This window comes from Nostoc sp. UHCC 0302, from assembly GCF_038096175.1.
Taxonomy (GTDB): Bacteria; Cyanobacteriota; Cyanobacteriia; order Cyanobacteriales; family Nostocaceae; genus UHCC-0302.
The window spans coordinates 1,212,915-1,270,585 of sequence record NZ_CP151099.1 but is presented as its reverse complement, the minus strand read 5'-3'; the positions used below and the strand labels follow the sequence as shown (position 1 = coordinate 1,270,585).

General features: G+C 40.9%; 41 protein-coding genes (2 of these 41 cut by a window edge). 15 read left to right on the top strand and 26 right to left on the bottom strand.

The window, feature by feature from the left end:
- The 3 genes from WKK05_RS05245 to WKK05_RS05235 form a co-directional block, all read right to left on the bottom strand.
- On the bottom strand, positions 1-2,511 hold the 5' portion of the coding sequence (locus tag WKK05_RS05245) for a PAS domain S-box protein (RefSeq protein ID WP_341528719.1). It extends 567 nt beyond the left edge of the window; the window shows 2,511 of its 3,078 coding nt (coding positions 1-2,511); its start codon is at positions 2,509-2,511; the stop codon falls past the left edge of the window.
- 349 nt (positions 2,512-2,860) lie between these two features.
- A complete protein-coding gene (locus tag WKK05_RS05240) occupies positions 2,861-5,161 on the bottom strand; it encodes a family 10 glycosylhydrolase (RefSeq protein ID WP_341528718.1) in 2,301 nt (766 codons plus the stop codon).
- A gap of 260 nt (positions 5,162-5,421) precedes the next feature.
- On the bottom strand, positions 5,422-5,550 hold the full coding sequence (locus tag WKK05_RS05235; RefSeq protein ID WP_341528717.1) for a hypothetical protein: 129 nt from the start codon (positions 5,548-5,550) through the stop codon (positions 5,422-5,424).
- 605 nt (positions 5,551-6,155) lie between these two features.
- On the opposite strand from WKK05_RS05235, the gene WKK05_RS05230 reads away from it, so the two are divergent.
- Positions 6,156-6,905, top strand: a complete 750-nt coding sequence (locus WKK05_RS05230; RefSeq protein WP_341531025.1) for a Crp/Fnr family transcriptional regulator — start codon at positions 6,156-6,158, stop codon at positions 6,903-6,905.
- Positions 6,906-7,317: 412 nt separating this feature from the next.
- Here the strand turns inward: WKK05_RS05230 and WKK05_RS05225 are convergent, their stop codons facing one another.
- Positions 7,318-8,676: a proton extrusion protein PcxA gene (locus WKK05_RS05225; RefSeq protein WP_341528716.1), complete on the bottom strand. Its 1,359-nt coding sequence runs from the start codon at positions 8,674-8,676 to the stop codon at positions 7,318-7,320.
- A 78-nt stretch (positions 8,677-8,754) separates the two neighbouring features.
- On the opposite strand from WKK05_RS05225, the gene WKK05_RS05220 reads away from it, so the two are divergent.
- Together WKK05_RS05220 and msrA are read left to right on the top strand one after the other, a co-directional pair.
- Positions 8,755-11,013: a recombinase family protein gene (locus WKK05_RS05220; protein WP_341528715.1), complete on the top strand. Its 2,259-nt coding sequence runs from the start codon at positions 8,755-8,757 to the stop codon at positions 11,011-11,013.
- A gap of 29 nt (positions 11,014-11,042) precedes the next feature.
- Entirely contained in the window at positions 11,043-11,711 is a 669-nt protein-coding gene (msrA, locus tag WKK05_RS05215; RefSeq protein ID WP_341528714.1) for a peptide-methionine (S)-S-oxide reductase MsrA, read from the top strand.
- 89 nt (positions 11,712-11,800) lie between these two features.
- Here msrA and WKK05_RS05210 read toward each other — a convergent pair whose 3' ends face one another.
- The 5 genes from WKK05_RS05210 to WKK05_RS05190 form a co-directional block, all read right to left on the bottom strand.
- Positions 11,801-12,991 (bottom strand): serine/threonine-protein kinase, encoded by a 1,191-nt coding sequence (locus WKK05_RS05210; protein ID WP_341528713.1) that lies wholly within the window; start codon positions 12,989-12,991, stop codon positions 11,801-11,803.
- A 239-nt stretch (positions 12,992-13,230) separates the two neighbouring features.
- On the bottom strand, positions 13,231-14,226 hold the full coding sequence (locus WKK05_RS05205) for a glycosyltransferase (protein ID WP_341528712.1): 996 nt from the start codon (positions 14,224-14,226) through the stop codon (positions 13,231-13,233).
- 166 nt (positions 14,227-14,392) lie between these two features.
- A complete protein-coding gene (locus tag WKK05_RS05200) occupies positions 14,393-15,775 on the bottom strand; it encodes an ATP-binding protein (RefSeq protein WP_341528711.1) in 1,383 nt (460 codons plus the stop codon).
- 420 nt (positions 15,776-16,195) lie between these two features.
- The gene (locus tag WKK05_RS05195; protein WP_341528710.1) at positions 16,196-16,897 is read right to left on the bottom strand and encodes a DUF6391 domain-containing protein; all 702 of its coding nucleotides are present in this window, start codon (positions 16,895-16,897) and stop codon (positions 16,196-16,198) included.
- Positions 16,898-17,463: 566 nt separating this feature from the next.
- The gene (locus WKK05_RS05190) at positions 17,464-17,727 is read right to left on the bottom strand and encodes a helix-turn-helix transcriptional regulator (protein WP_341531024.1); all 264 of its coding nucleotides are present in this window, start codon (positions 17,725-17,727) and stop codon (positions 17,464-17,466) included.
- Positions 17,728-18,188: 461 nt separating this feature from the next.
- Here WKK05_RS05190 and WKK05_RS05185 point away from each other — a divergent pair, with 461 nt between their 5' ends.
- Entirely contained in the window at positions 18,189-19,166 is a 978-nt protein-coding gene (locus WKK05_RS05185) for a carbohydrate kinase (protein ID WP_341528709.1), read from the top strand.
- A 138-nt stretch (positions 19,167-19,304) separates the two neighbouring features.
- Here WKK05_RS05185 and WKK05_RS05180 read toward each other — a convergent pair whose 3' ends face one another.
- From WKK05_RS05180 to sfsA, 3 genes are all read right to left on the bottom strand, one after another.
- Positions 19,305-19,919, bottom strand: a complete 615-nt coding sequence (locus WKK05_RS05180) for a hypothetical protein (RefSeq protein WP_341528708.1) — start codon at positions 19,917-19,919, stop codon at positions 19,305-19,307.
- A gap of 641 nt (positions 19,920-20,560) precedes the next feature.
- Positions 20,561-21,046: a gluconokinase gene (locus tag WKK05_RS05175; protein ID WP_341528707.1), complete on the bottom strand. Its 486-nt coding sequence runs from the start codon at positions 21,044-21,046 to the stop codon at positions 20,561-20,563.
- Positions 21,047-21,061: 15 nt separating this feature from the next.
- Complete coding sequence (gene sfsA, locus WKK05_RS05170; protein ID WP_341528706.1) at positions 21,062-21,784, bottom strand: DNA/RNA nuclease SfsA; 723 nt, start codon at positions 21,782-21,784, stop codon at positions 21,062-21,064.
- A gap of 381 nt (positions 21,785-22,165) precedes the next feature.
- On the opposite strand from sfsA, the gene WKK05_RS05165 reads away from it, so the two are divergent.
- Positions 22,166-22,834 carry a 2OG-Fe dioxygenase family protein gene (locus tag WKK05_RS05165; protein WP_341528705.1) on the top strand — a complete coding sequence of 223 codons (669 nt, stop codon included), beginning with the start codon at positions 22,166-22,168 and terminating at the stop codon, positions 22,832-22,834.
- An 82-nt stretch (positions 22,835-22,916) separates the two neighbouring features.
- On the opposite strand, the gene WKK05_RS05160 is transcribed toward WKK05_RS05165, so the two are convergent.
- On the bottom strand, positions 22,917-24,065 hold the full coding sequence (locus WKK05_RS05160) for a DUF711 family protein (protein ID WP_341528704.1): 1,149 nt from the start codon (positions 24,063-24,065) through the stop codon (positions 22,917-22,919).
- Positions 24,066-24,288: 223 nt separating this feature from the next.
- On the opposite strand from WKK05_RS05160, the gene WKK05_RS05155 reads away from it, so the two are divergent.
- Positions 24,289-25,557, top strand: a complete 1,269-nt coding sequence (locus WKK05_RS05155) for a tetratricopeptide repeat protein (RefSeq protein WP_341528703.1) — start codon at positions 24,289-24,291, stop codon at positions 25,555-25,557.
- 297 nt (positions 25,558-25,854) lie between these two features.
- On the top strand, positions 25,855-26,670 hold the full coding sequence (locus WKK05_RS05150) for an SGNH/GDSL hydrolase family protein (protein WP_341528702.1): 816 nt from the start codon (positions 25,855-25,857) through the stop codon (positions 26,668-26,670).
- Between the two features lie 178 nt (positions 26,671-26,848).
- On the opposite strand, the gene WKK05_RS05145 is transcribed toward WKK05_RS05150, so the two are convergent.
- Positions 26,849-27,478, bottom strand: a complete 630-nt coding sequence (locus WKK05_RS05145; protein WP_341528701.1) for an SMI1/KNR4 family protein — start codon at positions 27,476-27,478, stop codon at positions 26,849-26,851.
- Between the two features lie 283 nt (positions 27,479-27,761).
- On the opposite strand from WKK05_RS05145, the gene WKK05_RS05140 reads away from it, so the two are divergent.
- The gene (locus WKK05_RS05140) at positions 27,762-28,484 is read left to right on the top strand and encodes a Nif3-like dinuclear metal center hexameric protein (protein ID WP_341528700.1); all 723 of its coding nucleotides are present in this window, start codon (positions 27,762-27,764) and stop codon (positions 28,482-28,484) included.
- 251 nt (positions 28,485-28,735) lie between these two features.
- Here the strand turns inward: WKK05_RS05140 and WKK05_RS05135 are convergent, their stop codons facing one another.
- Complete coding sequence (locus WKK05_RS05135) at positions 28,736-30,478, bottom strand: R3H domain-containing nucleic acid-binding protein (RefSeq protein WP_341528699.1); 1,743 nt, start codon at positions 30,476-30,478, stop codon at positions 28,736-28,738.
- Positions 30,479-30,564: 86 nt separating this feature from the next.
- A complete protein-coding gene (locus tag WKK05_RS05130; protein WP_341528698.1) occupies positions 30,565-31,731 on the bottom strand; it encodes an LdpA C-terminal domain-containing domain in 1,167 nt (388 codons plus the stop codon).
- A 187-nt stretch (positions 31,732-31,918) separates the two neighbouring features.
- Between WKK05_RS05130 and WKK05_RS05125 the strand changes: the two genes are divergently transcribed.
- Both WKK05_RS05125 and WKK05_RS05120 read left to right on the top strand, forming a co-directional pair.
- Positions 31,919-35,302 (top strand): PAS domain S-box protein, encoded by a 3,384-nt coding sequence (locus WKK05_RS05125; protein WP_341528697.1) that lies wholly within the window; start codon positions 31,919-31,921, stop codon positions 35,300-35,302.
- A 53-nt stretch (positions 35,303-35,355) separates the two neighbouring features.
- Positions 35,356-36,945, top strand: a complete 1,590-nt coding sequence (locus WKK05_RS05120) for an ATP-binding protein (RefSeq protein ID WP_341528696.1) — start codon at positions 35,356-35,358, stop codon at positions 36,943-36,945.
- Between the two features lie 120 nt (positions 36,946-37,065).
- On the opposite strand, the gene WKK05_RS05115 is transcribed toward WKK05_RS05120, so the two are convergent.
- The 6 genes from WKK05_RS05115 to lepB form a co-directional block, all read right to left on the bottom strand.
- Positions 37,066-38,568, bottom strand: coding sequence for a response regulator (locus tag WKK05_RS05115; RefSeq protein ID WP_341528695.1), 1,503 nt, complete (start codon positions 38,566-38,568; stop codon positions 37,066-37,068).
- A 705-nt stretch (positions 38,569-39,273) separates the two neighbouring features.
- Entirely contained in the window at positions 39,274-41,109 is a 1,836-nt protein-coding gene (locus WKK05_RS05110) for an EAL domain-containing protein (RefSeq protein ID WP_341528694.1), read from the bottom strand.
- Positions 41,106-44,594 (bottom strand): response regulator, encoded by a 3,489-nt coding sequence (locus WKK05_RS05105; protein ID WP_341528693.1) that lies wholly within the window; start codon positions 44,592-44,594, stop codon positions 41,106-41,108. Before WKK05_RS05105 ends, WKK05_RS05110 begins: the two co-directional genes overlap by 4 nt.
- A gap of 457 nt (positions 44,595-45,051) precedes the next feature.
- Positions 45,052-45,882 (bottom strand): MOSC N-terminal beta barrel domain-containing protein, encoded by an 831-nt coding sequence (locus WKK05_RS05100; protein ID WP_341528692.1) that lies wholly within the window; start codon positions 45,880-45,882, stop codon positions 45,052-45,054.
- A 240-nt stretch (positions 45,883-46,122) separates the two neighbouring features.
- Entirely contained in the window at positions 46,123-47,016 is an 894-nt protein-coding gene (locus tag WKK05_RS05095; protein WP_341528691.1) for a transposase family protein, read from the bottom strand.
- 333 nt (positions 47,017-47,349) lie between these two features.
- Positions 47,350-47,991: a signal peptidase I gene (lepB, locus tag WKK05_RS05090; protein WP_341528690.1), complete on the bottom strand. Its 642-nt coding sequence runs from the start codon at positions 47,989-47,991 to the stop codon at positions 47,350-47,352.
- A gap of 404 nt (positions 47,992-48,395) precedes the next feature.
- Between lepB and WKK05_RS05085 the strand changes: the two genes are divergently transcribed.
- Entirely contained in the window at positions 48,396-49,718 is a 1,323-nt protein-coding gene (locus WKK05_RS05085; RefSeq protein WP_341528689.1) for a dihydroorotase, read from the top strand.
- 1,324 nt (positions 49,719-51,042) lie between these two features.
- Here WKK05_RS05085 and tsaE read toward each other — a convergent pair.
- Both tsaE and WKK05_RS05075 read right to left on the bottom strand, forming a co-directional pair.
- On the bottom strand, positions 51,043-51,498 hold the full coding sequence (gene tsaE, locus WKK05_RS05080) for a tRNA (adenosine(37)-N6)-threonylcarbamoyltransferase complex ATPase subunit type 1 TsaE (protein WP_341528688.1): 456 nt from the start codon (positions 51,496-51,498) through the stop codon (positions 51,043-51,045).
- A 120-nt stretch (positions 51,499-51,618) separates the two neighbouring features.
- Positions 51,619-52,989 carry a gluconeogenesis factor YvcK family protein gene (locus tag WKK05_RS05075; protein ID WP_341528687.1) on the bottom strand — a complete coding sequence of 457 codons (1,371 nt, stop codon included), beginning with the start codon at positions 52,987-52,989 and terminating at the stop codon, positions 51,619-51,621.
- A gap of 263 nt (positions 52,990-53,252) precedes the next feature.
- Here WKK05_RS05075 and ruvC point away from each other — a divergent pair, with 263 nt between their 5' ends.
- The 4 genes from ruvC (at position 53,253) to WKK05_RS05055 (ending at position 56,539) form a co-directional block, all read left to right on the top strand.
- Positions 53,253-53,744 (top strand): crossover junction endodeoxyribonuclease RuvC, encoded by a 492-nt coding sequence (gene ruvC / locus WKK05_RS05070; RefSeq protein ID WP_341528686.1) that lies wholly within the window; start codon positions 53,253-53,255, stop codon positions 53,742-53,744.
- A gap of 1,064 nt (positions 53,745-54,808) precedes the next feature.
- A complete protein-coding gene (locus WKK05_RS05065) occupies positions 54,809-55,042 on the top strand; it encodes an NB-ARC domain-containing protein (protein ID WP_341531023.1) in 234 nt (77 codons plus the stop codon).
- Positions 55,043-55,109: 67 nt separating this feature from the next.
- Positions 55,110-56,164 (top strand): IS630 family transposase gene (locus WKK05_RS05060; RefSeq protein WP_341525019.1). Its coding sequence is split into 2 segments (ribosomal slippage): positions 55,110-55,502 and positions 55,505-56,164, totalling 1,053 coding nucleotides; the frame shifts between segments, so codons are not numbered across the junction.
- Positions 56,165-56,191: 27 nt separating this feature from the next.
- Positions 56,192-56,539, top strand: coding sequence for a hypothetical protein (locus tag WKK05_RS05055; protein WP_341528685.1), 348 nt, complete (start codon positions 56,192-56,194; stop codon positions 56,537-56,539).
- A gap of 225 nt (positions 56,540-56,764) precedes the next feature.
- Here WKK05_RS05055 and WKK05_RS05050 read toward each other — a convergent pair whose 3' ends face one another.
- Entirely contained in the window at positions 56,765-57,286 is a 522-nt protein-coding gene (locus WKK05_RS05050; protein WP_341528684.1) for a DUF29 family protein, read from the bottom strand.
- Positions 57,287-57,369: 83 nt separating this feature from the next.
- On the bottom strand, positions 57,370-57,671 hold the end of the coding sequence (locus WKK05_RS05045; RefSeq protein WP_341528683.1) for a dienelactone hydrolase family protein. The gene runs 553 nt beyond the window's last position; only the last 302 of its 855 coding nucleotides appear in the window; its start codon lies beyond the right edge, outside the window — the gene reads right to left on this strand; it ends in the stop codon at positions 57,370-57,372.

Genomic DNA, 57,671 nt, shown 5'->3' with positions numbered 1-57,671 from the left:
AACTTCTGGCAGCGGTTGTTCTACAGTTATCTCGGCGTGTTGCGATCGCAGCTCTGTCTCTAGTTGATTTTGAACGATTGTGACAATATCTGTAAGGTTAAGTACACGCAGCGAAATATCAGACCGGCTCAGGCGCGAGTAATTGAGTAGGTCTTGAATCAGCCCATCCATGCGTTCGGCAGAGGCAACAATCCGCTTGATGTATTCTTGCCCATCGCTATCTAAATGCTCGCTATAGTCTTCTTGCAGTGCTAGAGCTAAGCCTTGCATTGAGCGCAGAGGAGCGCGTAAGTCATGAGAGACTGAATAGCCGAAGGCTTCGAGTTCGTTGTTGGCTTCCACAAGGGCGGCTGTACGCTGTTCTACTCGTTGCTCTAGTTCATTGGCGTAGTTTTGTAACTGTTCCCGCAACCGGGATTGCTGGATGGCGATCGCTAACTGATTGCCGATTTCAGCGGCGATCGCTTGGTCTTCTGGGCTAAAAGCAGCAGGAGCATTGGCAAATAAAATCAAGTCTCCAATTAAATGTTCCTCAACCAATAACGCTACCGCCAAAAAACTCCGAGAGCCTTCTGAAAACTCATACTCCAAAGCTGGTGTACGGCTGTTTAAGGTGGTAATATCTTCGATATATAATACTGGTTCTTTATTCCTCACAATCTCCAGTGGTGCTATCTCAGTAATCGGTACAACTGAGCCAGTAAAATTAAAAGCAATCTGCCCTGCCAATATTTGTGCTTGACTTGTATCGAAGTTAAACAAGACAACAGCGGCGTGTTGACAGATAATTACACTAGTCATACGCTCTAAGGCCGCTTGGGCAATATGTTCTGGCGAATCGGCTCTTAAAATGGCGCGGTCAATTGTATGTAAGCTTTCTAAACGTTGATACGAGCGAAACAATGCAGCTTCAGCTCGTTTACGTTCTGTGATATCTCGCGCTATGCCAATTAGCCCAATGATATTACCGCGTGTATCCCGGTAAGGGTCTTTCGTAGACAGGTAAGTGTGAAGACTACCCGCTTCCGTCACCAGTTCTTCTACAACTTCTGCCCTGCCTTTAGTCATAATGCGACGATCAGTTTCTCTGATTGCCGCTGCAATATCACCTGGCAATAGTTCAATATCATTTTTACCAACAATCTGATCTTTAGCACTGCCCAAAATCCGTGCCGTAGCCGTATTAATCAATTGGTAGCGCCCCTGGCGGTCTTTAAGAAATACAGCATCATTTGTGCCTTCAATGACACTTTGCAGCAACCCATAACTTTCTTGTATTGCTTGGGCTGACTCTCCCCGGCTAATTGCTGCTGCCAGGATATTGGCAACACCCTGCAAGAAATTAATGTCATTTGGGGTGAAATTTCGTTGACGCATGGTGTGGACAGCCAAAACACCCCAAGGAGGGGTATGTCCATTGATAATCACGCTGATGCCGCTGATAATTCCGTGATTGTACATCAGGGGAGAACCACGGAACCGTGTTTCTGTACGAAGGTCTGTCAGCACCACTGGCTGGTTGAAAAGCAAGGTATAACCTGCTTGAGAATCAGTACCTGTGCTGACTGTGGCACGACCCACCAATTCGGATTGCCATCCTATCCCCGCTTGTAGCAGCAAAACATTTTGTCTGGGCAGCAACTCTAACACTTTGCAGTATTCCACACCCAGAGTTTGAGCCGCCAGGGTAACAGTTTCATCCATCAGCGTTGTCAGGTTGATGCCAGAAATTGCCAATTGTCCTAATTGTGCGATCGCTTCCTGTTGACGCGCCTGCACCCTCAGTTCTTCTTCTGTCTGTTTGCGTACTGTAATATCACGTACCACACTAGAAAAACCACGTAGGTTCCCCTGTTTATCTCGGATAGCTGTTAACAGTAAACTCGCCCAAAACTGGGAGCCGTCTTTGCGAACTCGCCACCCTTCCTCGGCGAAGTTTCCTTGGGATGTGGCTATCTCTAGTGAGTGAGCGGGATGATTTCGCTCTAAATCGCTGGCAGTGTAGAAGCGGGAGAAATGTTGTCCTAAAATTTCTTTGACTGTGTAACCTTTGATGCGTTCCGCCCCAGCATTCCAGGTGACAATTCGTCCCTTTGAGTCAAGTCTATAAATGGCATAGTTTTCCACTGCCTCTACCATTTCGCGATAACGACTTTCGCTTTCTCGCAAATTTAACTCTGCTCGTCTTTGAGACGCAATCAACTCAGTGATGAGCAACGATATTAGAGCAAATAATCCTAAACGAATAATACCATCTAGTGTGATTACAGACGCTGAATAGATTGGTCGTAAAAAAAAGTAAGCAGTAGCCAAGCTACAGAGAACAATTGCTAGCCAACCGGAAGTGCGATCGCCATACCAGGAACTCACAACTACAGCTGCAAAAAACATTGAGAAAGTAATATTCTCAAGTAATGGCGATATGAGTAAAGAAAATAACAGTGCTAAAGTGCTGGCGACTACTGCAATGGCGTAGTTCTTTAATTGCCAGGAGTGATTTGCATTTTGCATGAGTCATTGTCCTGGTGTTATTAAAGGTTTACTACATCTGGCATTATTTATTCCATATATAAATATTTATAACGATTATTGTTGGCATACAACATACGCAAGGAATATAAGCGCAAAAAAAGAAGTCAGTAGTAGAGACGCGATGAATCGCGTCTTCACCCAAGGATGTGTTGCAATCATTAATTGAATTGATATGATTAGATGGATATGATATCAATTATGAAGTCGCTAGTCGGCTATTGTTGACCACTTTTAATGTGACCAATATAGCAGATGCCCTCCAATATCTACCTTGACATACTCACAGATAGTTGAACGCTATCTGAAGGAGCAAGTCTTTACTTGCCTTTTACTGCCGAGTGCGAAAACCCTGTCTTCCATTAACTGGGTCAAAGAGTACATCGTACTTATCAAAAAACGCGATTCCAGTATTTATAAATATAGGAAGTTCTGCCTGTGGCGAGATACTCAAATTCCAACGATTAAATCCGTCGCGGGTTCCTGGAATCAGACTGTAATCAAAAATGCCATTAATTGCTACTTTTACAGCATTTGCTGAACGTAATACTCCAGGTTTAAGTTTACCTGCTGTAGAAGCTGACTTGAATTCAGTCAAACCATTAATAGTTGCAGTATCAGTGATCATTTTGCCATTACAAGAATTTTTAGCAGAACTCCCAATAATAGTTAAACAAACTTTGCTCAATCGAGAGTCCCATCTTTTCCCAGGTACACCATTAATTTCGCTTTGTTGACTCCAAGCGGCCATTTTGAAACCTGCTTGATTATTGCCAGTCAAACCGATAATTAAACTGCCATTGTTATTACTCCCACCATTTCCAATCACAATAAATCCGTTACTCAGATTTCCTGGTAATTTTCTCAACGGGTTATAGAGAGGTGACTTTTCAAAATAGTTGACACCGACAATCCCAGAAAATGGCGCACCACTTTTTGCTGAACAATTAGGCTTTTGGGCAGTACATTGGCGACTAGTAACAACCTGCACCGGAACAGGTTCTGCGGTGGGAATTAAACCAAACCGAACATTAGTATAAACTAATTCTCCCTCTAGGATAGTACCGTCACTTAATACCTCCTTGATGTTTTGGCCTGTTCTGCGGATAGGGGCATTACCTAAAAACTCTTTAGGAACTCGCAGCCCTGCTGATCCTGTATCTAATAAAATACGCTTTGGCTGACCACCTGCGATCGCCACTTCCAGAAAATAGCCGCGAACACGTTGACCGAGAGAAGGTTTTGAATACAAAGGTAGAGATATAGTATCAAAAGTTGGCTTGCGGGGTGTATTTTGAGAGATGTCGCGCAACGCTGGGTTTGGGAAAAGAGCCGCAAATGCTGATTGTCGTTGCTCTGCTGGTTCAGGTGCGATATCCCAAAGGCTTTCGTAGTAGAAAAAGCCGATGCCTAAACCGCGTTGTTGCACTGCTTGCACCTGGGATTGGATTTGTGGCATGGAAACTGGGCGATTTCGTAACCCCGCCATAATACCGATACCAGTTGGGATGATTTGTTGTGTTTCTAAAATTTCTGGGCGGGTAATTTGACTGATAAAACTTTCCAAATCATTACGGTATACCTGCATGACTAACTCATCGACAATACCTAACCGTACCCAATTGAGCCAGTCTTGCAGGTGCATTTTGTAGGCGAAATCATAATAATTGGGAGAAACTGAGAAGATGGCATTCGGTTTTCGGGCTTTCACGGTTTGGTAGAGGTCTACCATGAATGCAGTGATTTTATCAGCCCGCCATTTTATCCATGCTTGGGCTTGGGGATTGGGTGGTGGAGGATTCCCAGTTTCTTGAGTATATAGACTAATCGTGTACTTATCGTAACCAAATTCCACAGGTAAACTCATGTGGTCGTCAAATTGAATGCCATCAGCATCGTATTGAGTAATCACTTCCATCACGAGTTCGGTGATAAACTTTTGTACTTCGGGGTGAAACGGATTCAACCACGCTACTTCACCCGCAGCACTAATTGAAGTTTGAGTCCCATCCGGCTTTTGTGTCAGCCAATTTGGACGCTGGGATGCGAGTTCCGAAGTTAGGGGAACCATAAAACCAAATTCAAACCAAGGTATTGCTAGTAGTCCTTGGCTGCGGGCTTGGCGGATAATGTCTGCAATCACATCTTGTCCCTCTGTTCCCTTGAAGAAGAAGGGAATACCCATTTTTTGCGTGACGGCACTGGGATAATGTGTATAACCATCGTTCCACACTACCGGATAAACAGTATTAAAGTTTAGCTGCCGCAGTTGGCTCATGGCTACTTGCACCTTTGAGCGATTTCTGAAAACGCTAAAATCGTTCCCACTCAGCCACACTCCCCGAATTTCCTGACGAGGTTGAGGAGGTAGTTGGGCAACGACAGGGGCAAAGCTGTTTAGTAGCAATACCGCAACGAACGATATCAGACATAATAATGGCAGCAGACGCTTCTTCAAAAGCCACCAGCCTTGATGAATGAAAGGTGATGTCTGGCGAGAAGCTGCAACTCTTGGAAACGTTACGCGTAGCTGACTTCGACATAGAAGTACACATCTATGCACAGGCTTAAATAATAAGTTCGTTAGAGCGGCATTAATTTCTATGCTTTTTCCCCAAAACTGAGTTGTCATTACTTCTGATTACTAAATAAGGTTAATTGGTTATATTTCATTCCATATAAACACACAAAAATTTCAAATTTATATAGCTATCGACAGGTAGTTTAGGACATCAACTGAACATAAAATCCAGACACAAAAAGACTTTCAAACCTTTTCCCTGTCCCCTGTTCCCTGGTATATCTACCAAGAGAGCGTACAATAGCCGCTAATACTAAGTTATATTGAAGATTAAGCATTGTTGGGGGTTAACTCAGGGAAACCCATTTAAATTACTCTTGACCATCACCAATATCAAGAACCAACGAAAAACCAGTATTTCTCGCTTGGTTTAGTTTCCAAAATTCAAAGCGATGTCTGCGACGGGCTACGCCTACGGTTAAGCTTTTAGCAATTAGCATAAATTAATGAAATTGATTTAGAACTTATTGAGAATAGATTAATTTTGTTGACATTACGCGATCGCATTAGGGGTCGAATTGTGTTAATTGTTACAATGCCTCTTTACAAGATATTCAAACTTTTGAAAGATTTTTGCGCTCCGAGGTGAGCGCTAGAATTGCAACTATTAGCTTTAATATCTGATGTGATATCACGCGATATTGTTTAAGTTGTTAAGTTAAGTTGTTAAGCTTGCAACTAAAATAAAGAATTGACTTTTGAACATATTGGGACTAGTTCCTAACTACTCTCAAGCTGCCATCAATTGCTTTTCAAAGCACAATTGCGCTTAGGGTTCTCAATATAGTGTCTTTAGTGTCTAACCAGAATGGCACTAAGTTAAGCACAAACCCTTGATATAACTGGCTTTTGGGTGTGGGGTGTAGGGTGTAGGGTGTGGGGTGTGGGGAATTAAGAAGATGTTAAACTCCGCCACGCAACTAAAATTTAATTGTCTTAAACACTACACCCTACCCCCAACACCCTGCCCTGACGAGGTTTTATCTTTTCAAGCATGCCATTCGTGTCTAACCACTCTCATCGCCCAATAGAAAATCGGTTACTCATGGCTCTGTCAGAGGTTGAGTATCAACGCCTAGCTCCCCACTTAGAGCTAGTCGAACTTTCAGTTAAGCAAGTTCTCTACAAAGCTAATGAACTAATAACACACGTCTATTTTCCCCATCAGGCAATAGTTTCTTTAGTCTGTACCCAAAAAGATGGCTCGACAGTCGAAGCTGGCATGGTGAGCAATGATGGCATGGTAGGTCTTTCTGTAATTTGGGGCAGCAACACTACAAATACAACTGCATTTGTGCAGATTGCTGGCAGCTCCGTGATGATGAAGACAGGGCTGCTTCAAGCCGAGTTCAACCGAGGTGGAGAGCTTCAAGGTTTACTGTTGCGTTACACTCATGGGCTGTTTACCCAGGTTACACAAACACTTACTTGCAATAGCCTTCATACTATAGAACAACGGCTTGCGCGTTGGCTGCTCTTCATCGCTGATCGTATGCAATCAGATACATTCCCCCTAACTCAAGAATATATTGCCAAGATGCTGGGCTGTCGACGCTCTGGTGTTACGGAGGCAGCAGGTAGGCTTAGCCGAGCAGGAATGATTAGCTACAAGCGAGGAGTGATTAGCATCCTTAATCATCAAAACTTGGAACAGACATCTTGTGAGTGTTATTCCATGATTAAAAACGAGTACGCTCGATGGGTTGATATACCGAGCGAGTATGCTCTCAACAAGGGGGCAGGGGGCAGGGGGCAGGGGGCAGGGGGGAAATGGCCCTTCCCCCTCTCTCCCTGAACAAGAGCTTCTTGCTCAATACCCAAGCGAACAAAGTGATGTCAACAGGGTTTGATAAGAAAAAGAGTAAATCTTCTCTAAGTTAATACAGCAGAATTCTGACTCCTGAATTCAGAATTCAGAAGGAAAAAAGGCTTTCTACCTGACTTTACTTCGACTACTTCGGCTGCGCTCAGTACAAGTACGCTCAGTAACCATGAGACCTATGTTGTATACTTCATCAGCTTGAAATCTGCTGTAAATAACTCATCCCTAGATTTAAGATTATTAGACATTTATCTTCCAAAATATAAATTAGAGTGAGTAGTATATTTTTAATCTAGAAAATATGAAACTGAGGATTGGGCATCGGACATTAGTCAATAGTTATTCTTCTCCATCTTCTTAGCCCTTAACTCCCCAGTTCTTAACTTTATTCATTCATATTGTGATATGTGGCGACCGCTGAAGGCGAAATTCGATTTAAGTATCGGAATATCCAGTATTTGAAAATGGTATCTAAAATCACTGGAAATGTAGCAATAAATAAGAAGATAAAATCTCGATTTGCTGGTAAGCCCCAGTGGCGAGATATACCTTCTAGAATGACTTCCCAACCATGAGGAGAGTGAAATCCCACAAAGATATCAGTAAACAAAATGATAATAAATGCCTTGGCACTATCACTTAAACCATAAACAATATGATCAAAGAAATCTTTTAGCACCGAGATAGAAGACCTGCTGATGATTAAAAGCCAAATGAAAGCACCTACAGAGAAAATATCTGAAAAAACGTTTTTGATTGCATTGTAACTTTCGCCACGAAATTCCTTAGCAATTTCTTCAGCTCTCTCTTGCATTTCGATTTCAATCTCCTCTGGTGCTAATGGAGGTGCATTGGTAATGAGATTTGTAAACTTGATTTTCTCTTCATATTTTTGTAGTTCTTCTAAGGCTTCTTGTTCCATCTCATCATTGAGGAACACTTGCATTTGTTCAGAGCCTTTAAAATGCTCAAGAATTGGCCCGACTACGAGAGATTTTGCTAGTTGATGAGTCAAAAGTGGTACTATAATTAATAGTAAAATAAATCTGATAGATATTATTGTCCTTCTTTGATTTAGACGGAAATTTTGAACTACATCTTGTTCAGAGTTTGGATCTAATTCAACTTGCAATCGAGTGATTGTACTTAAAATTGAACGGGGTAATATCCCCATAGAATCAGCTTTGCGCTTTGGTTTTTTATCTAGATTTCGAGTTGATATTTTTGGTGGTAATACTGGAGATTGTGGAGTATGGACGTGAGGTGGCTTGCCATCAGATATCGCCAATTCATCTGGCAGATTCTTAGGACTAGTAACTAAATCTGAAGAAGTTGTTGGCTCATCAAATGTAGTGTATTTCGATATAACTTGATCAATGAAGTTGAGCTTTTCTAAAACCAAAGAAGGGCTGGGATATTCTATACCTGCTTTCTGAGCAGCTTTTTGATTCTCTTCGTTTAAAAACCAACGGCTCGCCCTGAATTCTGTTAGCCGCATTCTGGCCATTTTTAATAATTTTTTCAGGTCTGAATCAAAATAATCCATGACACTGCTGCTGTACTGAGATGAATCAACGTCTATTTTCTTACCATTGAAATGCTTATCTTCTATTTCCTTAATCTTTAATGCTGCTTGGTATGCCTCATCTAGAGAACGTTCTGGCGTTTGTAAGTACCATCGATAAGCAGCCAGTAACAAATGGTAAATTTTTTGGCTAAAAACAGAGTTTTTCATTGCAGGCAATCATCCAGCATTTTTTGGTGATTCTTAACATTAAGTTAACGCACAAGATATACTAGCAAAGCGACAAGGAGAAGGTTTGTGGTTTCTCATTCACTTTGGATTGTTGGCACTAGCCGCAGTGGTAAGACGGCTCGCTTGGTAGAGCAATTTTGTAATTGGGTGCAACCTGAAAATAAATATATTGAATCATTTTATACTAAAAATCTAAGGCTGGAAAAAGCTGGCCAAACATCAAAGTTTTTGTATCTTCAACCCACAGAACCAGGAGTTTTAGTCTTAGCCGCCAATGATGATAATCGGCGAGAATTGGGTGATAAAATTATTACAAATACTTTAGGGAAATATCCGGTTCGTGCCAAGACTCCACTAGGTTTTTTCCAGGATGAAGTTATTTTATTTTGGCCCTTGCTAATTGAGTCATTGGAGCTTAAAGCACAATTTCCAGTACGATTGCGCCCAGAGACTGAGCAAGAATTAGCTACAAAACTCTGGCGTTTCCAATTAGACGAAGAAATTTTACGTCTTGCGGGAGTGAATGAATCTCGCTTTGTGCGTCGCATCCTGGACTTGTTGCAATTAGCAGCTTACAGCGGTACACCTTGCGAAGATATTGCCCAGATTTTGGCAAGGGGCTTACAGGAGAACAATTTAAATCTAGAGCCGGAATTTTTAGCATCTTTGCTATTAGATTGGCGGAACTGGTGTTTGGAGAGAGGATTGCTGACTTATGGAATTATTACCGAACTCTACAGCCAACATTTATTAAGCGATCGCCATTACCAACAACATCTAACTAAACGCTATCAAGCGATACTAGCAGACGATGTGGATGATTATCCTGGTGTAGCGCGTCAGTTGTTTGAGCTGCTATTGGATCAAGGTGCAGTCGGCGCATTTAGCTATAATCCCGATGGTGCGGTGCGACTGGGATTAGGAGCAGATCCCAACTACATGGAAGGGTTAGCAGAACGTTGTCGGGTGGAAATCCTCCCTGGCCCGCCTCCAGAGTCACTTGCAGATAAACTCGTTATGCCAATGGTGGAATTAGTTACAGAACCGATGCTGTTGCCCAACTTACCAGAGGCAGTACACTCCATTCAAACTACCTCCCGCGCTCAACTATTGCGGCAAACAGCAGAAGTAATTGCCAATGCCATCAACTCCGGGGAAGTAGAAGCCGAAGAAGTGGCGATTATTGCACCTGGTTTAGATGCGATCGCTCGTTATACTCTAGTAGAAATCCTTGTTAAGCAAAATATCCAGGTACAATCGCTCAATGACCAACGCCCCCTAATTAGTTCACCAGTCATCCGCGCATTACTCACGATGCTGGCACTAGTTTATCCCGGTTTAGGACGCCTAGTAGATCGGGATGCTGTAGCAGAGATGCTAGTGGTACTGAGTGGGAGACAGGGGGAAAGTATGAGAGGGGAAGAGGGGGGGAGTAATTCTTCACTCCATCAACAAAGGATAGATCCGGTACGCGCTGGTTTGATTGCAGATTACTGTTTTGTACCCCATCCTGATAGTCCCAACTTACTGGCTGTAACAACATTTGAGCGCTGGGATAGAATCGGCTATGCAGCTACCACCGCCTATAATGAAATATTGGATTGGTTAGATAAACAGCGATCGCAACAGGAACTTCGCTTAATTCCCAGTCCCATTTCCTTTTTAGACAGAGGAATTCAGCACTTTTTGTGGAATGGCAGCAATCTCCCCTATGAGCAACTAGCAGCACTGCGGGAGTTATTAGAAACAGCCCAACACTATTGGGAAATTGACACCAGAATTCGACAAGCCAACTCAAAATTATCTTCCTCATCTCCTCCCTCAGCGCTCAACACCACCATTACTGAATTCATTCAACTACTACGGCGTGGAACCATCACTGCTAACCCCTATCCTGTGCGCCCCATTGGAGCAGCCAAAAAGGCTGTCACCTTAGCCACCATCTTTCAATATCGCTCTAGCAGACGCTCTCACCGCTGGCATTTCTGGCTTGATGCTGGTTCACCTCTGTGGGCAAAAGGCGGTGCAGCTACGTTGTTTGGTGCGCCGTTTTTCTTGCAAGACAGGTTAGGAGAACCTTGGACAGCAGAAGATGAGAAACTGGCAGAAGAAGAAAGACTGCGAAAGATTTTGGCAGATTTGCTCTCTCGTGTATCCGACAGAATTTATTTATGTCATAGTGATTTAGCTGTGAGTGGGCAAGAACAACTAGGGCCTTTGTTACCTTTAGTGAATGCTTGTGTCTCAGTTATTTCTGAGGCTACAACAGCAAACCAAACCGAGCAAATTACCAGCGATCGCCAGAATCTTTACAATAGTAAATAAGGTAAAGATATATATCAGAGTCAAAATCAATGGGACTATTCGGATTTGGCAAAAAGCAGGTTATGCCTACTCGTGAAGAAGCGTTACCAGGAAGAGCAGAGTCTCTAAAAGTACCCGCTCATCATTATGTTAACGGTAATCCCCTGCAACCTCCTTTTCCCGATGGATTAGAAAAGGCGTTATTTGGTTTAGGTTGTTTTTGGGGTGCAGAACGCAAATTCTGGCAACAAAACGGAGTTTACAGCACCGCGGTGGGTTATGCTGCTGGCTTCACACCCAACCCCACCTATGAAGAGGTATGCAGTGGGCGAACTGGTCATAATGAAGTCGTATTAGTTGTATTTGACCCGAAAGTGATTAGTTATGCCGAACTGCTGAAAGTCTTCTGGGAAAGCCATAACCCCACCCAAGGAATGCGTCAAGGTAATGATGCTGGCACTCAGTATCGTTCGGGAATTTATGTATATTCTGAGAATCAAAAGCAGCTAGCAGAAGCCTCGCAGGAAGCTTATCAGCAAGCACTTAACGGCGCAGGGTATGGCAAAATTACCACAGAAATTCTAGATGCTCCTGAGTTCTACTACGCAGAAGCTTACCATCAACAATATCTAGCCAAAAATCCCAATGGATATTGTGGTTTAGGAGGGACAAACGTTGCTTGTCCTGTGGGCGTAGTTGAATCGCCAGTGAATGGGTAGGGAGTAGGGAGCAGGGAGAAAGACCTAAGAGACGCGATGAATCGCGTCTCTTAGGTCTTGTACAGACGCGATTCATCGCGTCTCTCCTCCTAGAACGCAGATTTGAGAAACATGATCGCCCATGCCCAGAAGACGATACTAATGGGTGCGCCAATTAGAACTCCAGCGATCGCCCAGCCTCTTTGATGGGCTTTGAAGTGTTCAATGCTGCGCCACTCTCTACTTTTCCAAGCCCATTCATTGCCTTTCGCACCGAGAGCGATCGCCATTACCCAACCAATTTGGGGTACAAAGCAAAATAATCCAAACCAGACTTGATTAGTCCACAGCCACATCCAAGGCAGCAGAAATGCGCCCCAATTCCAGCCAAGAATTTCTTCTGGCACGGTTTCAGTGTAATTATTGATGCCGCAACCAGAATTGTTAATAAATTCTTTTACTGGCAAAAGCCGATTTTTAGCAGGTTTAACAGCTAAACCAGATTGGAGAGCATTCAACGCTTGACGGGCGTTAGTAAAGCGTTGCTCTGGCGCGGGTTCTGTCAATTTTTCTAGCCAACTGACAAAACTCGGACTCAGGTTCACTCGGTTAGTAAATTGCAGCCGTAAATCTTGCTGGGGTAAATCAGCTGGGCAAACACCAGTTAACAGATGAATCAAAGTTGCCCCTAGTGCATAAAGATCCGATGCCGCAACAGCTCGACCTCCAAATTGTTCCATTGGGGCGTAACCATAAGTACCGACGACAGTAAAAGTAACACCTTCTTTTGCAGCTTTATCTTGAACTGCGCCAAAATCAACTAAATATATATGATTATCTTCGCCCCAGATTAAATTACTCGGTTTAATATCTCGATGCAATACCCCTGGATTCAACTCATGTAGATGGGTGAGAATATTTAAAACCTCTACAGCAATTTTTTTCGCTCGTTTTTCTGTAAACCTTTCGCCAATAACAAGTTTTTCCTTGAGAGACTCACCAGGAATATACTCTTGCACTAAGCAAAACCAGAGTGTACGGTCATCAATACAAAAATAATCAATATACTCAGGAATGCGCGGATGATTTAGCTGTTTGAGAATCTGTGCTTCTCTCTCAAAGAGTTTCAGGTCATCCCACTGTACAGTACCGCCAAAAGCCAGGAGTTTGACCACAACTAACGAATTTTCTTTATCCGCAGCTTGTAAATCTCTTGCTAGCCAAGTTTGGCGAATTCCGTTGTAGCCGAGTTGACGTTGGATATGATAACGGTCTTGTAATATCTGATCTGCTTGCAGCATTTGACACCTGCTGGCAATTTACGTTTTCTTTGATTCCCTTCTATTCAAGGATAGTCATTATCTTGAGAGACTGTGTAAAGGATAGAATCCGATATGTAAACTTAGTGTCAAAGCTCATTTGCAGATTCTAGATAGTTTTATGCTGTAGAAACCCTGATATTTCGCACAGAGGAGAGGTTTCTACCAATCGCGATACATGAGATCCCATTCCACAGTTAAATGTAAACCCTTGCCAAATGTTACCGAAAGTATTTCTTCTTCAGCTTACTGTATATCTTATGTGTAAATAATTTTACTGCACGTATTTTAGTCAAACTTTTAATATTAGATGGATGATGCATTTTATGGTCAAAAAACTCATCTAGCTCATCCAAAATTACTTGAAAACGTTTAATAATATTTTCACTGCGATACTCAGATAAAACTTCCTCAGACAAAGCGATCGCTCTTGGAGATTCCAGCACCTTCAAAATACGTTTAACATCATATTCTAAAGAATATCCGGCAATTTTATAGCAATTAAATCCAGGATCTAAGTAATCAGATAGTCCTCCATTGACACTAGAAAAAACTTGACATCCACAAGCCAGAGCTTCCATTGGTTGCAAACCAAACCCTTCACTAACACCCTGCTGCGCCCAGTACTCCGCAGAGTCATACAGATAAACCTTAGCCCGATTAAATAATCCGGCTATATCCTCTACATAGGAATCAACGACCAATACTTTACAATGCTTTTGCAATGCCGGAATCAATTCTTGCATTAAATACTCAGAAGATTTCCGTGCCTGAACTAAAACATCTATATCCCGCTCAAGATGTAAATTTTTAAATTCATCAGAAATTTGATTTGGTAAATAATAGATTAGAGAGTTAGGTGATTTTTGCCCCCAATATCCCATTGTATTGCGGCTGACAGTAATAACAGGAATACTCGCAGGTAAACTAAATTTGTAACCCGCACTATGGGCATGATAAACCACATTGTATTGCTTCAGCTTGGCAGCAAGTTCAGCGATATGAAATCCCCAGCTAATGACAAAAATTACATCATCTAAATTTTGATCATTGAGCAAATCATTAATAAAAAGTTTACCTTTTTCTCGTTGACGGTAAGTTACAACCTCAGCACTACGGAACTGTTGAACAAAATTAAGTGTTTTTAACTCTGCAAATAAACCACCACAGGCAAATTTGCTATCTGTCCCAGGGAGTAGGAAGTAAAGCTTTCTCATTACACAATTTTTTTGAAGAAATTAGAAGTAGATTATTATACCAAAATGATAATAATGCTTTGTTTAAGTAACATATAATAGTTATGCAAACTGCTCGGATTAAGCATTATTTTGTATTTTAATTACGAATTACAAATTACGAATTACAAATTAGTATTATACCATTTCAGCAATCAGGGAAAGCAGGCAAAGTCAGTGGAATTTTAATAATGAACTCGGCTCCTTGTCCGGGAGTAGATACACAATGTATCTGTCCACCGTGTTTTTCAACAATAATTTGATAGCAGATAGATAATCCCAATCCAGTACCTTTACCTACAGGTTTAGTGGTAAAGAATGGGTCAAACAATCGCTTTTTTGTATCCTCAGAAATTCCCGGCCCGTTATCGACTATGCGAATTATTACTTGCCGATCTTGAGTCAGCTCGGTACGAATATTAACTGTGGGAACGTCAGTAGTAAGTCGTTTATTTTGCGTAACTGTACCATTAACTACAGGCTCTTCTAAGGCATCAATCGCATTTGCCAGAATATTCATAAATGCCTGATTGAGTAACCCAGCATAGCAGTCAACTAAAGGAAGGGTTGCGTAATCTTTGATAACCTTGATTTGGTTTTTGAGCCGACTTTGTAAAAATAGTAGAGTATTATCAATACCTTCATGAATATCAACACTTTTTCTTTCAGACTCATCTAGACGAGAGAAATTTCGTAAAGAAGAAACAATTTGCTTAATACGATCGCAACCACTCCCCATTGAATTTAGCAGATTAGGTAAATCGCTGATAATAAACTCCAGTTCATTTTTAGCGATCGCACTTTCAATATCTGTTACCGGATTAGGATAGTATTTTTGGTACAGGCTAATCAGATTTAATAATTCGTGACTATAATCCATAGCATGGACAAGATTACCAGCAATAAAGCTGATAGGGTTGTTTACTTCATGGGCAATACCTGCGACTAGCTGACCTAAAGCAGCCATTTTCTCATTTTGTAATAGTCGAGTGTAGTTATGTTGCAGGTCACGAAACCCTGCCTTAGTTATTCGAGATTGTTTCTTGACGTCCTGTAGTTTTATGAGTGTGAGAGTATGAACCTGGGAATTAGCTAAAAGTAACTGATGGAAATTAACTATTCCATACTTTTTTGACTTAGTTTTTACTAATATTGGTTCATAGACAAGTTGAGGCGATCGCTGCAATGCTACCTGAGTTGCTTCTACAATCAGCATATCCTCAGAACATACAAAGACTTCTGATTGGATAAAGCTAAAAAGACTCTCAATCGGTCGCCTCGAAAACAGCTCAAAGCTATAAGGGCGACTCATCTGCTCAAAAAATCTTTGTCGTGAAATCATTCCCACAAAATCTTGGTTTTTAGTCAAGATAATTCCCGGCAGTAAATGCTCATGCTCAAAAAGGCTAATTAATGTATTACCAGGAAGATGTATCTCAACCTCAACCTCCCAAACTGGTAATTCTTTTAAAGTTGAATCTAATTGCAGGCTCAAATCATTCGCATTTTCCATGCTCTTGGTAGCGAGCATAATCTCAATCCTTTGCCTTTGAGGTATTATCACTGCTACTTTCCCAGCTGGAGGAAGACTTCCATAGTTCAGCAAATTAATGTGAATTTGACAAACTTCTCCCTGCCTTGAACTTTAGTTCAAGTCTGTCCCTCTCCGAGTCGGAGAGGGACAGGTTTTGCGTAGTAAAACCAGGGAGAGGTTTTATGGACGGAAATGATATGACCCATCCAACTCACGTTAAATTACTGGAAAAGCAGTGTTGCCATACCTAGTATTCCCAAAATATATTTACAAATATTTACCATAGCTATTATTTAGCCCAGTTTAATTAATCTTTCATACTAGGCAAAGTTGTTCGCCGCAACTAAAGCAACTCAGAATAACCTACCCTTGAGAGGTGAAAGAGTCGGGTAATTGTAGAATTTTCCCCTTTTCTAACTAATCTTGCCAGTTCACTTTCACAAAATGCCCCTGCCGTCCCCAAACATCGCGAGTCAAAGTAATATTCTCAATTGTTAAGTTGAAGGGTATGGCAGTTGTTAGGTAACGCTGTGCGAGAGAACCTAAATCAGGTGCGAGTTCAGCTGCTGTCGTTGCTGCCAAGCCTAAACCGATAAGTTGCTCAATTGGTCGGAACGGTAGTATTAAATTTACCCCCACAACTAGTCCAGCTGTTAACAGCATTGCTACTGATAAGTTAGTGCCACAACGGGGATGCACAGCTAAATCCCATTCTCCACTGGTGAGGCGATGTCTCGCGAGTGCCACCGCACGGCGTAAATCACTAATATTCACTTCACCATAGAGGTAGAAGCCATGTTCGGTGGATAAACCACTTAATAGTTCGTTATCAACTTGAATATTAGTAGACTTTCCTGCGGCAGGATAGACACTTTTTGATTCACCGAGAACCCAAACAGTGGCGTGTTCTAAAGCGTGAACCTGCCGCACCATCAAAATTTCTTTTAACCCAGGAACAAACGATAGCTGCTTGAGTAGTTCACTATCTTGCGTGGATTGGGGAAAATCCCGAAGTGCAGTTTCTGAACTCGTAACTTCCCCAGATAGAAGTGTCGTTAAGTCAAAGTTTAAAAAGTCAAAGGGAGACAAGCTACCTTTGGCAGAAGCAGAAGTATTCATAAGAACATTGCTCCCTAAGCTTATGGAGCAATATAGATTTCTTTCAAATGTAACGCTTGCACTAGTGGATTGTTGCTAATTTTTGTTGATCATTAGGTAAATGTCAGTTAAGTACAGGGGAAATTTTCCAATGGTACAGCTATGTTGTTTGTATATCGCAGTTTGTAGTTAAGTTCAATACAGACCTAACCCTCAGCCCTTCCCTTGTAGGGAAGGGGAGTAAGGCTTTTAGCTTTTCTGTTTCTAGGAGAAAGGTCAGAGGGTATTGCGTACAAACGAGAAGCGTTATAAACATAACTGTACCAATGGAAGAAAACTGCTTCTACCCAGAACAAATCAGCTAGTTGTGTTCTGCTCAATTTTGAGAAGAATTCTGATCTAGGTTTTTTCATTCAAGGGACAGCTAGCTCTGTTTGGGTAAACTCACACTGAATAAAGGATGCAGAAATTTTGGTAGAGGCGATCGCACTGAAATATAAAGAGTGAGGAGAAAAACAATCAGTAAACCTCAAAATTGCCTTGTCAGCTTACCAAACCAGATCAATTGCTTCGCTACTAACAATTGTTTACTCGTTCTGATTAGGCAGAAGACAGCAATTGACTTCATTCATACAGACTTTGCCCCACTGCAAAGCCCAGCGGACAAGAGCTACCCGATTTTCTGTCTGGGTTTTAGTCAGTATATTACTGATATGGTTATCCACTGTACGTTTGCTAATTTCCAGTTTTGCTGCAATTTCTTGGTTAGTTAAGCCAGCGGCCACTAAGTCGATAATTTGCAGTTCTCTGTCTGACAGACTTACAGGGGTCTGAGACTCGCCAGCAGCCATGACTTTTTCTATCCTCCCTTGGTATATGTACTTAATCACTCTTTCTAATTCTAGAAGATTCTTTTGTTAGTAGGCGTTTCAAGTGTTCACAGGAATACTATTGTCTAGATTTTCTTTGGATTTCAAATTTGCAGTTATCTCAAGTTCAATAAAAGTCAAGTATTAAATATAACATATATTTTGACAAAAATATATGTAATTACTTACATTAGAGAGCCAGTAATTAGGAGTATATAGAGGTTAGGAAAGTAGTAAAAATTGCTATTTCATTCTATGAAGGACTGGCGACAGATTAGCAAATAACATTGTAGATTTTATACTGGCAAAATTTAATCTCAGATCCTTGAAGTTCTGATTGCCTTCTCTTCTTTTTCTCCTAGCGGAGGCTAAGGCGAATGGCACTGCGCTTGGCGCAATCGCCACAAGTCGGTACTCAGGCTTCTCTCAAAATCTAAAATGAAATGAGCAATCCCCGTGTTTTATGTCTTGGTGAAGTTTTATTCGATTGTTTAGCCGATCAATTAGGGCTAAAGCTAGAAGAAGTTCAATCTTGGACTCCCTACCCAGGAGGAGCGCCGGCTAACGTAGCCTGTGCTTTAGTAAAGTTAGGAACACCAGCAGGATTTATCGGAGCTATTGGTGAAGATGAGCCAGGGAAGGCACTGGTGAAGCTATTACAAGAAATAGGCGTAGATACAACAGGAGTACAACTTCATCCCACAGCACCAACCCGGCAAGTTTATGTAACGCGGGATCTAGCAGGCGATCGCACTTTTGCTGGATTTGGCAATTATGACACTACAGAATTTGCCGATACCCGCCTGCAAGCCAAACAATTGCCAGATTCGCTGTTTCAAGAAGCAGATTTTTTAATTTTGGGTACTTTGGAATTAGCTTACCCAGAAAGTGAGCAGGCAATTCACTGCGCCCTAAAGTTGGCAGAACGATACGATCTTAAAATTGTGCTAGATGTCAACTGGCGTCCTGTCTTTTGGAAAGATCCAAATATCGCTCGTCAAAAAATTCAAGAAACTTTTAAGCAAGTCGATTTTCTGAAACTTTCCAAAGAAGAAGCTGAATGGTTATTTGATACTGCTGATCCGGGAGCCATTACTTACCGCTTGGATTCAATTGAAGGGGTGCTAGTAACAGATGGAGAAAACGGCTGCGCTTATTGTTTGGGTGGGAACGAAGGGAAATTACCGTCGTTTTCTATCCCCGTAGTCGATACAACAGGTGCAGGAGATAGCTTTCTGGCTGGTTTCATCCACCAACTGAGTCAGCATAGTATTCAAAACTTGAATGATGTAGAAACAGTAAAACGCATTGTCACCTATGCTAGTGCGGTTGGGGCGCTGACTACCATTAAACCAGGAGCGATCGCTTCTCAACCTACTGCTGCTGAAGTCGAAGCTTTTCTAGCCTCACATCAACTTTAGAAAGTGGCATAAACAGCTGGGGTATCAACTACAAGCGGCTGATACTCCAGCCTGAAAAATGCACAAAGCATCTCCGGCAGTAGAAGCCTCTCTAAGAGAAGACATCACTCGTTTTTTGCCCTACCTAACAAAATCGCATTACTCCCTTGCTCCTTTCCCTTTTACCTTTTCACCGTATTTTTTAAGAGTACTCGCACCACCTAACAAAAAAGCCACCACTGCACCAGTCTCAAAATTTGCTTCGGGAACTGGCTTCGATGGCTCTTGGACGCTGAATATAGCATAGTTTGCTTGTTCATTACCCTGTGTGAAAATGTCTTGACTCTCTCCTCTAAAATTATCCCACCTTGTAATATAGTTATCGATTTTGCTAACAATAAACAGAGACCCGTCGGAGGCGACAACTCCTCGATATGCAACCAGAGCTGATGGATAATTATTAATTTTTGTTGGTACGGTTTTTTGAGAGTTCAGCAAAGATGCAATGTTGTCAACAACTTTTTGGGCTGTTTGGCTATTATCCCAAAAAGTAGGTTTATTAAAACTTGAGCTATTCGGAGAGCCAAATATATTCAAGAATGAATCATACTTGAACGTAACATCATAATTGATGCCATCAACCACTAAGCCTTGAATTTTACTGACATTGCCTGGACTGCTGTATACGAGTTCCACTGCCACGGCAGGAGTAGCATTAATGACAAGAGCGGTAATACCGATCAGGCTTGCTAGATAACAAGTTTTTCCTTTCAATTGCTTGCTTACTAAGTAGATGCTTGTAACCATTATAACGTTATCTCCAAAATCTAGATAGAGTTCGAGCCGAGATCAGGAGTAAAACGGAAACAGGGACTGAAAATGGTTGATTTTTCGTTGTCCATAACGGCATTCCGTATGACAACACCTTAGCCAAAAAAAAGAGTAATAAGAAGATATAGGAGAATTCAGAATTAAGTAGCAAAGCCGGAGACGCTTGAGACTTGGCATCAGAATTGGGAATCAAAACAGGCTTTCTACCTGACTCTAAGACCTATATTGTGTACTTCATCAACTTGAAATCCGCTGTAGAACTGATGTATTAGAGTTGTTGTCTCTCACAACGACAACTCAAAAGCTACAACAAGCCCATGTTTGATATCCTATCACTGCTACCGCAAATAAACGCTACGGCAATGCGTTAAGTTTAACCACATAATAATAGCAATGCTAGCAATGAATGGGAGAGTAACGATGCCTTTTAATTTTCCGTTGGATAAAAATCTGAATGTAGTTATTCTGCTCTAAACAAATCTTCAAACTGTCGTATTCATCCCGTTTTTACAAGCGCTGAATCCTTGTAAATTGGCAACAATATTGAAATGAAAGTCGCAATTTTTTAATATTCAGCTACTTAACTAAATTCCTAAAAAAGTTCTTAGATGTTTTACTATTGTCTCTGGTGGTTCTGAAACATCTACTGGAATTGCATCAGACGGCTCTTCAAGGGTATCAAACTGGCTGTTAAGAAGTTTTTCAGTCATAAAGTGATTATGGCGTTCTTGCAACCGCTTTTGAATGACCTCAAAAGAACCCTTTAGGTAAACTATCTTAATCCGTTCACTATCCAATACTAGAAACTGGCGATAGCTAGCTTTAAGTGCAGAACAGGCTAAGACTACATTTTTATTATCGTGCAACCACTGAGCGATCGCTCTTTGCAAATCTTGCAACCAAGGCATCCTATCAGCATCACTCAGGGGGATGCCACGCTGCATTTTCTCAATATTCGCTGGTGAGTGAAAAGCATCAGCATCTTTAAATTCCCAGTTTAAGGAGTCCGCCAGCAGTAGACCGATGGTAGTTTTACCGGAACCAGATACACCCATGAGCAAAATAACCAATGCAAAATTCCCAATTCAAATTTTTAGCTTTGCCAAACCCAAATAACGGATACCTTCTGGAGAAACATCAAAGCGGCAGGGTAGTACTTCTAAACCAAGAGCGATCGCTTCCCGCAATAACTTACCATATATAGGGTCTGTACTATCACCAGGAGCAAACTCAGTACAATCTCCACGATTAATAAAGTAAAGCATCACCGCACGAGTTAGAGGCAACAATACCATCAATTCCCGCAAGTGCTTTTGTCCTCTCGTTGTCTCAGTATCGGGAAATAGTGCCAACCTCTCCTGCGCCCAAGTTGTGTTTTTTACTTCTAAATAGATTGGGATAGTGTCAATTCCGGTGAGCCAAAAATCCACCCGACTTTTTTTATCTTGCCCATAAACCACCTCGCCCTTAATTTGGCTATAGTCACCCAATTCTGGGAAAAGATATTTTGCCAAAGCTAGTTTAACTACTCGATTCGGCAATAGAGTATTCACACCTACCCAAGTCGGCTTAGTATCATTTACCTGAATCAGTTCTAAAGTGTAAGCCAATTTGCGGTTTGGATTCTCGCTTTTAGAAAGCTGTACTGCACTACCGGGAGTTGAAACACCAGTCATTGGGCCTGTATTTGGACAGTGTGCTATCACTACTTCGCCAGAAGTAAGTTGAACATCGGCAAAAAAGCGCTTGTAACGCTTAAGCAGAATGCCAGGATACAAAGGCGGGTAGCGGTAAAGCCAATCAATCATTATGAAACCTTATTGCTGCTAGTAAATATACGTCGATTTTGCTGTAGTTTTTCCTGTGAATAGCTGAGTAACACGAAAGCTTGATTAAAATATGCCTGCTAAAGCAGGCTTTGCTAAGAAGCCATAAAATATACCAATTATCGAAAAGAACGCTACAGATTGAAACCTGGAAACCCAGATAAAATCAGACTTTCTCAATTACGAAATACTAACTAGAAATTAGTATTACGTCTCTAGGCAGAAGTTTTGTCTATATCATGAATTGACCATTTTTGTAGTCAGCTTTACGACATTTTAATAAAAAGTAGCATATACTTGATAGTATAAACCTCCCATAAAGGAAAATTCGGGAAAATTTAAATACGCAAGGAGGTTAATCCTATGCAAGAACTATTGGGATCAACAGAATTAGAATATGCTTTTCTATTCACTCTAAGAAAGGTAAATTCAATCAATGTAGAAGGGTTCAAGGTATTTTTTAATAATATGCCTGTTGACCCTTATATTAAAGGCAATTATCGCTCAAGAAGACTATCTCGATTCATCATCTCTGGCGAACAGATAATTAAACTACCTCATGGTTACCTCTTTCAGAGCAAAAAATATAATCCATTAGTAGGTGATGTCAAAAGAGAGTTTACAGAATTAGATGATGCACTCATCAAACTAGATATATTTAAAAATCTTGTCTTAGCATTTAGTGATTCATGTAAACTTCACCCCGAAGCTGAAATCGGAGTACATCAAATCAGAACTATTTGTACACCAAATAATTTGGGTAATCCAGCACCTGAAGGTATCCATCAAGATGGCACAGATTTTATTGGCATTTTTTCTGTTGACAGAGACAATATTCAAGGTGGAGAAACACACTTGTATACTGCCAAAAAAGAAAAGCCTGTGTTTAGTAAAACTTTAAATCCGGGAGAGCTATTATTGGTTAATGATCATGATTTTTTCCACTTCACTACTCCAATAAAACCACAAAATAATGTTCAAGGAAGTAGGGATGTTTTTGTTTTGACTTCTCCTAGCTTGCTTTCGGAGTAAGAGTTGTCAAAAAAGAATAAAGAATGGTTTATAGTGGCGCTAGAGCGCCACTGTAAACTTCATTTTCTTGATATCTTATTACTTAGTTGAGTGTAAATATTTTACAATCAACTAGATATGGGGAATTGAATGTAGTCATTTCTCCAGCTTTTTTACCTGGAATTGGAAATAATCGGGCTGAAAGTGGTTTATCTAGCTTGATAGCCAAAGTTGCCATATCAATTAATAATGCTGCAATCTTGTCTATTGCTATATCGCCTGGAATCGGAACTGTATCTAAGCCACATCCACAAACTGCTGAGTAGAGTAATAGATTTGTAATATCATAGGTTTGTTCGTTAGCCCTAGCTGCTAAACCAACATCTTCACAAACAGGAAGCATAAGGCCAGAATAACCACATATTTTTACTGATACTCTTTTCAATACACGAGTCAGCATTCCAGAAATAGCTAGTGTTCCTTGATGTCCAAACTTGCCGTTCATCAATATTTCATAAGCAAAAGCAATACTATTTTCTTTATCCAAGGATGGTGCAAGAGAGGTATCAATGCCTCTATATTCAATAGCAAATTTTTCAGATATTTTTTCAGCAATAACTGCAATTTTATTTAGTTCTACTTCTAATAGGAGTTGCAAAATTTTTTCTGTTGTTTGTATATTACGAGCTTGTGTGAAAGCTTGCATTACTAAATCACCTAGCTCTAAACCTATAGCAAAGGATGTATTACCTATATGGTAAGCTGTAGGGAAAAAGGGGATACTTGGCTGGCAATTCGCCCAAGCACAAAAGCGAAAGTTACCGTAGCCATTTTCAGTTTCTTCAGAAATACGTTTAATAGCTTTTGCAGATTCAAAGGCATTTTCAAAGTTAATGCCACTGTCTCTATCGCCAATTTTGCTTGAACAGTAAATAATCGATGTACTTTTGTTAATATCTGGAATGATATCTATGCTTTCGGGTTGGTTGGCATAACCAATATTGAAAAAGTTGATATCAAGGCTTTGGCAAAGCTGTTCTAGAGTTTGAATTTCACTGAGAATTTCGGTTTTTGACGAAGTAGCTAGATATTCTTCCCAAGCATTAGTGGCTATTCTAGTTGTTTGCACTTCATATCCCTGTTCTTCAAAGATAATCTGTACTTGCTGATTGAACTTTGCAGCTTGTCTAATTTTTTCTATTTCTTTTGGGGATTGAAGCGAGATTCCTGTTGTGATAGTTCTGATTTTCATTGAGATAACATATTATAATTAGTAATAGTACTCATACTAATTCTTAGCAGCTTTGGACTAAATGTAACTCCAAAACCTGGCGTATCCTATTTATAAAAATTTATAGTGGCGTGTTAGTTTTGTTTCACTGAAAATAAGAAATGAATCAAAGTCACGTACAATACTTAAAATATAAGGATTAGTGCATTTTGGAATTCCACTAACTGAGTCAATAGAAAACGCCATGAGTGAAGAATTCTACAATAGAGGATTAGAAAAAGCTAAGCAACAAGATTACGCTGGAGCTATTGAGGAATTTAATCGTGCTTTGCAACTGACACCTTATTTTCCTGAAGCCTACTTACAACGGGGTTTGGCATATTATGACTCTGGCGCGATTTTGCAAGCTGTCTCAGATTATACTGAAGTCGTTAAGCTAAATCCTGAAAGTGTAGAGGCGTACTATTGGCGTGCATTGGCAAGGTTGGTGCTGAAAAACTTGCCAGGGGCGCTAGATGATGTAGAACGTGCTATCCGTCTTAATCTAAATAATGCGGCTGCTTATAATCTGCGAGGGATAGTACGGCGCAAACAGGGATATATTCAAGATGCGATCGCCAATTTTAAAAAAGCTGCACAATTATATTTAGAACAACAGGATAAGGAGAATTGTCGTCTCTGTCTAGAAAAAATTAAACAGCTACAATCGCCCGAAAAACCTGCTGTTGAGCAGCCTGTGGCCAAAAATACGCCAATTTTATCTACAAATGATTATTTCAAGCAATTATTAGAAAAAGCTGAAAAAGGAAATACGCGCGAGGCGATCGCAGATTTAAACTGGATATTGCAAGCTGATTCGCAAGATGCCCAAGCTTATTGCTGTCGGGGGGTAGTACGTTGCAAAATGGGTAATTATCAAGAAGCGATCGCTGATTTTAATCAAGCACTGCAATTAAATTTTCAAGATGCAATTGTCTATCGTAACCGAGGTAAAGCACGTTCTTCTTTAGGTGATCATCAAGGAGCGATCGCTGATTTTAATCAAGCACTCCAGATACAACCCAAAGATGTCTTAGTATATGTTGCCAGAGGCAATGTTTATCGGGCAATGGGCAATTATCTCGATGCAATTCAAGATTACAGCCAAGCACTACAAGTCAATCCGAATGATGCCCAAGCTTATTACAACCGCGGCATTGCTTATACGCTTTTAGAAGAAATGCAAGGCGCTATTGAAGATTATCAACGGGCGGCAAGTATTTTTTGTGAACAAGAAGACTGGGAAAATTACCACCAAGTTTTAAAAAGTCTGGAAAAAATTCAAAAATTTAGTCCTGAATCAAAAAGACAGAAATATACTTTGCTACGTCAGCGGCTATTACGACTAGTAGGAGGATATTGGGAACTTGCCGAACGGATGATTGAACAGAAACAGGATTACTATCCGGGGATGTCAGAAGAGTGGTATTTGCAAAAAGTGATTGATGATTTAGAACGCGATCGCGGCAGATAATAGATGAGATGGAATTTCCCGCAAATAGGAAGTATCCTACGGCAATGCGACAATTGGTAAAATCCACACCTGAAAGTATCAGGTTTCACTCATTAGTCCTGAAATTAGCTTGTTAGCCTAGAGAAGTTCTCAATTAGCAGGTCAATTTTTAATCAGTCAAAGTAACTATCAACTAAAGTTTAGTTAGCGTGAGTTGTTATATTTGCAGCTCGCAGAAAAATTTAACACAAGAAAAAACTGGTTTTTAACAACAGGGAATGCTCTGTTGATTTCGATCACGGTGTACTCAGAAAATTCATGAATAAAACTTATCCCATCACAAACCTCTATGTATTTGGGGACAGTCTTTCGGATGCAGGTATGGTATTCCGAGCGACAGGCGGAATGTATCCCCCTAATTCAACTTATTTTCAAGGGCGTTACTCTAACGGAAAGGTTTGGATTGAGTATCTTGCCCAACAGTTGCATTTGTCTTCTCAGCAAACTAACAATTTTGCTTACGGAGGGGCGACTAGTGGCAATGTTGGCAACAGTTTTGTACCTAGCTTGTTAAATCAAGTGCAATCGTTTACACAGACACAAAAACAAATCAATTCAGATGCTTTATGTGTGCTATGGGCAGGAGCAAATGATTATTTGCAAGGTGTAGATAGTGCAACTATCCCTGTTAACAATGTTATGAATGCATTGACTGCTCTTACTAATGTAGGTGCGAAAAAGGTTCTAGTGGCAAATTTACCAGATTTAGGACACTTACCTGCGACGAGAAGCAGTGCGAATTCTGGCTATCTCAGTGCATTAACACAAGCACATAATCAAGGCTTGAGACGCTCCCTGAAAGTGCTAAGCCACCAAAATTCTGAGCTTCAGATTGCAGCTTTAGATGCTAATGCACTGTATCAAAACGCGATCGCAAATCCGGCAGCGTTTGGCTTCACTAATGTCATTAGTTCGTGTCTGTCTGGCTCTACACCCAGTGGAAACCCAGAGCAGTTTTTGTTTTGGGATGGTATTCATCCGACAACTGCCGCTCATCGTATTATAGGGGAAACTGCTTTTTCAGCGATTCAAGAGGCAGGGATAATCAAATCTCGTTCGATACTGGTTCCGTAAACTACTCTCTAGCCAACTGTTTACGCTCACCTACCATAGAGCTATTTCGCTATTATTAGCTCTTAGCTAAATGGAGATAATATACAGCAGATTTCAGTTTGGCGAAGCACAAAAACTAGCTATCAAAACCAAGTAAGAAGACTGTTTTACTTCTGACTTATGATTTCTGCTGTATATATTAAAGGTGTCCTTGAACAGTAATTTTCCAATAATCAAGAAAATGTGTCATTTCGGGATTTTTAGTACTAAAAAATTTTTTACCATCTTCATCAAGACTGATAATATAGTTTCCTGATTCTAACTGAGTAATAAACCAATTTAAAAATGTTTGTAAATCATCGGCAAAAACAAATTTAGTATCCTCATCTCTACCAAAATTTATCACTTGCCCTACTGTACCCTTAACACCAGGGTCTAAATCTATGCCTAAGTGGTTTCCACCCCAATCGTAAGCGAATGGAATCCACTTTTTATTTGCATACATTGCTTTAATTTTTCCGGGTATATGAGATTCTCCAAGAATAACGCCATTTATCCCTTTATCAATAAGTTCCTTCCACACTTTCCAGTTTTTAACTGTTTCTTCCAATGTCATAAATTCCAGACCATAAAAAAGTCCTGGATAACTTCCATTTTTTTGGCCATTATGCCACTTGTAAAATTTAGTAAATGAAACTGGTAGCTGAGTTTCTATTTGATTTTCTAATACTTTAATTTCGTTTTCAGTTGCACCATTATTCAAAGTTGCTAAGACTTCTGGTAGATAATGCTCAAACCATGTTTCAATTCTATTTAATATCTCTTCCATCTCTTGTAAATCAATGTATTTATAAAAATTATTTATGTCTACTTGCTCAGTAATCCACTTGGCATCTTAATATGAGAGGGTTCTACACAACAAATACATTTAACAATTTAATAATCTTAGTCGCTAATGCCAAAAACTTACGTTACCTACAATTGTAGGATGACGCTGTTTCCATCAGGAATACAAATGTTCTAACAATGTAGTCAAAAAGTACAGCAGTTTGGTTTAGTATTAATATTAATATTCTTGTCTAATCGAAGAGCTTTACTTGTAGCATATATTCATGACGCCGGAATGCAAATCAATTGTTATAGAAGAGATAACAGCATTTCTTGATCGCTTCTTTGCTGTTGATCGCTTTCCTGCAAGTGAAAGAGGAGGTATATATTTACCATCTCCATGTTCTGTGAGACGTTTGGGGTTAGCACTTGAACCAGGAATACAGTTACAAAAATGGGCGAGTACCCAAAGTTTAGACACACTATTTTTACATCGACCGTGGAAGTTAGAAGCTGGGCTACTTCCTGCCGATATTGGGGTAATTTCTTATCATCTGCCGTTTGATGAGTGCTTAACGATGGGTTACAATACCCGCCTAGCTCAAGTATTGAGTATGTCTGATTTAGAAGTGTTGGGAGAGAAAGAAAACAGACCAATTGGAATGATTGGAAAAATACCAACTCAAAGCTTTGGATGTTTGTGCAATAGCGTAACTCAAGTTTTTGGTGGACAAGAGCAAGTACTTGCAGCAATTCATACTGATGTCACACAAATTGCTGTTGTTGGTGCAAATACAGATGCATTAGTACGAGAAGCGGCAGCCCGTGGTGCAGACGTTTACATCACTGGACAATTTCGACAGCCAGCTCTTGAGGCGATGCGAGAAACTAAAATAGAAGCGATCGCTATTGGTCATCGTCGTAGCGAAGCCTGGGGTTTACGTACACTAGCCGGCCTGCTACAAGAACGCTGGTCTAGTTTAGAGGTGATTGTATTCCCTGAATAAATATACCGAGTTTTTTGTTTGGCAAGATGGCACATTTGCATAGTGAAGGCTTGCTAAGGTGAGCAAGTCAAAAACATTCCATGCAGAGAGAAACCGACTTTATTCGCCCCTGGTTTACACTAGGGGTTTTTTTTGATAAATTGCCCCTACACAACTCTATGTGTGTTGATTCCATTTCAAGAAAAATCATCCACATTCAGATACAACAACCTACACCCCTCTTTGCTAACAAAGAGGGGTGTAGGGGAAATTTACGCCGGATAAATCCGCAGACGACGATTTGGTTCTTCGCCAAAACTATGCGACTTGAGTCGATAATGTTCTACCAATTCATGCTGCATTTTGCGAACTTGGGGAGAACGGGGCAATAACTCAACTGGCTGTCCCTTGGGAATCACAATTTGCTCAACGGCAAGTCTGGCTTCTTCGAGGGCGTCCATCTCATCATCGCTGCCACTGTGTAAAAACAGTTGCAGTTCTCGGTCATCGGCGATTTCTGGATCATCCATGTTCAGCAACCGCCGCAAACCACGGGTAATCTGAGGAATGGTGCTGGATTTTATCATGTGGATGGGTACATGACGAGCTTTTGCCATTTGCCGTAATTTGGCGTGGTTTTTGACGTGCGATCGCAGTGCTAAAATTGCATCAGCACTATCAATATCTTTTGTCAAGACTACTGGCAAAGTTAGTACGCTAATTACCTGTTCTAGCTGATGGCGACTAACACCATAAGGATAAATGTGCAGTGGTAAATCTTCGCCATTTGGCCCCGGCTGTCTCGTGGCACTAAAATCAATGCTCTCCCTCTCCGGGTAGTTGAAGGATTCATCCAGCAAGCGGTCAAACTCGCTTCGCCCAGTCACCCGTTCCCGTTCTATAGGCAATGGCGGCAGTGCAACCATTTGTCCAGATCCACGCCAGCCGTTAGATCCTCGCCCTGAAGCGAAAGATTCTTCTGCTGTTGCCACTTGTCCACCGCGACCGTTGACAACAGCTAACTGGCGCGTAACTGAGATTTTGCCGTGGTCATCAACAGTTCTCGTTTGTGGGCTAGGCTGGCGTCCCCGAAGCAGATTATCTACTGTGTCAGAAACACTTTCGTGTACTACCCAGCGCTGCCGTTCCAACATTTCCACAGCAATCTCGAAGGTAGGAGGAGCTTTACGTTCTAGAACGGTCTTTTGAGAGCCGCGTCGTCTAGCTTCGTCATCTCCCAGAGTCACAGCTTGGATACCGCCAACTAAATCAGCCAGGGTGGGGTTTTTAATCAGGTTTTCTATCTGATTACCGTGGGCAGTACCTACCAATTGCACACCGCGTTCAGCAATGGTACGAGCTGCTAAAGCTTCCAGTTCTGTGCCAATTTCATCAATCACAATGACTTCTGGCATATGGTTTTCCACTGCCTCAATCATCACTTGATGCTGTTGTTCTGGATGAGCCACTTGCATCCGCCTAGCGCGACCAATCGCAGGGTGAGCAACATCACCATCCCCGGCGATTTCGTTAGAGGTGTCGATAATTACTACACGCTTATTAAGATCATCCGCTAAAACACGGGCAATTTCTCTTAAAGCCGTAGTTTTGCCCACGCCCGGACGTCCCAGCATGAGAATCGATTTACCAGTTTCTACCAAATCGCGAATCATGCCAATGGTTCCGAATACCGCTCGACCGACGCGACAGGTCAAGCCAATAATCTTACCGGTGCGGTTACGGATGGCGCTGATCCGATGCAAAGTTTGCTCAATTCCTGCGCGATTATCTCCGCCGAAAATTCCGACTCGCCTAATGCAATCATCTATCTGTTCTTGAGTAACGGGTATTTCGCTCAGATACTCAGCTTGATTGGGAAAGCGAGCCTCTGGGCGACGACCCAGATCCAAGACCACTTCAACTAAACTATCTCGTTGGGGATGATTCTCTAGTACTTGTCGCAGGTCTTGGGGCAAAATGTCTAATAACTTTTGGAGATCGTCTGTAATCGTCATGCTTTCTATGGTGACGTTTTTAGAGATAGCGAGGACACTTGCATAGAGGAGAACCCCCGCCCTGGGAAATTTTCCAGAACGAGCAATTAGCGCTCCTGCTGTGACTTGAGCTGGGAAACGAGAGAATGGGCAAGCCCTACAGCCTGCCAGAGTAATTCGGGTTCGTCTTCAAGGCGGACAGTCGCCTTAACACTAGTGTTACTCACCTCCTTATTCTCTAACTGCTCCAGAATTGGTGACAACAGTACACGGGCGTAGCTACCGTAGGCGACCCCGGAAATAGAGGGGGGGAGTGGGGGATGGGGGGAGGGGGGGAAATAAGAATTCCACTCTACCCCTCTCCCTCTCTGCCTCTCTGCCTCTCTTTGCAGCAATCCCATTGCCTTTAACTTGGCAACGGTGTAGCTATTAGTACCACCTGCTAATTGCACATATCCTGATAACTTAGCTGCCAAAACTTTTTGTGCTAATTTCACCGCGGCTAAAGTAGTGCCATCCCCAATATCACCACTCATTGGGCGACCATCGGTTTGCCAAATTAACGTACTAGGACACGGGGTAATCAGGTCATACAATGCACGTAGGTAGTCAACCATCCCCTCCCCATCTGGACAGCTGATGGCTACTACCTTTAATTTATCTACCCACGGTGAAATTGCTTGCCACAATCGCTGAAATTCTGCCAACCGCCCTACTTTTGTATGGATTTCTACGGCATCTACTCCCGTTGACATTACCAATGGCGCGATCGCTCCTGGCGTTGACATATACGATGATGTATAAATTATATCGTACGGACAAATTGGAATGCAACGGCCGCAGCCATAGCATTTTTGGGAGATAACTCCCGAAAAATCGTCTTTTATCGGGTTAAAAACGATTGCTTGTGCCGGACAAATCCGTTCACAGGGTCTAGGGCAGTCTGTAGGACAATCAGTGGCATTAAATTCTGCTTTGCGAAAATGAGGGTCTTCTCCATCGTTTAGGCTGACCATTAAAAAGGGTAAGTTGCCTTTGTAGCCAAAGCCTCGCTCCTGGGCATCCCTAGTTAGACCTCTGGCTACTTGTAGCGCCGCTTGCGCTGCGGCAATCACCGCTGGATCAGCTGCCACATCTATGCAGTCAGCACCCGCCAAAGTGTAGGCTAATGTTAAACTTCTGACCGCAGGAAGATGCTGGAAACTAGCTCCGCAGATGAGCTTGAACCAGTGACCTTGTTTGAGAGATTGTAAAGGGGCGAACAGATCAGTCACATTTCTATTATGCGTTTATGCGACTGAAAAGAGTAGCCTGTAATCGATAAAAAGTACGGATTTCCTCATCTGGAATTCTGGGTAATCAGACTATTGGTACAGAAAACCCTCCTGCTCCTCTAACCCTTGCTGCTCATTTATACCCACCTTAAAGTTGAATGGGGTAAATAAAAAAGGAATCGCTCAGATGGATATTCCTAAACTGTGTCTATTTAATGAAAATTGTCAACAACCATTGCTAAAAGTTGTCGGAAATATGCTATTGGTTGACGTGATTCATTTGATGAATCAAACCCAGGCAAGTTGTGCGCTGGTTTTAGAGCAGCAACAGCTAGTTGGCATTTTCACTGAACGAGACGTGGTTCGGGCGATCGCCAATGCTGTTCCATTGGCAAATACAAGCGTTGCTAAATTGATGACTCAACCTGTTATTACCTTAAGTGAGACGGAAGCTGAGGATATTTCTGCTGTCTGGCAAAGATTTTATCAACATCGAATTCGCCACTTACCCGTGGTTGATCATCAAGGACAGGTGCTAGCTGTTGTGACACCTGCATCATTTGCGGCAAACTGCTGGATGGATACGGAAATTACTACCGAGAGTAGCGAAAAGAAAGCCGAGTTAGAAGTTATTCGCAGCCGAGATTTACGAGAAGCCATCTTTAACGAGTCTGCTGATGCTCTGTTTCTGGTGGATACAGAAACATTGCTGACTACTGATTGTAATCAACGAGCAGTGAAATTGTTTGCAGCTTCTAACAAAGCTGAACTGATTAACATTGAGGGCCAAATACTGCAAAAACGACCCTTCACCACTGATGAGTTAACCAGCATTGTCGAAGAAATTAATGAGCAAGGGTTTTGGAGTCGAGAAATTGAATACCTGACTCGACAAGGCGATTGCTTTTGGGGAAACATCGCAGTCAAACAAATCAACGTTGCTGGCCAGGTGATGAATTTGGTACGAGTAACAGATATCAGCAACCGCAAACAGGCTGAGGAAAAACTCCGACAACGGGAAGCGCAACTAGCCACAGCTCAACAGATTGCTCATGTGGGTAGTTGGGAATGGAACTTAGAAACTCAGAAGCGAGATTGGTCAATCGAAACCTTTCGCATCTTTGGTTTAAATCCAACTCAATCAGAACCCTCCGAAGCTGAATTTCTCCAGATGATTCATCCAGACGATCGCTTACTGTGGCAAACTTGCCTCCAAGAGGCGATCGCTCAAAGAACCCCCTTTAATGTTGAATATCGAATTATTCGATCCGATGGCTCAGTGCGCTACCTTGAGTCGAAAGCAGAGATAGCTTGTGATCCTCGCGGGCAAGCAGTTAAGCTGTTAGGAGCTATTCTCGATATTACAGAGCGTAAACAAACTGAGTTAGAAATCATCAAGAGCCGCGACCTGCGAGAAGCTATCTACAATGAATCTACTGATGCCATCTTTCTGGTGAATGCAGAAACATTACTAATAACTGACTGTAATGATCGCGCTGTGAAGCTGTTTGATGTCTCTAGTAAGGCAGAACTAATTAATATTGAGGCTCAAACTCTACAAAAACAACCATTTCCTCCCGATGAATTAACTACCATTTTGGAAGAAGTTAACCAGCAAAGGGTTTGGAATCGAGAAATTGAATACTTGACTCGACAAGGCAATTGCTTTTGGGGAAACATCGCAGCCAAACAAATCAAAATTGCTGGGCAGGTGATGAATTTGGTAAGAGTCACAGATATCAGCGAACGTAAACGGACAGAAGAAGCTTTAGCCAGAAGTGAAGAACATCTGAGGCTAACATTAGAATTTACTCACATCGGTAGTTGGGGCTGGGATATTCAAACAGATGAAGTCACTTGGAATGATAAGCATTATCGCTTGCTAGGATTGCTCCCAGAAACATCAGTAGCTGAATATCAACTATGGCGCAATTCTATTCATCCAGAAGATGTTGACCGAGTTGAACAAGCTTTATTTAAAGCGCTGACAGAGCATACTAATTATGAAGCTGAATATCGAGTTATTCATCCCAATGGCGGGGTACACTGGCTGATTGGTAAAGGGCGCGGTATCTACAACCAAGCTGGCGAACCCATACGGATGCTAGGTGTGATAATTGATGTTAGCGAACAACAAGCTGCACTGCGCGATCGCAAACTAGCAGAGCAAGCGCTTCAAGAAAAGGAGAACTTTTTACGCAGTATCTACGATGGTGTTGGAGAAGCAATTTTTGTTGTAGATGTTTTAAATGATGATTTTCGCTTCGTGGGTGTAAACCCTGCCCATGAAAGGCTCACCGGCTTAAATTCTCATGTATTACAGGGCAAGACCCCGGAGCAAATCCTTGCTCCCACTATGGCAGCGATTGTGCGGCAGCATTATCAAGATTGCGTCTCGGCTGGCAAAACTATTACCTATGAGGAATGCTTACCTTTCAAAGGGCAGGAAACATGGTGGCTAACCAGTTTGACTCCCCTACGAGACGAAAACGCGCGTATTTATCGCATCGTTGGTAATAGCATTAATATTAGCGATCGCAAACGCGCTGAACAGATGTTAGAGCTGCAAGCAGTCATTACCCGGAACATAGCTGAGGGAATTTGCTTAGTTAGAGCCGATGATGGCGTAATTGTCTATACCAATCCTAAATTTGACCAGATGTTTGGTTATGATCCTGGTGAGCTAATAGGTCACCATGTATCGATTGTTAACTATGCAGATGAATATACCACTGCCGAAGAAGTTAATCAGGCGATTAGGACTGCCGTATTGCATCATGGTGAGGCAAATTATGAAGTCCAGAACGTTAAGAAAGATGGCACTCCATTTTGGAGTAGCGCAATGACGACCGTTTTTGGGCATCCTGAATATGGAAAAGTTCTGGTTGCTGTCCACCAAGATATTACTGAACAAAAGCAAGCACAGGAACAAATTAGAGCATCTTTGAAAGAAAAGGAGGTATTACTCAAAGAAATTCACCATCGTGTCAAGAACAATTTAGGAATTGTAAGTAGTTTGCTTCAGATGCAGTCTAGACGTATACAAGATTCTCAAGCCAGTGTAATTCTCCGGGATAGCCAAAACCGAATAGCTTCGATTGCCCTGGTTCATGAAAAACTGTACCGCTCTGAAGATTTAGCTGATATTGATTTCGCTCAATATATTCCGGATTTAACAACCCATTTATTCGATTCTTATAACGTCAGTTCAAGCCAGATAAAACTTAATATTCAAGTAGATGATGCTAGCCTGGACATTGAAACCGCCATTTCTTGCGGTTTGATTATCAACGAACTAGTTTCCAATGCTTTGAAATACGCCTTTCCCGGTAATTGTGGAGGCGAAATTCAGGTCAGGTTTTATCAAGAATGCGAACCTTTGATGTTGGGGTTACAGCAGGGTAAGCTAATACTAATTATTCAAGACAATGGTGTTGGCCTTCCAGAAAACTTTGATAGTAAAAAAGCTAAAACACTGGGGATAAACCTTGTGCATGGTTTAGTTAAGCAGCTAAGAGGAAAGCTTGAGATTGACTCTCATCAGGGAACAAAATTTAAAATAATTTTTTAAAAAATCAGGGGCTAAATATGATAAGCATCTCATCAAATATCCAAACAACCAAGATGGTTCGTATCCTAGTTGTTGAGGATGAGTATATCCTTGCTATCAATTTACAAGAAAGTTTAGAGTCCCTAGGATATACTGTTCCAGATATTGTAGATTCTGCAGAAGCAGCAATTGAAAAGGCTACGGAGCTTCGCCCAAACTTGATTTTGATGGATATCCGGCTACGGGGTGAAATGGACGGTATCGAAGCAGCAGAGCAAATTTGGAATAGTCTGCAAATTCCCATCATCTACGTCACAGGACATTCTGATAAAAGTACCGTAGAGCGGGCAACGCTAACATTACCCTTTGGTTACATCCTTAAACCTATCAGGGAGCAAGAACTGTACGTCGCCATTCAAACAGCACTCAGTCGTTATGAACGTGAGCAATTTTTGAGTACTGTGCTTCGAGAAATGGGCAACGGAGTAATTGTGGTTGATCCTGAGTTACGTGTCAAATACTTGAATCAGGTAGCTGAAGCATTAACAGGATGGCGATTGAATGAAGCAAAGGAACGGAACTTAAATGAGGTAATCAAACTTATTGATGAACAAACTAAGCTTCCTGTAGAAAATCCGATTATCTCAGCCCTGGAACAAGGAAATACTGTCTATCTTAACAATCACATTCTACTGATTGGCAAAAACGGAAAAACTATTCCCATAGCTGACAGCGCTACTCACCTTAGAGACAATAGTGGCTTAATTACGGGAGCTGTAATGGTTTTTCGAGATGACACGCAACGGCGACTGACCTATGAACCTCATCTTACAATTGAACGTAATCGGCAACTAGAAATTCAAGTGGCAGAACTGGAACGGCTCAACCAGTTGAAAGAGGATTTTTTAGCAACTACTTCTCACGAAATGCGAACGCCGTTGTTAAACATCAAAATGGCAATTTATATGCTAGAAAATGCTTTAACTCAAGAAGGCATTTTGAGTTCAGAGTCGGTTTTTGCATCTGAGTCCGTAGTCCACTACTTAAGTATCTTGCGTGACCAGTGCGAACAGGAACTAAATCTGGTGGACGATTTGCTGAATATGCGAATGATTGATGCAGACGTTTATCCATTAGAATTAACTTCAATTCAACTCCAAGACTGGCTGCCTCACGTTGTCGAGTGTTTTCAAGAACGGACTCAGGTTCAGCAACAAAATTTACAAGTTAGCATTGTCCCAAATTTACCACCTCTAATTTCAGATTTGGCTAGCCTAACTCAAATTGTGTCAGAGTTACTCAATAATGCTTGCAAATATACTTCTCCTGATGAACAGATTAGGTTAACTGTTCAGTTGAGCTACACGACAACAAGTTTAATTAATGAAGATGCTGAATCTAATTTTACTCTTAATAAGAAAACCCCATACTTTGAAATTAAAATTAGCAATTCTGGTGTGACAATTCCAGTAAAAGAACAATCTCGAATATTTGAGCCATTTTACCGGATTCCTCAAAGCGATCGCTGCCAGCATGGGGGAACAGGATTAGGCTTAGCATTAGTGAAAAAGCTAGTAGAATGTCTCCAAGGCACAATAGAAGTTACAAGCTTTCAAGGTTGGACAAATTTTACAGTTAAATTACCGTTGAGCCTATCAAAGTAATTAGCAGTTGGTCAGATTCTTTCGCTTGCCCAGATTAGTATTAATTACGAATTAAGTTAGTGGAGCATCGTTACGAATTATGAATTACGAATTACGTTAGCGTAGCGGGGCGGAGTATCGTTACGAATTAGTCTCAGGTTGTTTGATGGGAATCTCAATTACAAACTCTGCTCCGTGTCCTGGAGATGAGATACAGATAATCTGTCCTCGATGTTTTTGGACGACAATGTGATAGCTAATCGATAATCCTAGGCCACTACCCTTACCTACAGGTTTTGTGGTAAAAAATGGATCAAATAAACGCGATCGCAACGATTCATCTATACCAGGGCCATTATCAGCGATCGCAATCCTGACAATATTAGAATCTTTTACCTCTGTGCGAATTCGAATCTGTGGAGTTGCCTCCGTTCGCCTCCGGTCAACCATAGGAGAAGTTCTGCTTGCAGAAAGCTGGGTGTCAGACTTTTCTGTTTGTTTTTTATCTTCTGATGATGACAAAATAACACCAGATTGCTCCACTGGAGAAATCCCCCGTTCGCTCTTGGCGTCTCCCTTTGGGAGAAGGTCAGAGTGCCGCGAGTCGGCGCTCCGACTTCTCTCTGCACGTAACTGGCTCTTAATGACAAATGTCTCTTCTATTGCATCGATAGCATTATTCAAGAGATGCATAAATACTTGGTTTAGTTCACTTGCATAACAGCTTACTACAGGCAATTCGCCATAGTCTTTTACTACAACAATATGAGGTCGGTCTACTGTTTCCCTAAATCGATGTTGTAACATCACTAAAGTGCTATCGATACCTTCATGGATATTCACCTGCTTCATTTCGGCTTCATCATGCCTAGAGAAGTTTTGTAATGCTAGTACGATTTCTCGAATCCGATCAGATCCTCTATACATAGCACCTATCAAATCTTGCAGGTCTTTAATCACAAAATTTAAGTCTAAATCTTTAACTATTTGTTGAATTTTTGGTGCAGGTTTGGGATATTCTTGTTGATAAGCCTCAATCATATTGACTAACTCTTGCACATATTGACCAGCATATTGAAGATTCCCATAAATAAAACTGATGGGGTTATTCACTTCATGAGCTATTCCTGCCACTAACTGCCCTAGCGCTACCATCTTTTCATTCTGAATTTGTTGGACTTGAGCAGCTTTCAAGTTATCTAAAGCTTGCTGTAGTAAGATATTTTTTTCTTTAAGTTTAACTTGGAATAAACGTAAATTTATTTGATTTTCAATTCGCAATACGACCTCTGCGCCATGAAAAGGTTTGGTAATATAATCAACACCACCAACATCAAAAGCTTTTACTTTATCTAAAATATCATCTAAGGCGCTAATAAAAATTACTGGAACTTCGCAAGTTTTCTCATTGGCTTTCAATTGTTGACAAACTTCATAGCCATCCATTTCTGGCATATTAATATCTAGTAAAATCAAATCTGGCACAACCATTTGACAGGCGGTCAGAGCCATTTTACCGTTTAAGGCTTTCCGAACTTCAAAACCTTGTGCAGTCAACATTGCCGATAAAAGACGTAAATTATCTGGGGTATCATCGACCACCAAAATGTTTCCTTTATGTTGGTTATTTTGATTGATATCCATCTTTTAATTAAATCTATATTTATCAGCAGTGGGTATAATAATACCAATTTATAATTCAGAAAGTTAAATTTAATCTGAGTTTTCAGGCTGCCATCTTTAGCTTAATTTTGGAGAATTGGTATAAATATTTATTTGAACTAATTATTAATTTTTTTACTTATGCGTCCACAAAATACACCGCTCTAAATAGTCTTCCAGCGATTACACTGCCTCCTCCTGACTACTTTTTAGCAAAATTAAATTTAGTACAAGATTTTCACAACTTTTCAAAGCCATTCACTTATTTAGAGCTTTGCTAACCTGATAGCCCTCTTACGTAAGTATAGTAGATAGCACGCGCAGACTATTAAAAAAGAATTCAGGAGTAGACAATGCGTTGGGCGGTGAAGCAGCCCGATCTTGGGGGTCTTCCCAAGTTGAGGGACTACTAAACCCGTAAGGGCTTTGCCGCCGTTAGTGACGGAGGAGCGTCGTGGACTGCCGAATCCGAAGGGCTTGCCAACTTGAAGTACCTGGCGTCTAGTTGCCAGAATTAAGTATGAATTGGAGTCTTACGGGTGAATGAATAAATAGTGAAACACGCCACTAAAGCATTAGCTTTGCGGTGAGCTAACGCGGTTTTTTGGTTTCCATAGAGGAGCGACTAGCTTTCGCGGAGCGTCTTTGGCTTTGCTCTTGAATTTTGACGAATGTATTCTTCTTCAATCACCATTGAGGGGACGCAGCAAGCAACTTGATAACCGATTGTTGCTCCAACGGTCTAGCAAAAAAATATCCTTGAGCAAAATTACAGTTTAAACTTCTCAATTGCAATAACTGTTCTTTTGTTTCCACACCTTCAGCAATCACTACCATCCCCATAGAATCAGCAATGCCAATCATTGCAGGTACTAATCCCATGTTTTCTTGATTTTCCTGCATACGTTTGACAAAAGATTTATCAATTTTAAGCGCATTCAAAGGAAAACTGTGCAGGTAACTTAAAGAAGAATAGCCTGTACCAAAGTCATCCATAACTAACTTCATTTTTCGCTGCTTTAATTGCTGGAGAATTATTCTGACTGCATTACTATTTTCCATAATTACGCTTTCTGTAATTTCCAATTCTAAGTAAGCAGGATTTACTTTAGTTTCTTCAATAATTTGGTCAATTTGTACTAGTAAATCAGGTTGCAAAAATAATCTTGCGCTCAAATTAACACTGATAGTTAAAGGTTCTGGCGTCACTGGATAATGTTGCCAAATGCTTAATTGCTGGCAAGCTGACCGTAATACCCAAGTGTTAATAGCATTAATTAAACCTGTCTCTTCTGCCACGGGAATAAACTCTATAGGAGAAACCAAACCACGAATTGGATGTTGCCAGCGCACTAATGCTTCAAAACCAGAAATTCTACCTGTACTTAAGGAAATAATTGGCTGATAGTAAACGAGGAATTCTTGCCGTTCAATAGCTCTTCGCAGGTCATTTTCTAGTTCTAAAATCTGAATAGCTTCCTGATACATGACTGGGTCAAAAACGTAATACCTGGCTCTTCCTTGAGCTTTAGCGCGATACATTGCTGTGTCAGCATCCCGCAGCAAATATTCTGGACGATCATAATCTTTATTGCCCCAACTAATGCCAATACTGGCATTCATAAACACTTCATACCTGGATAGCTGAAAGCTGAGTGATAGCTGTTGCAAAATGGACTCAGCAAGTTTGATCGCTATGCTAATATCTGTGAGGTTTTCTAGGAGGATTGCAAATTCGTCACCACCTAATCGTGCTAAAGTATCAACAGGTTTTAGACAAGCTTGTAAACGACGGGCGATCGCCCTAAGCAATTCATCTCCCACCAGATGTCCCAAGGAATCGTTAATAACTTTAAAGCGATCGCAATCTAAAAACAATACAGCAAAATGATAATTGGGTTCTTGCTTAGCACTATTTAGAGCTTTTTCTAATCGCCTAATAAACAAAATTCGATTTGGTAACCCAGTCAATGAATCGTGTAATGCTATATCTAGCAATTTACTTTGCAGATGTTTGCGGTAGGTAACTTCTCCTTGGAGTTTATGCAAAGCCTTTTCTAGCTCCGAAGTGCGCTGTTGTACCCTTTGTTCCAACTCAGCGTTGAGTTTCAATATTTCTAATTGTGCTGTTCTCAATGCTAATTGATTTTGTACACGCACTAAAACTTCTTCAGACTCGAAAGGTTTGGTGATATAGTCTACACCACCTACACTAAATGCTTTAACTTTGTCAAAAACGTCATCCAAAGCACTAATAAATATTACTGGAATATCCGCAGTTAACTGACTCGCTTTTAACCTCTGGCAAACTTCATAGCCATCGACTTCTGGCATCATAATGTCGAGTAATATCAAATCGGGTAATACTGTTTGACAAGCTGTCAATGCCATTTGCCAGTTCAAAGCTTTGCGAACGTTATATCCTTCCCTTGCTAGGATTGCAGATAAAACTCGCAAATTGACTGCCATATCGTCAATGAGCAAAATATCTTTTTTATCAGCTTCTAACCGCTCGTAATTCATTCTGCGCTCGTTCTGGTCAATTCCATGATTTTCTCAAACTGGTAGTTGTTTGCTAAATCTGTGAGAACTTGGAAAACTTGAACATTATCAGGTGGAATTTGTTTGAGTAATTCTAAAATTAGGTCATCACTACAGCTGGCTGCGGCAAGATGTATTTTTCCCAGCCATGTAGGCGACATCCGCGATAAATGTCCTAGCAGTTCGGCTTTGCTAACAACCCTCTGTTTAGGTTGAGCGACAGTTACTTTGTTTACGGTTTCTGCTCGGGTGGCATATTTTACATCCAGATGTTCACTAAGTTTTTCTAGTAATACTTCCTGTGTAAATGGCTTGCGAATAAAATCATCGCAACCGATTGACAAAATTTTCTGTCGTTCTTCTTCAAAAGCGCTGGCAGTTAGAGCAATAATAATAGTGTTGCAATTTGAGATTTGTTCTTTGCCTTTCTCTCTCGCCTTAATCTCCTTTGTAGCTTCATAGCCGTCCATGACTGGCATTCGCATATCCATAAAAATCAAGTGTGGTTGCCAAGATTCCCAATTGGCGATCGCTTCCACACCATCTTTAGCTTGTTTAGCTTCAAAGCCCATAGATGTCAGGATTTTAACTAACAACAATCGGCTCTCTCTGGCGTCGTCAACTACTAAAATGCGGTATTTTTTTTGAGCCTGTGCTAAACCAAGAATTTGAAATCTACTTTGGTTTTTTGGGATTTCTCTAGGACAAGCTAGACCAATCTGAATATCAAAGGCAAATGTACTACCTACACCCAGAGTACTACTTACAGTAATATCTCCTCCCATGAGTTGCACATATCTGCGACTAATTGCTAAACCCAATCCAGTACCCTGTTGCGATTTTCTGCCGCTTTCTGTTTGCTCAAAAGCTTTAAACAGCAAGTCAATTTCAGAACTAGCAATACCGCAACCAGTGTCTAGTACCTCGAAAATTAGAGACTGGGGATAAGGGATAATGGCGATTGGGGAGCCAGCTGCGTGCAGAGAGAAGTCTGAGCGGAGGCTTCCTCTGCTCAGAACTTCGGAGGGTTCCCCCCGTTGAGCGGACTGGCGTGATAGGTTCGATTCTTTTCCAGTCCCTAGTTCCCAGCGATGCACTGAGCTTGTCGTTGGCGCAGCCTCTCGTAGAGAAGTGTCCCCAGTCCCCATTCTCACGCGCAGCGTCACCTTTCCAGTATCAGTAAATTTGATTGCATTTCCTAGAAGGTTTAGCAAGACTTGACGCAGTTTACTTTGATCAGTTTCTATATATTCGGGAATATTTTGTGCATATTCAAACACTAGTTGTAAGTTTTTAGATGCAGCACGCAACCGCAACATCTCTTCTAGATTTTCTAACAGATGAATTAAGTTAAAGCTGATGAGATTCAATGTAATTCTGCCAGCTTCGATTTTAGACATTTCTAAAATGTCGTTGATTAAGTTGAGCAGATGCTCGCCTGCACGATTAATAATTAACAAGTTTTCTTGCTGTTCATTGGATAAAGAACCATCTTGGCTCATGATTTGTGTGAAGCCAAGAATGGCGTTGAGTGGTGTACGCAGTTCGTGACTCATATTGGCGAGAAATTCGCTTTTGGCGCGGTTTGCTTGCTCGGCTGCTTGTTGTCCTTGTGCGGCAATTTTTTGCGACCGAATCAGTTCTTCTTGGGTGATTTGCAGCTGCTCGATAACTTGCTGGAATTCTTCTGTACGTTTTTTTACTTGAGCTTCGAGATTGCGATTATATTCTGCTAATAAATTTTCTACTTCTTGGCGTTGACTGATATCAAAAAAAGTGGCGATCGCAAAAGCAATATTGCCCGATTCATCATAGATTGGCTTTCCTAAAGCTTCAATTGGAATAATCTTGTCAAATCGGCGAATTTCTATATCATCAACTTTGGCGCTTTCTCCTTGCAATGCTCTGATGATCGGTAGGCGATCGCTCGGATAGAGTTGATCACCTCCAGCAACATAAGCTTGATATACTTCTGACAATTGTTCACCACTAGCTGAAGTGACTGCTCCTTGACCAAGAATCTGCTGTCCTATTTGATTTGTGTAATAAGGTTTACCTTGACTATCTGTAATAAACACACCTACTGACATGGCTTCCAGAAATTGAGTCAGACGACTTTGGCTTTTACATAGCTCTTCATTTAAGACTTTCATCTCACCATGCTTTACTTGTAAAGCTGTAAATAATTCTTTTAGTTGCTTCGCCATAATGTTAAATGACTTGGCTAAATCCCCCACTTCGTCGGAGCGCTTAATTTCTGTTGTCTGCTCCCATTCTCCGTCAGCAATTTTCTTGGCTAATATATTTAATTGCTGAATCGGTTTAATTATCCAGCGAGCAGTTAGAATGCCGATTTCTATTGCTACTAAAAAGGCAGCTATACATAGCAGGATGGTGATACGAGTATTGGCATGAATTTGCTCCATAAAATCGCTTTCAGGAATCACCGCTACTATGAGCCAATCAAGACCTAGCTCGTCCTTCCAACTTTTTAGCTGCACAAAATAACGTATTCCATCAGCGGTAAAGCTTAGGTGTTGTTTACCTACAGCGAACCCTAGACTGCCAAATTTTTTGACCAAATACTGGGTTGTCAGGCGAATTAAGGAATCCTGACTATCTAATCCTGATAGACGTTTCGCCTGACTATTAATGACTGTGTATGATGGCTCGCTACTAGAAGAAGCGACTATTAGCCCAGAACGCTCTAAAATAAAGGTTCTGCCTAACTGCCTAATGTTAGAGTTGGCTAAAAAATTGTTAATTTGGGACAATATCAGATCAACCCCAATCACTCCGATTAGTGTGTTACTGTCATCATAAAGAGGATAGCTGGAAGATATAGATAGAATTTCTGGCTTATCCTTCCATTGATAAATTGGACTCCAAACGGGTTTGCCTAACCTGACTGCATCTGCGTACCACGCTTCTACACGAGGATCGTAATTCTTAACTTCTTGAATCTGGCGGCGATTTCCTTGGTTATCTGTAGTGTAAACATAAAGTTTACCGATGCCGTTCTTTTTAGTTACTTCATTAATCAATAGCCTGCCATTATCTAGGCGTTCAATACCGATAAATTCACCTTTGGAATTGGCAAAGTTGTTGTAACCAATGTTATAAACCTGCATTTGTTTCCAAAAGTAATGTCCGGTAGTTTTAAAGTCAGAAACGTTGAGTAAACCTAGCTCAATCGCATCCCAATTGATTTGATTAATTTGCTTAGGAGTTGTTAAGTAGCTATTGAGATGCTGTTCAATGCGATCGCATATTTCATTTTCTAACTGAGTAGCAAGCTCTCTTACTGCTTTTTGTCCATTTTGAAATGAAAGATAGCCTACAAGTCCCACTGCTCCGCAAATTTGCAAGACAAAGGGCAAAATTAGAACATATTTAATGGGCATCTTGGCATAAATTTTGCCAACTAAGCGATTGAGAAATTTGATAGGCTGAAGTTTGGATAACATTGTTGTTTAATTTTTCCCAAGACTAAACTTGGGATGCTTTTGCCATCTCAGTTAGCTACATTCAAAATATCAGGGTAAGTACTCTTTCTCACACCCAAAGCTATAAGGCATATCCATAACTTGAGTATGATATGCTACTAAAACTTATTTACTATACTTGTTTTACTAGTTGAGTTCCTCCAAAACTTAATCTTTAAATTTTGTTATAACACCTTAGTTTGCCCAGTTTCATCTAGCAGTGTATCAACAATTTTTTTTGATTAACCGCAAAATATTTTTATACTCATTAACAATGCCAGCTCTATGTGGAGAAACTGAACAATTAAGCTACAATATTGGGTTTTAGGACACCGTAGTAATTCTTAATTATATGCAATGGCTTGACGCGCTCTGGAGTCATATCAAATCCAGTAGCATCATTTCCCCTGCCTTTGTAAGGGGATCAAGGTTTCAGACTTCAGTGCCTAAGACCTAAATTTGATTGCGGAAGTATTTCAACTTCGGCGCCTATTTGTAAAATTTTTCCGGCTTCTGATGCGGATAATCGTGTATTGACACTCAATTTGTAAAAGTGATTAAAGCGAGATGAAGCTACCCATTCTGGCAAAGTTGCTTGGCGCTGTTTGGCAAAGATTTTCTGAAAGTTTGTATAAGCTTCCCCTAACTGAGAATCGCGTGTTGGAACTATACAACGCTGACATGGATTAACCCCAAAAAAGTAAACATCTCCCACTCGAAAGGAGACTACATCGTCTTGTTGAGTAAATAACTGATCTTCCCAAAATGCTGGTACACCAGCAATCTCGATATTGGCACGCATCCGACGACGTACTTCATCAACACTCAAACCGGGAAACCAGGAAGCCACTTCTATTAAGCTTGCTGTACTAATTACCGTTGGCCCTGTTGAGCTTTTATCATCAGGAAAGCCTGTCAGAGAGTTTTGCTCTAATGTCACAGCAAATCCAAAAAAATCGCTCAAAGTCATTTCTAGCGCTTGCTTTTCATCATCTAGATGAAATTGCTTTGAATCACTACCGGGGATTTGTAACGAGATAGTTCTATTTGATAGTTCAAACTGCGATGTCCCCAATGAACTGGCGTAAGATGCCCGTAGTAAATGAATTTTGGCATGACGCTTACCATTGACCAAATTTGGAACTTCGTCAAAAATAGCAAACTCTCGGTCATACTGTAATGCACCACTGGCTAACACTCTGGCATTCTCAACTTCAACGCCATCCAGTGACTTAACTGGATATATTAAAATCTTCGCTAGGTAAGGCATTATACCAGTTTTTGATATTGGAGCCACTGGGCTTACAAAGTTTAAGAGATTTGTAGATACCCGGAGGGTAGTAGCAATAGACTTGTCCGAAAATTCCAAAGCCAGACTGTTCAAAGCTTTGGGGCAAAACTTTGATATCTTCGTAAATACGTAATTATAAGGCTTTGAGATAGTTAGTGATAATTTAGAGGCATAAAAATTAACTCCTAATTTCTAAAAATTTATGATTTTTGCTACTAGCTAAGTTGGCAGAACTAAGCTACCAATTCTTAACCTAACTAATCCGCAAACTGTTAAAATAATCTGCTCATACGTCTCAAGCTTTAAGCGAAATCTTTGTGAGGCTATGCGGAATATTTTAAGTAATCGAATCAAATGTTCAATGAATATCCGATTACTAGATAAAGCATTATTTTCATCTTTTTGCTGTTGAGTTAATTCTCGTTTTGGTTTCTTTTTATGAGGAGTAGTGATATTCTCACCTCCTTGAAAGCCTTTATCACCTGAAAAGGGTTGAGATTTATCAAATTTATTTTGAGATTGACGAAACAATTTTATATCTGCTGTTGGCCAAGGAACACCTACTTCTACCTCTACAATATCTTTGCCTTCTGGTATGCCAATTATCAGACTTTTTAATGTATGTTGTCTCTTCTTTCCAGAAAAATATTTCTGTTGCTCTTTTTGGTCAGAATCCCTATATATTGGCTGTTCTAAGCTATCGACTAATAGCCTAAAATTTGTTAATACTTCTTGAACAAATAGTAAATCACTTTCATTATTTGATACTTGTTCTAATAAACTAGCAGGTAATATATCACGAAGAATTGGTATCCAGTCGTGAAATGTATCATTAGCTTCGGTTTTGGAAACACCAAATAGCATTCCTAATACTTGGAATGTTGGCATCTGTCTTAGATAAAATAGACATAAACATACTTGTTCTTCGGTTGATAACTTTTCGGGACGACCACCACCAGCCGCATTAATTCTAATTTTATGACTCTCTTGTTTAGCTTTGATGTATCGATTTCGTTTTAAGGCGCAATTTAGCAGTGATTGCAATTGTTCGTAACTAATCCCTAAAATCTGTTTTGTTCGTAGTGGATACTTTTGTATATAATCTAAAATCATAACTAATTGTGGAAAATGGTAGACGCCCAATCTAACGTTTTACCATTTTTCTTTTCCTAAGTTAATATTTCGGACAAGTTTAATTGTTATAATTTTAAATTAAGAGCCTTATATTAATCAGGTTTCTGTAACTAACTTTTAAATCAATTTTATTGAATCCGTATTTTGTATAAAATATTTACTCAATGGTGGACTTTTCCCAGGCTTCTGCCTGGGAACACGGTTGCCCGGATTTTTTAGATTAGTGCTAATTGCCCACTTTTATGAGTAAATAGCCATTCATCTTCTAATCTCAATATCCAACACCGAGATCCCAACCTCAAATATTAACTTCTATGGGTATATTGGTGATTTATCAATACTTCCAACATGATTTAGCGGCCAGAAGCGAAGTACAGCACGACCAATAATATTTTGGCGTGGAACAACACCCCAGCAACGGCTATCGTAGCTACTGTTACGGTTATCACCTAGCACTAAATATGAGTCGGTTGGTATTGTCTTGGGTGTTTTCAAGTAAGGAGGCTGCTGTCCTGATAGGCAGACATCAATAGCTGTACGCTGTGCGGAAGATAAATAATTTTCCTCTTGCAAGGGTTTATTGTTTATATAGACTCTACCATCCTTAAGTTCTACTTTGTCTCCAGGTAAGCCAATTACGCGTTTAATAAAAGCATCCTGGTATTGCTCTTTTTGTAGTTCTTGCGTAGGTGAAAATACTACAATATCTCCTCGTTGTGGGTCAGAAAATTTATACTTCAACTTATCGACAATAATTTTGTCTGCTTCCCACTGGTTTGGCGTACCATGCAGAGTCGGTTCCATAGAGCCAGACGGAATCCAGCGTGCTTCGGCAACAAAGGTACGAATTCCCAAGGCTAAAACAATGCTCAAGATAATTGTTCTACCTAGCTCAGCGATCCAAGAATTATCAGGTTGTTGACTAGAGTTGTTATCAGACACTTGATTTTGCATGAAAGTACTTAAGTAAAGGCAAGATACAGGTAATTAACTCACTGAGGGAGACTTTATTTGTTAATCTTAACGGGAGAAGTTTAAATTATTGGTTAGGTTGGCATCTTTACAAAGAGATCCATAATTTAAAAATAAACTTTTTTTTAGCGTGCAGCAAAAATTGGTTACTCAGAGGGCAATAAAGTTTAACCTTATAAGGATAGTTATCTGTCAAGCATAGGCAGTCTTTGCTGTAATTTATATGGAGTCAATAGGCAAAATTTTAGCTTTGACTACATTTTGAATTTTGAGATAAATCTGAGCGCCGACTTTTGGCAATCAGAACTTCTACGATGGTCGACGCTGCGCGTAGCTGGCTTCCCCGTAGGGGTACAGTGATTATTAATTTTGAATTGCTTAGTGCCATGTCATCTCCAACAAGTTTACTGATTCGCCACGCCCGTATAATTCTACCCAATGGTGACTTCATCATTGGGGATGTGCTGACGCACGATCGCCAAATAGTCGAAGTTGCACCAGAAATCTCCCAGGCAACAGCAACCACAGAAATTGACGCACAAGGCTTAACTTTGTTGCCAGGAGTCATAGATCCGCAGGTGCATTTCCGGGAACCAGGGCTAGAACACAAGGAAGATTTATTCACTGCCAGTTGTGCCTGTGCCAAAGGGGGAGTTACCTCTTTTCTAGAAATGCCGAATACGCGCCCCCTGACTACTACGCAACAAGCTTTAGACGACAAGTTACAACGTGCCTCTAATAAATGCTTGGTTAATTATGGCTTTTTTATCGGGGCAACAGCAGAGAATTTACCAGATTTGCTTTTGGCCAAACCGACACCAGGAATTAAGATTTTCATGGGGTCGATGCATGGTCAGTTACTGATTGATGGTGAAACAACACTAGAGGCAATATTTGCTAAAGGTCAGCGTTTAATTGCGGTTCATGCCGAAGACCAAGCTAGAATCAACCACCGGCGTCAAGAATTTGCTGGTATTCATGACCCAGCAGTTCACTCCCAAATTCAAGATAATCAAGCGGCTTTATTAGCGACGAAACTGGCATTAAAACTTTCTCACAAATACCAACGTCGCTTGCATATCTTACATATGTCCACAGCAGAAGAGGCAGAGTTGCTGCGTCAGGATAAACCAAGTTGGGTGACAGCAGAGGTGACACCACAGCATTTGGTGTTGAATACCAGTGCCTATGAGAAGATTGGCACGTTAGCACAAATGAATCCACCATTGCGATCGCCTCATGATAACGAAGTTCTCTGGCAAGCTTTGCGCGATGGCGTAATTGATTTCATCGCCACAGATCATGCACCGCATACCTTAGCAGAGAAAGCGCAAGAATATCCTAATAGTCCTTCGGGAATGCCTGGGGTAGAAACTTCCCTGGCTGTAATGTTAACGGCGGCGATGGAAGGACGATGTACTGTTGCCCAAGTTGTTAAGTGGATGTCTACGGCTGTGGCTGTAGCTTATGGTATTCCGAATAAGGGGGCGATCGCTCCTGGTTATGATGCCGATTTAGTGCTTGTAGATTTGAACACTTACCGTCCAGTCCAGCGCGAGGAACTGTTAACCAAGTGTGGTTGGAGTCCTTTTGAAGGCTGGAACCTTACAGGATGGGCTGTAACAACCATTGTCGGTGGTCAGATTGTTTATGATAAAGGCAAATTAAATACAGAAGTACGGGGTCAAGCTTTAACTTTCTCGCCGTAAGTATAACTTCTAATAAACAATCTTTTTTATTGCGCTGGCTTGGGCTTGATAGTCCTCCATGCCGAATTGTCACATCATAAAGGTGAAAATGTCAGTTCGTTCTTGGAGACGTTGAAAAAGACATCATTCCTTTAAAACCTCACCCTGCCCTGACCTTGGTAAACGTGAATTCGATAAGTGCTATCTTGACCTCTCCCCCAGCCCCTCTCCTACGAGGAGAGGGGAGTAAAACCATGATTTTTTCGTTGCTCCTCCCTTTCCGCTTCGGAGAGGGAGGTTGGGAGGGAGAGGTTCATCGAACTCACGTTGGTAAGGAGAGGGTAAGGTTTTGCGTAGCAGAACCAGGGTGAAGTTTTGTTGATCTATTCGATAAACTATAAATTCCCATGATAGAGACTTATACGCACACAGTAGCCTTTATAAGGGGCATAAATGTTTCAGCCTTTAGTGCGTAAGTCCTATTCATGGTTGAAGTTTTCCATGTAACGGTAATTGTCTTTCACCTCAAAGGAGTCGTCTGTCACAAGTTTGACAGGCGCAACAGGCGACTTCGGTTGTGCAGAAATTTCAATCATGTTTCTCTCCATGCTTTTTCTGCTTTTTTAACTTTATGGATCTATCATTTTATCTTCATAAAAAAGTTGTAAATACTGATATTAAAATATCTAAATAACATCTTTCTGTCGCGAAATATAACTTCATAATTCAAGATAATTAGTGCATCTACTTAGAAATACATAATTGAAGTAAATAACCCTTAAATATTAGGACATTTTAAAATTTCTATCCTGTATAAATACGTTAATAGTTAATTAATATTATCTTGGCAACCGTGTTATTTCTAGATATAAATATAAGAATTTATAGAAAAATAGTTTGTTTAAATTAATTTACCTGAACAATCAAAAATCAGTGTCTTTAATGTATAGATATTGACTTAAAGTAGGGCATACTGAGAACAAGGATAAGTTAAACATCCTTTATATATCAAGAGTTCTTATTCATTTAGTTTTAGACAGTTGAGATAACAATGTTAGTAATTCTTTTTGGTGAGCGTGGTAGTGGTAGATAGGAAGAGTCTAGAATTCTCCATCAACCGTTTTTAGATAAATTTTTACTGTCTTAATAAATGTTAGTTTTTATTTCTCAGTTATCTTTTTCATAATAAATGACCAATTACTGAGAAATAAAATATTATATATACCAATCCTAAATAGTTCGTGAATAGAAAGATTCTCAACTGCCTAGATAAACGGAGAATCTGAGCCTTGCGAGATTCATAAAGAAAACAGGATTGCTATATGTTAATAAGTTGGAAATGACATCAGATAGCGGTGATGAATTCGCTAATAGTGCAATTAAATGGCGTAACTTCAGCTTGACGAGTGCTGTCATGTGCATAAGTCAAACATACGCTCAAATAGCGATCTGGCTTGTAGGGCATTCGTTCTGCCCATTCAACCGCCACAAGTCCTGGCGTAACCTCAACACCTTCCCAGTAGCTTTCTAAATTCAAAGCGGCAACTTCTTGTGGTTCTAAACGATATAAGTCTAGGTGGTAAAGGGGAAAGCGTCCTTCTGTATACTCATTAATGAGAGTGAAAGTAGGACTGACAATGAGTTCATTGATTCCTAAACCTTTCCCAATACCTTGAACGAGAGTAGTTTTACCAGCGCCTAAATCACCTTCTAGTAAAATTACACTGCCAGCACTCAGGGATTCGCCAAGAGTTATACCGAAACGTAGCGTAGCTTCTGCATCAGCAAGAAAAATTTTCATGGTGGTGGAGATGCGAGACGGGAGGAGGGGGACAATGGGAACAAAGAAGAATGGCAAATGACTATGTACAGACGCGTAGACGCTCAAAGAGCGGCTTCTCGTAAGAGTATGATCGCGTCTCTACTTCCCATGATGCACTCGACTGTACCAACGCAATAAAACTCGTGCGAGTTTCTGCGGATTATGACGTACGAAACCAATCTCATCTTCATACAAAACGTTAGCTGGGACAATGCGTCGTCCCAGTTCAGATACGGCTTCTCTATCTATAAAAACGGGATGAGAGTTTTGTTCGGCGTAGCGGATGAGAGATCGCTCAGAGGGGGATTTTTTGTGTACTAGTACAGCATCAAATAACCGTCTATCTCCACAAGCTGCATCAATGGCTCTAATATGGTCAGCAACAGTGTATCCTTCTGTTTCTCCTGGTTGAGTCATGATATTGCAGACATAAATGCGGGGGGACTCTGTTTTGGCGATCGCATCCGCAATTTCTGGAACCAATAAATTAGGAATTAAACTGGTATAAAGGCTACCCGGGCCAATAATAATGTAATCAGCTTCTTTAATTGCTTTAATAGCTGCTGGTACAGCTGGAGGATTGGCAGGAATACAGCCTAATTTGACAATTTTACCCCCAGCTTTGGGAATGCTCGATTCACCCTCAATTCGGCGACCATCGGCTAATTCTGCCCAGAGACGAACATCACTGAGAGTTGCTGGCAGTACTTGTCCCCGTACCGCTAGCACTTTGGAACTGGCCGCAACTGCCTGTTCCAAATCTCCAGTAATATCACTCATCGCTGTTAAGAACAAATTACCAAAACTGTGTCCTGTTAATCCATCTCCAGCCCGAAAGCGGTATTGAAACAATTCTGTTAATAACTTTTCTTCATCTGCTAATGCTGCCAAGCAATTGCGAATATCCCCTGGTGGTAGCACTCCAAACTCCTGGCGCAACCTTCCAGAAGACCCACCATCATCGGCTACAGTCACGATCGCAGTAATATTAGCACTATAGGTTTTCAGTCCTCGCAACAACGTCGAAAGTCCTGTACCACCGCCAATCACTACTATTTTAGGCCCTCTGTACAATCGACGATGCGCCAGCAGGACATCAATGAGTTCCTCTTCACCTTCTGGTCTTAGTACCCTAGTAATTGAGCCTACAGTGCGAGTTTGTCCCCAGAGCAATAACATAAAGCCACAAAGCAGTACCAAAGGGCCACTGATATAGTTGGGTAATATATCGGTGATTACTCCCAGAAAACCCTTAAGCAACTCAAGCAGCCAAAAAATTGGGGTTAGCTTAATCCAAATAGCCAACCCCAAACTCGCCAATATTACACCCCCAACACTAATGAGCAACCAACGTTTTACCGATAGTCCAGGCGATAGCCACTTGAACCACTGGTTAACCCGATAGGAAGTACGAGAGCGCGACTGCTTTTGCAGGGCGTTGAGGGCTTGTCTAAGAAAACCGATTGACATACCTGATTATGAGCAGTGCTACAAAAAATGTTTGACAGAAAATCTACACCACTTAGTTTAAACACCAAGTGTGGAACTATTATATTTTTCAATTCCATTACACTAAGAGGAAATCGCCAAAGTTGCCAGTATTTAATCGGGGTGTAAGGGTTTGGTAGTGTAGGAACGTATGTGAAAGGAAGAGTTGCAAGGGTTTGGGAGTGCAGGGATCTAGGTGAAGAATTAATTCTTTATCCCCTACACCCTTATTATTAGTGAATTTAATGGAAAAGAGAATTTTAGGATTAGATCCAGGACTGGCGATTTTAGGGTTTGGGGCAATTACTTGCCAACAAAGTCAAGGCAAGGTACAAGACACTACAGTTAAGGTACTGGATTTTGGGGTAATCAGTACGCCTGCGGGTACGGAAATGGGACAGCGGCTGTGTACCTTGTTCGACGATTTGCACGCTTTGATTGAGGAATTGCAACCGGATTTGGTTGCGATCGAGAAATTATTTTTCTATCGTATGTCAAGTACTATTCTTGTTGCACAGGCGCGGGGTGTACTTATTTTGGTGTTGGGGCAACGTCGTATCCCGTATGTAGAGTTTACCCCTGCCCAAATTAAACAAGCTTTGACTGGATATGGTAATGCTGATAAGTCAGAAGTGCAAGAGGCGGTAGCACGGGAGTTGAATTTAGAAGAAATTCCTAAGCCGGATGATGCCGCAGATGGTTTAGCAGTGGCTTTGACAGCATGGTATCAGATATAGCTGTTGTACGCAAACAATAAAGTTCTTTCCTAACTGGCATACAAGCATAAACACTTGAAAGCTATCTCTTTTTGCTCTCCCTATATCCCAGTTGTTGAGTCATCCCTTCTCTGGTTGGAAAAATTTTTTACTCACATAACACAGGTACGAAATATTTATAGAGTTTTGAGTTGATATTTTAAATCACGATGCTTTCAATAAACTGCAAAAGTGGTTTAGCGATCGCTGGCAATATTACCGTTGTATAGATATTTCGCAAGAACTGGCTGAAATTATTGATCAGAGTTGGGCAAGAGTTGAGTTAATCTCACCATATTACATCTACCTCAAGATAGCTTACCACTTATCCCATGAAGCGATCACCGTACTTTCAGAATTTCGCATCTCCCGCGAATTTAATAACTTATTTAATTTCCAAAAAGCCGCCGTACAGCTAAGTAATCAAAGATGTTGAAAAAGCAATACTTCTAATTGCTTGCTGAATATATCAAAAGGAATACGCGATATACCGAAATGAGAAAGCAATACCTTTAATTGCTTGCTAAATCTACTGAAATGAGTCAGCAATCACAGATATTCATAAAGCAATACCTTTAATTGCTTGCTAAATCTACTGAAATGAGAAAGCAATCACAGATATTCATAAAGCAATACCTCTAATTGCTTGCTAAATCTACTGAAATGAGAAAGCAATCACAGATATTGAGTAAGCAATTAAAGATATTGAGAAAGCAATTAGGTATTTTCAGTAAGCAATTAAAGATATTGATAAAGTAATACAAACGTTTTGATAAAGTAATCAGCAAATATACTTGACGATTAAAAATTACGCTGTTTCAATAACTCAAAAGTTTTGGTATAATTCCTCAGCCGTAACTTTATAGGGATTTAATCTCAAGTTCGGATCATATAGTTGTCATTGCGAGCCTTCGCGGTAGCGTTTTTGCCAGTAGAAGCAAAGCAATCGCAGAGACATAGTGATTGCTTCACATCATTGCGATCGCAATGACGTTTTATAATTGCTCAGCCGAACATGATAATCAGCTAAATGCAAACAAAAAAACATAAAAGTTTTCCTATCTCAGAATCAACAAGATTTTATGCAGCGGATTTCTGTAGTTGGTACTAGTGGTTCAGGTAAGACAACGTTGGCAAAGCAAATTTCCCAACGTCTCGCGATTCCCCATGTTGAACTAGACTATCTGCATTGGCAACCTAATTGGGTAGAAGTGCCAAATGATATAATGCATCAGAAAGTTACTCAAGCTTTGTCAAGCGATCGCTGGGTAAGTAGGTAGGTGCCAAAAAAGTCAGCTATGTTAAGATATGTAAAGACTGATAATGCATCTACAAGGTAGTTGGTGTATGGGTGCGCGTTTAAGGGTATTTCTGACTCCTGAGCAAGACCAAACTTTACTAAATCTGAGAAAACAGGATGTACCACAGAAAGTCAAAGACAGGGCGGAAATAATCAGGCTAAATGCACATGGTTGGTATGTAGAGAAGATAGCAGATCACTTTGATTGTCACAAAAAAACAGTCACAAAAGTTTTGCATCAATGGCAAAAACTGGGCACAGAAGGGCTTTGGGAATCTCCTGGGCGAGGGGGGAAACCAAAGTGGCTTGAGGATGACATGATATTTTTAGAAGAATGCCTCAGAAACGAGCCACGCACATACAATAGTTCTCAGTTAGCTTTGAAGTTGAAAACAGAACGCAACGTTGAGATGAGTGCCGACAGATTAAGACGGGTACTCAAAAAAAGGGGGTCGATTGGAAACGGACAAGGAAAAGCCATAAAGGAAAACAAGACCCAGTAGCACGAGCAAACAAGCAAGCAGACCTAGACATGTTGGAATTAGCTGCTGCCACTGGTGAAATAGACCTGAAATACCTAGACGAGTCAGGGTTCTGTATGTGGAGCGAACCTAGTTATACATATTACTTTAGAGGTGAGCAAAAACGGTTAGAACAGACTAAACGCCGTGGTCGCAGATTAAGTATTATCGGGCTTCTCCAACCTTTAATCAGTTTTGTTTACGGTTTAGTTATCGGTGGTGTTGACCGTAAATCTTATATAGAAATGATGGAGAAAGAAGCCAAACAAGCCCAAGAAACTGGACGTATCAGCGTGATTGTGCAAGATAACGGGCCAATACATCGCTGCCAAGAAGTTCAACAATTGTGGAAAAAATGGGAAAGTCAGGGTTTGTACATCTTTTTTCTCCCGAAATATTGCTCAGAAATGAATCCAATTGAATTGGAATGGCAACATCTCAAGAAAGATGAGTTATCCGGGCAAGCATTTGATGATGAGCTAGATCTCGCTTACGCCGTCATCAATGGTGTTCAAGCTAGAGGAAAAAAAAACAATCACAACACACATCGTGTAAAATTTAGCTCTAGATTATCAACTTAAGATTTTGTTACATAGTAGAAAATTTCGGTGCCTACCTACTTAGTAGATGGTAATTACAGCATAGTGCACGATATTGTTTGGCAACGCGCTGACACTGTTATCTGGCTAGACTATTCTTGGACAGTAGTTATGAGTCGGATTTTACGGCGAACAGTTTCGCGGGTAGTAACACAACAAGAAGTCTGCAATGGTAACCGCGAAACATGGAAAAAATCTTTCTTTAGCCGCGATTCGGTCGTTTTGTGGGCGCTGCAAACCTACGGCAAAAATCGCCAAAAATATCAGTTATTATTCCAAGAATCTGAGTATGCCCATCTTCAGGTTGTACATTTGCGATCGCCTTCAGCTGCACAAGATTGGTTATTAAGTTTGTAAATTTAAGTTTCAATACTCACTCTGTGAAGTCAACAGTCAAGAGTAGCCCTTTCAAAGTGGATAAAATTTTGTGAAAAGAATTTATCTTCTCTGTGTGTTCTCTGAGTCTCTGCGGTTCAAAAGAATTTTATTTAACCACAGAGGCGCAGAGAAGCCAGTGCGTTGCGGGGGTTCCCCTCGTTGTAGCAACTGGCGCGACACAGAGAGAGAAAACTGGAAGGGAATTCAATTTTTCCTGTTTATCCAATCTTGCCCTCCTGGTAACTCTATTAAAGTTCCTGCAACAGATCCTGGTAAATTCTTAGCTGATTGAGAATGTGTTAGAGCTAATAATTTTAATGCAGTTTGGATTAACTGAGTTCTATCAATAATTTCTGAAAGTTGAAATTGGCTGTACATACCATCTAGCACTTCTTCGCTAGCATCAGCTATTGCATCTTCAATAACTTCTTCTACAATCAAATTTGCCCATTCATCTAAGTTCACGTAATAATCTATTTCCTTCTCTTTAAGATTCATTTTTTTGATTTCTCGGACAGAATTCCGAATAGAACTTGCCCAAGAACCAGTCAATCTTTTCTCAACTTGGTTTTTAATCAGATGAATGAGCAAAATATTTAAATAAGATTGGATATTTCGCAGAATAGCCTGTTTACTCATTCCTTGTAGCTCATCTACAATTGCTAAGGCGTCTGCGTAACGTCCTTCCAGAATACTAGTTCTCAGGTCTATTAATTCCTGCGTCATTTTTTCTCACCGCCTACCTGCTGTCCCATCTTCTCTAGAAGTCGCTGAGTTAAAAGTTCAGCGACAACTGTTATAACTCCAAGTTACACACCATGCTGCTTGAACCATGCCTGAAGCCGTCTCCAACCGTCCTTGGCTTCTTTTTCACGGTAAGAAGGGCGATAATCGGCAAAAAAGGCGTGAGGTGCATCGGGATAAACGATGATTTCCGATTTGCTGCTGCTTTTTTTAAGGCGATTCTCGTTCCGAGACGCAAGGCGATCGCGCATCTGCTCTACTGTATCAAGGGTAATACCCGTATCCTTGCCACCATATAGTCCGAGAATGGGGACTTTTAATGTAGAGGCAATATCAACAGGATGCTTAGGCGTGAGTTCCGTGACAT

Coding starts and splice junctions, on each gene's coding strand:
- WKK05_RS05240 (WP_341528718.1), bottom strand. CDS start 5,161: ATGACAACTCAGTTTTGGGGAAAAAGCATAGAAATTAATGCCGCTCTA.
- WKK05_RS05235 (WP_341528717.1), bottom strand. CDS start 5,550: ATGCTAATTGCTAAAAGCTTAACCGTAGGCGTAGCCCGTCGCAGACAT.
- WKK05_RS05230 (WP_341531025.1), top strand. CDS start 6,156: ATGGCTCTGTCAGAGGTTGAGTATCAACGCCTAGCTCCCCACTTAGAG.
- msrA (WP_341528714.1), top strand. CDS start 11,043: ATGGGACTATTCGGATTTGGCAAAAAGCAGGTTATGCCTACTCGTGAA.
- WKK05_RS05210 (WP_341528713.1), bottom strand. CDS start 12,991: ATGCTGCAAGCAGATCAGATATTACAAGACCGTTATCATATCCAACGT.
- WKK05_RS05205 (WP_341528712.1), bottom strand. CDS start 14,226: ATGAGAAAGCTTTACTTCCTACTCCCTGGGACAGATAGCAAATTTGCC.
- WKK05_RS05200 (WP_341528711.1), bottom strand. CDS start 15,775: ATGCTCGCTACCAAGAGCATGGAAAATGCGAATGATTTGAGCCTGCAA.
- WKK05_RS05195 (WP_341528710.1), bottom strand. CDS start 16,897: ATGAATACTTCTGCTTCTGCCAAAGGTAGCTTGTCTCCCTTTGACTTT.
- WKK05_RS05190 (WP_341531024.1), bottom strand. CDS start 17,727: ATGGCTGCTGGCGAGTCTCAGACCCCTGTAAGTCTGTCAGACAGAGAA.
- WKK05_RS05185 (WP_341528709.1), top strand. CDS start 18,189: ATGAGCAATCCCCGTGTTTTATGTCTTGGTGAAGTTTTATTCGATTGT.
- sfsA (WP_341528706.1), bottom strand. CDS start 21,784: ATGATTGATTGGCTTTACCGCTACCCGCCTTTGTATCCTGGCATTCTG.
- WKK05_RS05165 (WP_341528705.1), top strand. CDS start 22,166: ATGCAAGAACTATTGGGATCAACAGAATTAGAATATGCTTTTCTATTC.
- WKK05_RS05160 (WP_341528704.1), bottom strand. CDS start 24,065: ATGAAAATCAGAACTATCACAACAGGAATCTCGCTTCAATCCCCAAAA.
- WKK05_RS05155 (WP_341528703.1), top strand. CDS start 24,289: ATGAGTGAAGAATTCTACAATAGAGGATTAGAAAAAGCTAAGCAACAA.
- WKK05_RS05150 (WP_341528702.1), top strand. CDS start 25,855: ATGAATAAAACTTATCCCATCACAAACCTCTATGTATTTGGGGACAGT.
- WKK05_RS05145 (WP_341528701.1), bottom strand. CDS start 27,478: ATGGAAGAGATATTAAATAGAATTGAAACATGGTTTGAGCATTATCTA.
- WKK05_RS05140 (WP_341528700.1), top strand. CDS start 27,762: ATGACGCCGGAATGCAAATCAATTGTTATAGAAGAGATAACAGCATTT.
- WKK05_RS05135 (WP_341528699.1), bottom strand. CDS start 30,478: ATGACGATTACAGACGATCTCCAAAAGTTATTAGACATTTTGCCCCAA.
- WKK05_RS05125 (WP_341528697.1), top strand. CDS start 31,919: ATGGATATTCCTAAACTGTGTCTATTTAATGAAAATTGTCAACAACCA.
- WKK05_RS05120 (WP_341528696.1), top strand. CDS start 35,356: ATGGTTCGTATCCTAGTTGTTGAGGATGAGTATATCCTTGCTATCAAT.
- WKK05_RS05115 (WP_341528695.1), bottom strand. CDS start 38,568: ATGGATATCAATCAAAATAACCAACATAAAGGAAACATTTTGGTGGTC.
- WKK05_RS05110 (WP_341528694.1), bottom strand. CDS start 41,109: ATGAATTACGAGCGGTTAGAAGCTGATAAAAAAGATATTTTGCTCATT.
- WKK05_RS05105 (WP_341528693.1), bottom strand. CDS start 44,594: ATGTTATCCAAACTTCAGCCTATCAAATTTCTCAATCGCTTAGTTGGC.
- WKK05_RS05100 (WP_341528692.1), bottom strand. CDS start 45,882: ATGCCTTACCTAGCGAAGATTTTAATATATCCAGTTAAGTCACTGGAT.
- WKK05_RS05095 (WP_341528691.1), bottom strand. CDS start 47,016: ATGATTTTAGATTATATACAAAAGTATCCACTACGAACAAAACAGATT.
- lepB (WP_341528690.1), bottom strand. CDS start 47,991: ATGCAAAATCAAGTGTCTGATAACAACTCTAGTCAACAACCTGATAAT.
- WKK05_RS05085 (WP_341528689.1), top strand. CDS start 48,396: ATGTCATCTCCAACAAGTTTACTGATTCGCCACGCCCGTATAATTCTA.
- tsaE (WP_341528688.1), bottom strand. CDS start 51,498: ATGAAAATTTTTCTTGCTGATGCAGAAGCTACGCTACGTTTCGGTATA.
- WKK05_RS05075 (WP_341528687.1), bottom strand. CDS start 52,989: ATGTCAATCGGTTTTCTTAGACAAGCCCTCAACGCCCTGCAAAAGCAG.
- ruvC (WP_341528686.1), top strand. CDS start 53,253: ATGGAAAAGAGAATTTTAGGATTAGATCCAGGACTGGCGATTTTAGGG.
- WKK05_RS05050 (WP_341528684.1), bottom strand. CDS start 57,286: ATGACGCAGGAATTAATAGACCTGAGAACTAGTATTCTGGAAGGACGT.